The sequence below is a fragment of the Actinophytocola xanthii genome (assembly GCF_001921205.1).
Classification (GTDB): domain Bacteria; phylum Actinomycetota; class Actinomycetes; order Mycobacteriales; family Pseudonocardiaceae; genus Actinophytocola; species Actinophytocola xanthii.
In genome coordinates this window covers 55,764-112,913 of record NZ_MSIE01000044.1, presented here as the reverse complement: position 1 = coordinate 112,913, position 57,150 = coordinate 55,764, and the positions used below count along the sequence as shown (strand labels likewise).

Genomic DNA, 57,150 nt, shown 5'->3' with positions numbered 1-57,150 from the left:
ACACCGGCCTGGGCGCTGGTCTCCTCGGCGCTGGCGGCAACCTGGGTCGCCACGGTCGACAGCTCCTGCGAGGAGGCCTCGAGGGAGACCATCCCCTGGGAGATCGCGGAGACGGTCTCCTTCATGCTCTCCGTGGCCGTGTTCAGGGCCGTGGCCATCACGCCGACCTCGTCCTTGGAGGACACCTGCACCCGCTTGGTCAGGTCGCCGTGGGCGAGCGCGTCGAGCACGGTGGACACCTCGCGCAGCGGACGGGTGATCCCGCGAACGATGAACAGCGCAGCGCCGGCCGCGAGGCCCAAGCCGACCACCAGGAAGATCAGCGCGGTCAGGAAGTTGCTGTCGCGCTCAGCCTCGACGGCGGTGACCTCCTCCGCCGCGTCGGCCATCTCCTCCTGGTTCATCTGCTCGGTCAGCTTGTCCAGCTCGTCGATCAGCGGCATGACCTTGCCCGCGTAGATGCCGAGCGCCTGGTTGAAGTTGTCGGCCTGGACCAGCGGGGTGATCTCCTGGTCGACCACGTCGTGGATCTCGCTGACGGAGTCGGCGAGCTGCTGGACGACCTCGGCGGGCACCGCGCTGAACTCGGAGTTGGCGGCGTTGCTGGCCTGGAAGTCGGAAATCCGCTTCTCACCCGTGGCGATGTGCTCGCTGAAGGCGTCCAGAATGGCCTTCGTCGTGGCGGCGTCGGTGTCGATCATCGAGGCGACCGCAGCCTCGGTGGCGTCGGAGAGGCTGGCCGACATCTCCTCGATCTTGTGCAGCGCCGTGACGTTGTTGCCGATCCGGTGGGAAGTGTCCGCGCCGTCGGCGGCGACCCCGATTCCCTGCACAGCCACGACGACCGCCACCACGGCCGGCAGCGCGACGGCGGCGAGGATCTTCGTGGCGAGTGAGCGGTCCGCCAGCAACCTGGACACCCGCCCCGGTCGAGCCGGCTTCGCGCCGGCGTTCACGTTGGTCATGAGCGATGCCCTTCAGTCGTGGCAGTAGATGGGGGTGACTCTTCGATCGGGAGAACGGCAGCTGGTCGTCCGATCTGAGCCCCCCGCCATGTGCGGTGCCGCACGTTCACCCGGTCGAGAGCCAAATCAACCCGAGCGAGTCGGCGCGCGCACGGAGCGTGAAGGACTGAGGAGGTGGGCGGAAACACGAAAACGGCCTCATCCCGCGGGATGAAGCCGTCTCGAGCTGGGTGGTCGCGGTTCAGATCGACGTGAGGACTCGGATGCGGTCGGCGATGGCGCGCCGGGCGACGTCGGAGTTGAAGGCGATGGAGTCGAACTCGTGTGGGGCGCCGGGATGCAGGTGGAACTCGACCGGCACGCCGGCGCGGCTGAGCTTGGTGGCATAGGCGGTGTCCTCGTCGCGGAAGACGTCGAGCTGGCCTACCTCGATGTAGGCCGCCGGGAGGCCGGTGGCGTCCTCGAGCCGAGCGGGCGCCGCCGTGGCGGGGACGTCGGGGCCGCCAGCGATGTCGCCGAGTAGCGCTGGCCACGCGGTGCGGCTGTCGTCGTAGGACCACAGCGCGTAGGGCGCGATGTGCGGGTCGGGAGTGGAGGGACGGTCGTCGAGCATCGGCATGATGAGGATCTGGCGGGCGATCCGCGGGCCGCCCCGCTCCCGGGCAAGGATCGTCAGCCCTGCCGCCAGGCCGCCGCCGGCGCTGTCGCCCATCACACCGACTCGCTCGGGGTCGACACCCAGTTCGGCGGCGTGCTCGTGCAGCCAGCGCAGCGCCGCGTAGGAGTCCTCGAGCGGGATCGGGAAGGGGTGCTCGGGGGCACGGCGGTACTCCACTGACAGCATCGGCACGCCGCTGGCGGAGACGTAGCGGGCGACCGGCCCCTCGAACAGGTCGATGTGGCCGAAGATGTATCCGCCGCCGTGGAAGAACAGCACGGCCGGGCCCGGTGTCGCGCCGTTCTTGACGTACCAGCGCATTCTGATCTGGGCGCCGTCGTCGGCGGTCGCGTAGTGCTCGCTCGTCTCCACGTCGGCCGGGATCGGCTGCGCCGCTCCGGCGGCGCCGATGATCGGTTCCCACATGGCGCGGCGCGCGGCGATGTCGCCTACCGCGGGTGGCGTCGCGTCTGCCATCGCGCCGGCCATCGGGGCCAGCGCCTCGGCGATCTGGGGGTCGAGGCTCAGGGACATGGTTCTCTGCCTTTCGGACTCAGGCCGCGGGCGGGACGACGACGGCCTTGCCGTGCACCGCGCCTTCGGCGGCCCGGGCGTGCAGCGCCGGCAGCTCGGACAGCGGCACCCGCTCGGCAACGTCGACACGCAGCTCACCGCGGTCGACCAGCGCCGCCAGCTTCGCCAGTTGGTCGGCGTCGCTGCGGACGAACAGGTCGATGCCGCGCACGCCGCGTTCCTCGTCGGACGGCGCCGGCATCCACACCGTCGTGTTCACCACGGCCCCGCCGGGTCGAACCAGGCCGGCGAGCGCGGTCAGCTCGGCGGGGTCGATCGCGGCGAGATTGAGCGCCAGGTCGACGGGTTCGGTCACCGCGTCGGTGACCCGGGTGGTGGTGTGGTCGACGATCTCGTCCGCCCCGGCGGAGGTGACCGCCTCGGCACTGCGGGGGCTGGCGGTGGCGATGACGTGGGCTCCGGCCCTCTTGGCCAGCTGCACGGCGTAGCTACCGACCGCACCGCCGGCGCCGTTGATCAGCACGCGCTGTCCGGCCTCCAGGTTGCCGTGGTCGAACAGCGCCTGGTACGCGGTCAGGCCCACCACCGGCAGCGCGGCGGCGTCCGGCAGCGGGACGGTCGTGGGTGCCGACGTCAGGACCTCCGCCGGCGCGAGGACGTACTCCGCGGCCGCGCCGGTCTTGTCCATCGGCAGGAACCCGATGACCTCGGCACCGACCTCGAGACCGGCCACTCCCTCGCCGAGCGCGTCCACCGTGCCGGCGACGTCGAAGCCGGGAGTGTGCGGCAACGTCACCGGGATGGGGCCGCGCATGAACCCTCCGCGGATGTTGCCGTCCACGGAGTTGAACGACGTCGCGGCGACGCGGACCCGGACCTGGCCGGCTCCGGGGACGGGCTGCTCCACGTCCTCGTAGCGCAGGACGTCGGGGTCGCCGTAGTCGTGGAAACGCACTGCCTTCATCGGATTCTCACCTTCATCGAGCGATTGCTTCGAACTCGAAGCATCTGTCAGGAATAGTACTACTGCTTCAAATTCGAAGCAAGTGGCGTCCCTCACCGCTGGGCGAGCGGCGGCACACCGTCCTCCTGCTCGCCACCCTCCGCGACGCCACTGCCCGATCTCCACGTCCCGCGGTGCTCACTCGCGCCCAACACTGCCCACATCGGACGCTCACACCGGCCCGACAGCGCCATGATCTTCGAATTCGAAGCAGTACACTGAGGTCCATGCCTGATTCGCCGCCGTCGCTCGATCCCGTGCAGCTCGGCGCGTACTTCGACCTCATCGAGGTGGCCAGCCTCGCGGACCTGCTGGGGCCGGTGCGCAGCCACATGCGCTCGACGCCGCCGCGCTCGGCCGCGCCTCGCCCCCGAAGCGCGTCATGAGCCGGGTCTTCGACGGCGAGACAAGCCTGACGAGAGGAGCCGGGTTGGGTGTGACGGGACTGGCGAGGCGGCTGGCCGAGGCACGCGCCGGTGCACTGGTGGGCCGGGAACCGGAGCGCGCGGTGCTCGACCGGATGCTGTCCGGAGCGGCGGACGCGCCACTCGTGGCCTACCTCCACGGCCCCGGCGGCATTGGCAAGTCCTCGCTGCTGCGCTACGCCGCCCACCAGGCCGAGCTCACCGGCCGCCGCGTGGTGCACGTCGACGCCCGGTTCGTCGACGCCGATCCGCGCCGGCTGGAGGAGGCCGCCATGCCGGCGTGCGCCGAACCCGGCGCGGTGCTGCTCATCGACACCTTCGAGCAGTGCCAACCCCTCGAGGCGTGGCTGCGTGAGACCTTCCTGCCGCGGCTCGCCGACAGGGTGATCGCGGTTCTGGCCAGCAGGGTCGCCCCCGACGTCGAATGGTCGCTGGACCCAGGGTGGGCACGGCTGTTCACCGCACTTGCCGTGCGACCGCTCGACGCCGCCCAGTCCGACGCGCTGCTCGCCGCCCGTGGTGTCCCCGCCGAGCAGCGCGACTCCTTCGTCGCCTTCGCCGGCGGCAGCCCGCTCGCCCTCTCGCTGGCCGCGTCCGTGCCGGCCGCGGCACCCGGCGTACCGTGGAAGCCCACCGGTGACGTGCTGACCACCCTCGTCGAGCGGCTGGTGGGTGACCTGCCGAGTGCCCTCCACCGGCGTGCCCTCGAGGTCGTCGCGCAGGCCTATGTCACCCGCGAGCCCCTGCTGCGGTCGGTGCTGGGCGACGAGGACACCGCGGCAGTGTTCTCCTGGCTGCGTCAGCTGCCCTATGTCGAGGCCACGCCAGAAGGGCTGTACCCGCACGACGCTGTGCGCGCGACGCTCGAGGCTGACCTGCGCTGGCGGGATCCCGAGCGCTACGACGACGTCCGCGTCCGCGTCTCGCTCGCGGGCCTGCAGGCGGTGCGTTCCGCCGCCGAGGACGACGCGCTCCTGCGGGCCGCGGAGTGGATGTTCCTCTTCCGCGAGCAGGGCGGCCCGGACGACCGCTACGACTGGCGACCGCATCCGCACGTCGAGGACACCCCCCTGCGGCCAGAAGACGTGCCCGGCGTGCTGCGCATGGCCCAGAAGGCCGAGGGCCAGGCGTCGGCGGTCGCGGTCGCGCACTGGGTGCGCCGCCAGCCGGAGGCGTTTCGCGTGTACCGCTACGCGGGCTCCGCCGCACCCGTGTCGTTCATGGCCATCCTGCGGCTGGACGCGCCGCTGCCCGAGGACCGCGCCGAGGACCCGGTGATCGCGGCGGTCTGGGATCTCGTCGAGGCGACCGCTCCGCTGGGGCCGGGCGAGCACCTGGGCATCCGCCGCTTCGCGGTACAGCCCGACCGGCACCAGCATCCTTCGCCCCTGATGGACCTGATCAGCCGGCGCACCATCGCCGAAGAGATGAGGGTCCGCGGACGCGCGGTGACCTTCACCGTCTTCGAGGACGGTGACCGATGGCGGCGCTACCTCGCCGAGGCCGGGCTGAGCGAGGTAGCGGCCGTGGACGTCGGCGGGCGGCGACAGCATGTCTTCGGCCGGGACTGGCGGCGACAAACGGTGGAACAGTGGGTGCAACACCGGGCTCGCGCCACCGCCACGCCCATGGCGCCCTGGCCCGAGACCGCCTCCGCCACTGGTCCGGGCGACCAACTCCCGCGCGCGGTGTTCGAGGAAGGCGTGCTCGAGGCCCTGCGCACCTGGCACACCCCCCGCGAGTTCGCGACCAGCGTCCTGCTGCACTCCCACCTGGTGCCGCCGGACTCGACCGACCCGGCCGCGGACCTACGCGCCGCCATCAGCACTGCCCTCGACACGCTGCGGACCGACGCCGCCGGCGTCAAGGCACATGAAGCTCTCACCGCCACCTACATCGCGGCGTCCCGCACCCACAAAGCCGCGGCCCGACGACTCGGGGTGCCCTACGGCACCTACCGGCGCCACCTCGCCCTGGCCAAGAAACGCCTCACCGAACAACTGCTACGAGCTGAGCAGCGCTGAGCGCGGTCGAAGCAACACCGGACGTGCGTGACAAACCGACGTAAAAACGAGAATTCCCGGGACGAAGGCCACGCCGGGTCCTGCACCGCACGCACCGTGGGGTCTGCGGGGGTCGCCCCCGCAAAACAATGACGGCCGACCCGGCGAGCTTGTGTCAGCAAGCGAGCAGGATCGGCCAGAGGTCGTGGAGCTGAGGGGAATCGAACCCCTGACCTCCTCGATGCGAACGAGGCGCGCTACCAACTGCGCTACAGCCCCTGGTGGTGCCGCGACAGCGTATCAGGCCGCTACTCGCCGACCGCGCGCCGGTAGGGCAGCGCGCCGGGATCGCCGAGCTCGTCGAACGCCGGGTCCTCGTCGTCCGGCTCGACCAGGACGGCACCCGCCCGGGTGACCTGCGGGCGGGCGGGTCCGTCGGCCACGCGCTCACGGGGGCCGTGGTCCTGCTCGGGGTCGTAGGGCTGGTAGGGCTCCTCGTACGACTCCGCGTACCCCTCGTCCTCGTACTCCTCCTCCATCGGCGCGTAGCCGGCGGGAGGCTGGTGGTAGACGGGCTCGGCCGGCCGGGAGCGGGCCGCGGCGGCCTGGGCGCGGCGGACGCGCTGCATCCGGGCGAGCCGCCGCTCCCGGATCTCGGTCTCGATCCGCACCTGCCGGCGCAGGTAGACCAGGTAGGACACCAACACGACGTCGATCAGGCCGTGGCCCCACCACAGCACCGGGTACGCGACGCCGGCCACGACCGCGGTCACCACGGACCCGACGAGCATCGCGAGCACGACCCGCTGGCGGAAGGCGTACTTCGCGCGCGCCATCACCGCGGCCGCCTCGGGGTCGAAGCCGCCACGACCAGGGCGGTACCGGGGCGCGTAGCCCAGGTCCGCCTCGTCGTAGTACCGGGTGGTCATGTCCTCGTCATCGGCGTCATGGGCGGTATCCTCCGGAACGTCGTCGGCGACATTCTCGTCGACCGGGGCGTCCTCGTGAACCGCTTCGGGGTCGTCGTTCTCATTGGCGACGAAATCGTCACCAAAATCCTCGTCGACCGCGTCGGCGTCCGGCACGGCGGCCTCCCCTTCGGCGGCGGCCTCACCGCTGCCGCTGCGGACCACCCTGGCCGCGAGCTCCGAGTCCGCGGTCTTCGCGACCTCCTGACGCTTTCGGACGATCATCGGCACCAGGACGACGAGCCAGGCCAGCACCAACGCGACCACGACAAGTGAGCTGGGCATGCCCCGACACCTCCCCCGGTGACGACTCCCGCGACCACGTCCGACGCCACGTTAGTCACAACAGTCACATCAGTGTCGGAGGCGCGCCGGGGCGATCAAAGCAGCTGAGCGCGGCCCTGGGCCACCAGGCCCGCTACCAGTCCATTCGGAATGTCCTCTGTGGTCAATGCGAAACAGAGATGATCGCGCCAACCGCCGGCGACATCCAGGTAACGGCGAAAGAAACCCTCTTCGCGAAAACCGAGTTTGCCCAGCACGCGCAGGCTCGCCTGGTTCTCCGGGCGGACTGTCGCCTCCAGCCGGTGCAGTCCCGCCGCGCGGAAGCAGTGGTCCACGACCAGGGCGACCGCCCCCGTGGCCACGCCGCCGGCCGTCACATGGGTGCCCACCCAGTACCCGATCCAGGCCGAGCAGAGTGACCCGCGGACGACGTTACCCACCGTGACCTGCCCGGCCAGCTGGCCGTTGACCAGGATCACGAACGGCAGGGACAGGCCCCGGCGACCGAGCCCGCGCAGGGTGGACCACTGCCCGGGCCAGGCGAGTGGCCCGTTGTTGTCGTTCCAGCTGCCGGGGACCGTCGGCTCCCAGCTCTCCAGGTGCAACCGGTCTCGGCGGCGCACCGCGCTCCATGCCGAGGCGTCGAACAGCCTTGGCGGGCGCACCTCGACCACGCCGGCGCCCACCCGTAACGGCCCCAGCCTGGCCGGCCACCCCGGATGCCGCCCCTGCGGCACCGACCAACTCACCCCGCGGGCCGTCCCTTCAGCCACGTTGCGCCAGGAAACTGACCTGTACCTCTTCGCCGAGCACGATCTCGGTCGTCTCCTCGTCCACCAATATCAAACAGTTCGCCTCGGCGAGCGAGGCGAGCAGGTGCGAGCCGGACATGCCGAGCGGTTGGGCGAGATACTCCCCGTTGCTCTCGTCGCGGAGCAACTGTCCGCGCAGGAACCCCCGGCGCCCCTTGACCGAGGTGATCGGCGACAGCAGCCGTGCGCTGATCTGGCGCCGGTGCGGGTTGCGTTTGCCCTGGGCGGCGCGGATCAGCGGGCGGACCATCACCTCGAACACCACGAGCGCGCTCATCGGGTTCGACGGCAGCAGGAAGGTCGGCACCGCGTCGGGCCCCAGCCGCCCGAAGCCCTGCACGGAGCCGGGGTGCATGGCCACCCTGGTCAGGTCCACGTCCCCCAGCTCGGACAGCGCCGAGCGGATCTCCTCGGACTGGTCGCCGCCGACCCCGCCGGCGATCACCACGATCTCCGAGAGCAGCAGCCGACCCTCGACCGTCTCCCGAAGGCGCCGGGTGTCGCCGGGCACGATGCCGACCCGGTTCACCTCGGCGCCGGCGTCGCGGGCGGCGGCGGCCAGCGAGTAGGAGTTGACGTCGTAGACCTGTCCCTGGCCGGGTGTGCGGTCGATGTCGATCAGCTCGTCGCCCAGGGAGATCACCGACACCCGGGGCCGGGGGTAGACCAGTACCTTCGACCGGCCGACCGCGGCGAGCAGGCCGACCTGGGCGGCTCCGATCGGCGAGCCCCGGCGCACCGCGACGTCACCGGTCTGCACGTCCTCGCCCGTCCGCCGGACGAACGCGGCCGAGGGCACCGGCTGGTTCACCGTCACCCGGGCGTGGTGGCCGTCGGTGTAGCCGAGCGGCACGACGGCGTCGGCGAGCGTGGGCAACGGCGCGCCGGTGTCGACACGAACCGCCTGGCCCGGCTGCAGGCGCCGTGGCTGCCGCGAGCCGGCCGGGATCTCGCCGACGACCGGCAACAGCACCGGCTCGGTGCCGGCGGCCTGCACGTCCACGCTGCGCACGGCGTACCCGTCCACCGCCGCCTGGTCGAACCCGGGCAGCGCGCGCTCCGCGACGACCTCCTCGGCGCAGAGCAGGCCCTGCGCCTCGGAGATGGCCACCCGCACCGGTGCGGGCCGGACCGCCGCGGCAAGCGCCCGACCGAGCTGCTCGTCGACTGACCTCATTCCCGACCCCGCCTAGTCGTTGGCCTCCACGCGCCCGCGCAGCCACTCGCGCAGGTCGGGCCCATACTCCGGGTGGGACAGCGCGAAGTCCACGGCGGCACGCAGGAAGCCCCCAGGATTGCCCAGGTCGTGACGTCCCTCGCGGTGGACCACCACGTGCACCGGGTGGCCTTCCTCGATCAACAGCGCGACGGCGTCGGTGAGCTGGAGCTCGCCGCCGGCGCCGGGGGTGATCCGCTTGAGGGCGTCGAAGACCGCCCGGTCGAGCAGGTAGCGGCCGGCGGCGGCGAAGGTGGACGGCGCCTGGTCGGCGGGCGGCTTCTCCACCATGCCCTTGACCTTCTTGACGTCCGGGTCGTCGGTGTCCTCGACGTCGAACACGCCGTAGGCGGAGATCTGGTCCTTGGGGATGTCGAACGCGCAGAGCACCGTGCCGCCGTGCTCGGCCCTGGCGCGGGTCATCCGGCCGAGGACGCCGGTCGGCAGGACCAGGTCGTCGGGGAGCAGGACCGCGACCGCGTCGTCGTCGGGGCGCAGGTTGGGCTCGGCGCAGCCGACCGCGTGGCCGAGGCCGAGGGCCTCCTCCTGGATGGCGGTCTCCACCTCGAGGAGGTTGGGCGCGCGCCGGACCTTGTCGAGCAGCTCGGTCTTGCCTCGACGTTCCAGCGTTTCCTCGAGCTCGGGCTGTCGTTGGAAGTACTGCGCGACAGCATCCTTACCCGGGGAGGTCACGATGACCAATCTCCGCGCGCCGGCCTCGGCGGCTTCGGCGGCGACGTACTCGATTCCCGGGGTGTCGACAACAGGCAGCAGTTCCTTCGGCACGGCCTTGGTCGTGGGGAGGAAACGTGTGCCCAACCCGGCGGCCGGCACGATGGCCGTCCTGAAGCCACCTGCCGAGGTGGAGCCGGTATCGGAACTGACTGCGGTAGAGGGCGCCATGGACAGCCAGCCTAACCTCATGTTCGTGGCCCGGCCTGGGAGTGATCGCGAACAGACTGCCGCAATGACCAAATGGCGGTGGCGCAAGGAGCTGCTCTCCGAGCGGCGGCGCGTTCCGGCCAGTGTTCGCTTCGAGGAAGCCATCTCCCTGTCCGGTCATCTCACCAGCGGACGTGTCGTCCGACCAGGTCAAACGGTGTGCGCGTTCGTGCCGATCGCGTCCGAGCCCGGCTCGGTGCAGATGCTCGACGACCTGCACGACTTCGGGGCCAGGGTGCTGCTCCCGGTCGTGATCGGTCGAGGCGCCCTCGAATGGGGGTGGTACGCGGGCAAGGACTCGCTGGTGCCAGGGCCCTACGGGCTGCGGGAGCCCAATGGCGAGTTGCTCGGCGTCACCGCACTGCGGATCGCGGACATGGTGCTGGTGCCCGCGCTCGCGGTCGACCGGAACGGGATCCGGCTGGGCCGGGGCGCCGGGCACTACGACCAGTCACTACCGCTCGCCTCGAACGGGACCGAGCTCGTGGCCGTGGTCCGCGACCAGGAGATCTTCGAGGCCCTGCCGAGCGAGCCGCACGACGTCCGGATGTCGGCGGTGTTGACCCCGAACCGCGGTCTACTCCGGTTCGTGTGACGTTGCCAGAATCACTGGAGCACGTTTGCGCTCCGGGCTGGGGCTGTCGCAGAATGGACTTAGCACTCTCTTGAGTCGAGTGCCAGGATTTCCGGAGAGGGAGCGGCCAGTGCCCACCTACCAGTACGCGTGCAAGGCGTGTGAGCACCGCTTCGAGGCGGTGCAGTCCTTCACCGACGCCTCGCTCACCGAGTGCCCGGAGTGCTCTGGCCAGCTGCGCAAGCTCTACGGCTCGGTCGGCGTGGTGTTCAAGGGCAGCGGTTTCTACCGCACGGACAGCCGCAAGGAGTCCTCGTCGAGCACCGCCAAGGCTGATTCGAACTCTTCCTCGTCCTCCACCTCCTCCTCGTCGTCGTCCGAGAGCAAGTCCTCCGACTCGAGCTCTTCGTCGTCGTCCTCTTCGTCCTCGTCGTCGACGTCCTCCTCGTCCTCATCATCCACGAGCAAGGCCGCCGTCGCGTCCTGACATCGCGAGTTATCCACAACTGCTTCAGTTGTCCACAGTTCGCGAACCACGCCCCCCAGGCACGTCCCCCCGGCCCTAGCGTCGGGGGTATGACACCTCGACCCACCCCGCTCCGCCCGCTCACCCGTGACCGCCTGCGCCAGCTGCTGACTCCTCGCGGCTGGCCACGCCTCGTCGCGCCTCGACGACTGCTCGCCGTGTTCCTGGTGCTGCTGGCCGCCGTTCTCGCACTGCGTCCGCAGCCGCTGGCCCGCGGCGAGCCCACGGCACCCATGCTGGTCGCGGCCCGCGACCTGGCGCCGGGCTCGAGCCTGCAGCCCTCCGACCTCCGGGTCGTGCACCCTCCCGAGCCGTTCCGACCCGACGCCGCCCTCACGGCGGTCGCCGAGGCCAACGGCCGGACGCTGGCCGCGCCGGTGGCCCGCGGGGAGCCACTCACCCGAGCCCGGCTGGTCGGCGCGGAGAACAGCAGGCTCACCTCGCGGGACCCAACCGCGGTCGCCGTGCCGGTGCGCCTGTCCGATCCGGAGGTCGCGTCGCTGCTGTCGCCGGGCGCGCGGGTCGACGTCGTCACCGCCTCCCCCCACGACGGCTCACCGGTCCTGCTGGCCGCGGGCGCCACGGTCGTGACCGTTCGCGCTGACCGCGGCGCCGACGGGCCCGGGGCGCTCGTTGTGATCGCCGTACCCCGAAGGGAGGCCACCCGGCTCGCGTCCGTCACGCTCGAACAGCCTGTCGCGGTTACGCTTCGATAGCCCTGCACCCGAGTGAGTTAGGAGCATGCACGTGCTGAAGGGGTTCAAGGACTTCTTGATGCGCGGCAACGTGATCGACCTCGCCGTCGCGGTGGTCATCGGCACCGCGTTCACGGCGATCGTCACCTCGGTCACCGAGCACCTGATCCAACCGCTGATCGCCGCGATCGGCGGCGCCAACGTCAGTGGTCTGGCGTGGACCATCGTCGACGGCAACCCAAAGTCCACGGTGGACTTCGCGGCGGTGATAACCGCGATCATCAACTTCCTGATCGTCGCTGCGGTGGTGTACTTCATGCTCGTCTACCCGCTGAAGAAGATCCAGGAGCGCCGCAAGCGGGGCGAGGAGGAAGGCCCGTCCGAGCCGTCGGAGGTCGAACTGCTCATCGAGATCCGCGACCTGCTCCAGCAGCAGCGTGAGCAGGGCCAGCCTCAGGGGTTCCAGCCTCAGGGGTTCCAGCCCCAGACGCCCCCGCCCGCACAGCCCACCGGGCCCGTGTACCCGCACCAGCCGGCCCCCGGCCAGTACCCGCCCCAGCAGCCTCCGGGTCCCGGCACCCAGCGTCCCGGCTCCCCCGGCTACTGAGCCACGTCTCTCCAGGAGATGCCTATGGATCATGTGGCGCCCCGATAGCCCGGGGTCCGACACCTGAGCCTGCGGGAGAATGGCCTGGTGGACGAGAAGACCGGACGGCGGCGGTTGGACGAGATCTTCGGTGACGTCCTGCCGGACACCACCGCGGACGAGCGGACCGACCAGGGCGAACGTCAGGAGGAGGACCGCGAGTCGTGGTACGAGCGGAACCGCCCGCCGCACCACGACCGCGGCTGACGCTCGGCTGCACGAGTAGCAGCGCTTGGCCTTGATGCCCAGGCTGGTGAGATGTCCGCCCGAGGCGGGAGCGGCAGCAGGAGCCGTTGCCGTTTCTTCGGAGGCCGGGTGAGCACGCCCGCTGCGGACCGCGCAAAGCAGTTCTCGCGTCAGGGGCTGTCGGTGTGGTCGGCGAGCCAGCGGACCGTGTCCGGGGCGGCGGCCTCGAGCACTCCTCCGTGGTCGGCGTCGGGATACACGCGGTAGTCGAGTTGTGAGCCGTGTCCGCGGTAGGCGGCGACGAGTTGGTCGGTCAGCTCCCTCGGCACGATCTGGTCGCTGTCACCCTGGGCGACCAGCACCGGCCCGTCGGTCGAGCGCTGGCCGATCGCGGCGTCGTCGAACCAGCCGCGCAGCCGCGCCATCGCCGCGTGGTCACGGGGCACGAACTCCTCGCCGGGCACCTGGGCTTGTTCGAACCGGGCCGCCAGGTCGTCAAAGCAGAGTGTCCGGGCCGCGGGGAGCAGGGTCCGCGCGCGGGGGCCGAGGTAGTCGGCATAACGCAGCTCCGGGTGCTCGGCGTGCAGCCCGATCAGCATCATCGTGTAGAACGCCTGCTCGATCGGCCTGAACTCGGCCAGGTAGTCCAGCTCGTCGCCCACGTTCGGCGCCGGGGCGTAGGCGAGCGCGCCGCGGAACCGGAGCGCGCCGTCGTAGTCGTCGGCGATCTCGGCGGTGGCCAGCGAAGCGTGCCCACCTTGCGAGTGGCCTGCTGCCAGCCAGCGCGTGGACAGGTCGGGCGCGAGGCGGCGCGCGGCAACCACCGCGTCGATCATCGAGCGGGCCGCCGGCTCCGGAACGAGGTACGGGTGCTCGCCGGGTGTGCCGAGTCCTGGGTAGTCGGTCGCCGCGACCGCGTAGCCCGCGGTCAGGAATCGGGCAAGGGTTCGTTCGTAGTAGGCACCAGCGCCCTCGACGAGGGACGGGGCGCAGGCGTCACCGATCCCGGTCGTGCCGTGACCCCAGGCGATGACCGGACGCCCGCCTGCCGGTACCTCGCCGGGCGGGACCAGCACCAGCCCGGTCACCACGGTCGGTAGACCGGCGGACGTCGTGGACAGGTACGTGATCCGATGGGCCCGCGTGCCGACCGGGTACTGGGTAGTGGTGCTCACTGGCTGGGCGAACAGGACCGTGCCGGCCCAGGCGGGACGACCGCGCTCGGTCGGCCGGCTCTGCGCCGCGGCCGGAACCGCCGAACCGACGGTGACCGATGCGGCAAGCCCGGCGGCCACGAGCAGCCGGATGAGTCGGCGGGTCATGAGTTCTCCACCGACCGGCCGCGCCTGCCGAACACCAGGCGCGCGAGGGCCACCACGATCTCGGCTCCGCCGACGACCATCAGCACGAGGCCCACCTTGGTGAGCGTGACCACCGGGGTGTGTACGTCTCCCGTGGTCAGGTACAGCACCAGGCCGACCACCAGCAGGACGGCTCCGATCAGCGGCTCGGTCACCGCAGCTCGCCGCGCCTTCTTCGTCACGTTCCACCCTCACATTACGATCGTAATGACGACAGTGCCCACTGTCCCATACAGTCGTAATGGAGGCAATTCCGGTGCACGAGGAAGGACCTGCGGACAGCGCCGCCCGGGATCGGATCATCCGCGCAGTGGTCACGCTTGTCGTCGACGGTGGGCTCGAGGCGGTGAGCGTGCGCCAGGTCGCCGCCAAGGTCGGGGTGACCGGGGGGATGGTGCAGCACCACTTCCCCACGAAGCAGGCCATGCTCCGTGCGGCCATGGCGACGGTGACCCAGGGGGTACGGGCGCGCGTCCGAGAGGCCCGGGCCGGTCTGCCGCCCGCCGAGGCGTTGCGGGAGATCAGCCGTCTGCTGGTCCCGCTCGACGCCGAACGATCGAGGGAAGCCCGCGTCTGGCTGGCCTTCGCCGCCCGGGCCGCCGTAGACCCCGAGCTCGCCGCCTACCACCAGGACACCTGGACCGAGCTGGAGAACACCCTTGCCGGCCTGTTCGCCGCCGTCCGGCAGGACACGGCGCCGGAAGCGGCCGACCGGACCTACGCCGCCCTGCTCCTCGCGATGCTCGACGGGCTGGCCGCCACCGGCCTCATCGAGCCCCGTCGGCTCGCCCCCGAACGCATGGAGATGCTGCTGGACCGCCAGATCGACGTGCTGCTCGCTGCACTTCGGCAGGGCACGCGTCCCGGCGAAGGCACTCCGAGCGACGGGCATCCCTGAGGCCGGCGACCTCCCCGGCCCGCCTAGTCGAGGCCGGAGAGCTGGTCGATGACGTGTGGAACCAGGGACGAGAGCGTGGCCATGCCGTCGCGGACCGCGGAGCGCGAGCCGGCCAGGTTGACGACCAGGGTGCTGCCGGAGATGCCGACGAGCCCCCGGGAGATACCGCCGTCCACAGCGCCCGCGGCCAGACCAGAGGACCGGATTGCCTCGGCGATACCGGGAATCGGTCGGTCCAGCACGCCCTGGGTGGCGTCGGGCGTCACGTCGCGCGGGGACACACCGGTGCCGCCGACAGTGATCACGAGGTCGGCTCCACCGATCACGGCGGTGTTCAGCGCGTTGCGGATGTCGACAGTCTCGCCCGCCACCGCGACGATGCCGTCCACGATGAACCCGGCCTCCTCGAGCAGCTCGGTCACCAGCGGGCCGACGTTGTCCTCGTGCTCCCCGTGGGCCACCCGGTCGTCAACGATCACGATGAGGGCCCTGCCGAGTCGCTGCGCGCTGCGTTCCATGGCTGTCACCGTAGTCGGATCCCGGTGGCGGGTCGGCCGAAGGTGGCCGAACTCGCGGGGCGGGGCGGGGGGTATCGGATGGTTCGGTGACGTGGGGGGCGGGAGGCGCGGAGGCCTGGCTTCGCTACCTGCCGCGGACCCTGCCCACGCTCGTGGAGCGGCGGCTACGAGACGGCTTCCAGCGGCAGGTAGCTGCCGCGCCAGGTGGCCGCCAGCTCCTGTACCGGCAGGTTGAGTGCCTCACCGAGGCAGACGATCGTGCCGAATCCAGGAGACGGGAGCCGACCGGTCTCGATCTTGCGGAGGGTCTCGGGGGAGATGCCCGCCGCGTTCGCGACCTCCGCGAGGTCGCGCCCGCCTCGGGCGTGGCGCAGCAGGGCGCCCAGGCGCCGGCCGGCTTCGATCTGCTCGGGTGTCAGCGGCTGGCGGACCATACGTCCAGAATAGGACTGGTATTAGTATACCGGCAAGTGTTACGGTTCCGGTATTACTATACCGGCAGCTTCTCCGTGAGGTGTTCGTGATCGAGCTGAAGACGCCCGCCGAGATCGAGCGCATGCACGTGGCAGGCCGTTTCGTCGCCGAGGCGCTCTCCGAGGTCGGTCGGCTCGCCGACGTCGGGGTCAACCTCCTCGACCTCGAACGCCACGTGCGCGGCATGATCGAACGCCGTGGGGCGGAGTCGTGCTACTGGGACTACGCGCCGTCCTTCGGCAAGGGCCCGTTCCGCAACGTCATCTGCCTGTCCGTCAACGACGCCGTCCTGCACGGCCTCCCCCATGACTACGTCCTGCGCGACGGGGACGTGCTGACCGCGGACCTCGCGGTCGGGATCGATGGCTGGGTGGCCGACTCGGCACGCACCATCATCGTCGGGAACGCCGCCGAGGAGGACCTGCGGATCATCCGCGCCACCGAGGAGGCGTTGGAGGCGGCGATCGAGGTGGCACGCCCTGGCAACCGGCTGGGCGACATCTCGGCGGCGATCTGGGCCGTGGCCAGCGACTACGGCTACCCGGTCAACACCGAGTTCGGTGGCCACGGCATCGGCCGCACGATGCACGAGGATCCCCACGTCCCGAACAAGGGGCGCGCGGGCCGCGGGCTGAAACTCCGACCGGGCATGACCCTCGCGCTCGAGCCGTGGCTCGCCCGCACGACCGACCGAATCGTCTACGACGACGACGGCTGGACCATCCGCTCGGCCGACGGCTCACGCACCGCCCACTCCGAGCACACCGTCGCCATCACCGAGGACGCCCCCTTGGTGCTCACCCGGCGCGACACCGAGGAGCCCGCCGCACGGGGTGGTTCCGCCCGTCGCGTCTCCACTGAAGACGCCTAGCTGGTCAGGCCGTTCGCATCCGCAGGTCCGACGAACAGGGACGGCACGGCGAGGCCGACCGGGACGCGGAGCCGACCGTGACCCGGACCGACCGTGACCCGGACCGACCGTGACCCGGACCGACCGTGACGAGCGGGGTGAGCGGGCTCGCCGTGACGGGGACGACAGTTGGGAGTCGAGGCGTGGGTCGGGCAGCAGAATGCGGCGGTGACCATCCCGCTGACCGCGCCCTTCACCCTCGAGGCCGCCCGATCACGCACAGGCCGGTCGCGCACCGCCACCGCTCTCGCCGGGCTGCCGGCGGCTATGGGCCTGGGGCTGCTGTCCGCTCTCTTCTTCTCCGTCTCCTTCGTCGTCAACCACGGGATGGCGCTCGGCGGCGGCCCCTGGGAGTGGAGCGCCTCCCTCCGCTTCCTCATGTCGTTGCCGGTGTTCGCGCTGATCGTCGCGGTTCGTGGCGGGCTGGGCGGCGTGGTTCGGGCGTTGGGGGACGCGCCCTGGCGCTGGCTGGTGTGGAGCACCGTGGGTTTCGGGCTCTTCTACGCGCCCATCTGCCTCGCGGCCGGGTTCGCGCCCGGGTGGCTCGTCGCCTCGGTGTGGCAGGTCACGATCGTGTGCGGGATGCTCGTGGCTCCGCTGTTGTATCGGGACCGGGACCGGCGGCGGATTCCGCTGGCGGGCCTGGGGCTCTCGGCCGTCGTGCTCGCGGGGGTCGGGCTGACCGTGGTCCAGGCGCCGGGCGGCGTGGGGTCCGGGGTTCTGGTGGGGATCGCGGCAGTGCTGGTCGCGGCCGTGGCCTACCCGGTCGGGAACCGGAAGTCGATGGAGCTCGCGGGTGACGGGCTGGACACCTTCCAGCGGCTGTTGGCGTTGTCGCTCGCGAGCCTGCCCTGGTGGATCGGGCTCTCGGCGCTCGGGCTGGCGCGGACGGGGCTTCCCGACGGCGCGCAGGTCGCCAGCACGGGAATCGTCGCGTTGAGCTCGGGGGTGATCGCGACCGCGCTGTTCTTCGCGGCCACCAGTCGGGTGCGGGACAACCCCCTGCGGCTCGCGGCGGTGGAGGCGACCCAGGCGGGCGAGGTGATGTTCGTGGCGCTGGCCGAGCCCCTGGTGCTGTCGACAGCGCCACCGGGGGCGGTGGCCTGGATCGGCATCGCGGTGATCACGCTGGGTGTTCTCGGCTACTCCTTCGTGGGACGTCGCCCGACCGGCTGAAACGACTCAGGTGGTCCGGTCGCGTAGCCGATACCGATCTCGATGAAAAGTCTGGGAAAGTTCGCACTCGTTGTAATGCTGGTGGTCGGAGCGGTGCCGGTGACGGCGGCCGCGGCGGACGAGGGCCCGATCGTGGTGAACGGGGTCGTCCGGGACAACGTCGACAACACGCACAGCCCGCAGCTCGACGCGGCACAGGAACAGGAGCGGGCCAGGGGGTCGGCCGAGGAGGCGCCACGGGCGGCGACACCGCACGTGCGCGGGATCGACGTCGCCAGCCACCAGCACCCCAAGGGTGCCGCGATCAACTGGCGCGGCGTCGCCGGCGCCGGCTACCGGTTCGCCGCGGTGAAGGCGTCCGAGGGCAACTACTACACGAACCCCTACTACACCGGCGACCGGTCCAGCGCGCGGACCGCCGGCATGTACACCTACGCCTACCACTTCGCCATCCCCAACGTGTCCTCCGGCAGGACCCAGGCCGGCTACTTCGTCGACCGCGTCGGCTACCAGCAGGACGGCCGCACGCTGCCGCCCGCGCTCGACATCGAGTGGAACCCCTACGCCGACCGGGACGGCACCAACGCCTGCTACGGCCTCAGCAAGAGCCAGATGGTCGCCTGGATCAGGGACTTCCTCGCCGAGGTCCGGCGCCGTACCGGCGTGCAGCCGATCATCTACACGGCCGCCTACTGGTGGCGGGACTGCACCGGTGGCACCTCGGCGTTCAGCGGCAACCCGCTCTGGGTCGCCTCCTATGCGGCCAAGCCGCGGATGCCCTCCGGCTGGCCGACCTACGCGATCTGGCAACACACCAGCAGTGCCACCGTGCCAGGCATCTCCGCGCTGACCGACGGGAACATCGTCCGCGGCGGCGAGAACACCCTTCGTGCGCTCGCGGTCCGGTCGTCGGCCTCGGCCGGCTACACCGCGGTCGACCCGGTCCGCGTGCTCGACACCCGCAACGCCGTCGGTGTCGGCAGCAGGACCCCGCTCGGCGCCGGGGGAACCGTCCTGCTGGACCTGTCCCGACGGCTGCCCAGGACGGCCACGGCCGCCGTGCTGAACGTCACCGGGATGACCAGCCGTGCGGGTTACCTGACCGTCTGGCCCAACGGCACCCCCCGGCCGCCGGTGTCAAACCTCAACCTGGCCGCCGGCGAGACCCGGCCCAACCTGGTGACCGTCCAGCTCACCGGCGAGCGGAAACTCCGGCTGTTCAGCAGCGCGAGCGGAACGCACGTCCTGGCCGACCTGGCCGGCTGGTACGCCACCGACGCGACACCGCTGTTCACCGCACACACACCCCGCCGGGTCCTGGACACCCGCAGGACCGGCGGAGCGGTCGGTCCCGGAGCGAGCCGCCGGGTCGACCTGTCCTCGGTCGTGCCCACCGGCGCCACCGCGGTCACGTTGACCGTGACCGGGGTCGGCGCCGCACGCCCGACGTTCGTCACGGCATGGCCCACCGGGCGTCCCCGCCCGCGGGTGTCGACACTCAACCTCGCCGACGGCAGGGCCACGCCGAACCTCGTCACCGTGCGGCTGGGGGCGGGCCGGTCGGTCAACCTGTACAACCACGCCGGCTCGGTGCACCTGCTCGTCGACGTCGCCGGCTACTACCGACCCGGCAGCGGGGCCCGGTTCGTCGCGACCACCCCGCGCCGGTTGATCGACACCCGGGGCGGTCGGCCGACCTGGGTCCCCGCGTCCGGCGGTGGCCAGGCACTGGCGCTGAACACCCTGGGGCAGGCCGCCTTCGGCGTCACGGGCACGGTGCTCAACCTGACCGGTGTCTCGCCCAGCACCGGCACCTTCATGACGGTCTACGCGCGTACCTCGGCCACGCCGGCCCGGCCGCGCTCGTCGAACCTGAACCTGGTCACCCGGCAGACCGCGTCGACCCTGGTGTCCACGGCGGTCGGCCCCGGTTCGACGGTCTGGGTGTACTCCAACGCCGGCACCGTCCACCTGATTGCCGACGTGGCCGGCTACTTCGTCTCCCGCAGGTGACCGGAGGCCACGGCCAGCTGGGCGGCGAGCGGGAGGCGGACCTCGAACCGGCAGCCGGGGCCGTAATTGCGCGCGTCGATCCGGCCGCGGTGCGCCTCGACCAACCCCCTGGCGATCGCCAGGCCGAGTCCCCCGCCCGGCTGCTCCTCCCCGTCCCGCCCCGGGGTCCGGGCGGCCGAACCGCGGAAGGCCACCTCGAACACCCGGGCCAGCTCCCCGTCCGGGATGCCGCCGCACCCGTCGTCCACCGCGAGCACCGCGTCGCGACCCTCGACGTCCAGGTGCACGGTCACGGTGCCGTCCGGCGGCGTGTGCCGGATCGCGTTCGACACGAGGTTGCGCACGACCCGGCCGAGCTCGGGGTCGCTGCCGAGCACGACCGGGGTCGTCGCGGCCTCCGCGAGGACCCGCACCCGCTTGCGGTGTGCGACCGGGGCCAGCGCGGCGAGCACGTCGCTCACCACCTCGCCCAGGGCCACCTGGGCCATCGTCAGCCGTAGCGCACCGGCGGTGATCCGTGACAGCTCGAACAGGTCGTCGACCATCCCGGACAGTCGCCGGGTCTCCGTACCGATGCGGCCCGCATAGCCGGCGACCTCGTCGGGTGCCCACACGACACCGTCGGCGAGCGCCTCGGCCATCGCCTGGATCCCTGCCAGGGGCGTCCGCAGGTCGTGGCTGATCCAGGCGACCAACTCGCGCCGCGACGCCTCGGCGGCCCGCTCCCGCTCCCGCGCCTCGCGCTCCCACACGCTCCGGCGGGCGAGCGCGTGCCCGAGCAGCAGCGCGACCGGCAGCGTCACCAGCACCACCAGCAGACACACCAGCGCCATCGTGGCCAGCGTCGCGTTGAACATGAAGCCGCTGACCCCGAGCACCCCGGCCATCAGCGCGACGACGGGGACGAGCACGAGCACGGTCATCGCGGTGCCCAGCGACCCCCGGCTGACCCGGTACAGCACGACCGCGCCCACGGCCACGACCGGCAGGACCAGCGCGAGCGCCACCGGCAGGATGTGCAGTGCGTGGGTGACCAGCTGGCCGAGCGACTCGCTCGGGTCGATCATCTGGCTAAGCCTGGGTGTCATAGCGGTACCCCACCCCCCACACGGTCACGATCCGGGTCGGCTTCGCCGGCTCCCGCTCGACCTTCTCCCGCAACCGTCGCACGTGGACGGTCACGGTCGACTGGTCGCCGAAGTCCCAGCCCCACACCCGTTCCAGCAGCTGCTCGCGGGTGAACGCCCGCCCCGGGTGGGAAAGCAGAAACGCGAGGAGGTCGAACTCGCGCGAGGTCAGGGACAGCTCGGTATCGCACCAGGTCGCCGTGCGGGCCACGGTGTCGAGCCGGAGGTCGCCGTCGACCAGCGGTTTGTCCGGCAACGAGGTCGTCGCGGCGGCGCGGCGCAACACCGAGGAGACCCGCAACGCCAGCTCCCGCGGGCTGAACGGCTTGGTCACGTAGTCGTCGGCACCGAGCTGCAGACCGGCGATCCGGTCCTCCTCCTCGCCAAGCGCGGTCAGCATCACCACCGGCACCGCGCTGGTCCGGCGCAGTCGGCGGCACACCTCGAGCCCGTCGATGCCGGGCAGCATCAGGTCGAGCACGACCAGGTCGGGCTCGTTCCCGGCGATCCAGGCGAGCGCGTCCTCACCGGTGTCGGCGAGCGCCACCTCGTGCCCGGCCAGTTCGAGGTAACGGCGCACGACGTCCCGAACGGTGAGGTCGTCGTCCACGACCAGCACCCGTGCCTGCGGGTTCATTCCGTCACCAGTTCGTCGGCAGCAGATGGTTCACAGCCAGGGCGGCCGCGCGGAGACGACGTGCGGAAGGCGCCGCACGCGGGCGAGCGAGGGGTTTACCGTCCGCGTGCGGCGCCGCCGCAGAGCCCTCGAGGAGCTCTTCCGGCCCGGGGGCATCGAGCCGGGGTTGGTCTCGGCCCCGTCCTGGGGCCGAGCGTCCGCGGTGGGTTCGCACCCACGCCAATCATTCAGTTTCGACGGGCTGTCCGGCAAGTGTCGCTTCAACCGTGCGCGAACCGTTGTCCAACTCGAGCCGAACCTTGTCACCCGGCTTGTGCGAGCGGACCGCGGCGACCAGCGCGTCGGAGGTGTCGATCCGCCGCTCGTCGAGCTTGGTCACGACGTCGCCGTCGGCCAGGCCGGCGTTGGCGCCGGGGCCGTTCGCGGTGACGTCGACGATCAGCGCACCACCCGCGTCGTTGTCCCGCACCGTCACGCCGAGGATCGTCTGGGTCGCCTTGCCGGTCTTGACGATCTCGTCCGCGGTGCGCCGCGCCTGGTCGATCGGGATGGCGAACCCGATGCCGACCGAGCCGCCCTGTGCCTGACCGCCGCCGGTCGGGCTGTAGATGGCCGAGTTGATCCCGATCACCTGGCCCTGCATGTTCACCAGCGGACCGCCGGAGTTGCCGGGGTTGATCGCGGCGTCGGTCTGGATCGCGTCCATCACGGTGGCCTGCGAGCCGTCCTCGCCGCCGGCCCTCGTCGGGCGTTGCAACGCGCTGACGATGCCGGAGGTGACCGTGCCGGACAGCTCGAACGGCGATCCGAAGGCCACCACGCCCTGCCCGACGCGCAGGTCGTCGGACCGGCCGAGCTCGGAGACCGGCAGGCCGGACTTCTCGGCCCGCACCACCGCGACGTCCGACGTCGGGTCCCGCCCGACGATCTCGGCCGAGGCGGTGCTGCCGTCGTGGAACACCGCGACGATCTGGCCGTTCTCCGCGGCGGCCTCGACGACGTGGTTGTTGGTGACGATAAGCCCGTCCGAGCTGATCACGAAGCCGGAACCCTCCCCTGCCGAGGACCGTCCCCGCACCTGCAACTGCACCACGCTCGGCAGCACCTTCTCGGCCACGGCCTCCACCGACCCGGCGGGGGCGTTGCCCGTCTGCTCGGCCGGCCTCGGCTGGTCGAGAGCACTGGTGGCCGCCCCGTTCGACTCGTTGTCGGCCACGACGTAGCCGCCGACCGCGCCGGCACCACCGCCGACGAGGAGCGCGAGTACGGCCAGCCCGGCAACGAGACCCGCGCGACCACGGGGCTTCTCGGCCACGCCGGTCGGGCGCGGCTGACCCGGAACACCCATCGGCGGAGCGCCGTAGCGGTACCCACCGGGTGGCGGCGGTCCCCCGAGGCCGGCTTGGGGGGCGGCCGTGCCGTAGAGCACGCGCTCCCCCGGCACACCGAAGCCGCGCCGCGGGGTTTGGTCACCGGCGGCCTGGTAGGGCGAGGCCCCGGCCGGCGGGCTGTAGGGCGTCGTGGTTCCGGGAGTCGCGGCGGCCGGCGGGGCTGCCTGCGACGGCGATGGTTCCGAGGCCGGCGGGCCCGCCGGCGACGGCGGGGGTTCCGCGGCCGGCCGGCTGTCACCGGACGGGGCGGACGGCGGCGTGGCGAGCTGGCCCTCTCCCGGAGCCGGACTCGCGGCGGGCTCCGGACGCGCCGGCTCCTCGGGCTTCGGTTCCCGGTTGTCCTCGGTCATGTCATCACCTTGCGTGCTGGTCCTGAGAACGGCCTGAGACAAACCTATGGGGAGTCGATGAGTTCAGCTCGTCGACGGGACACCCGGTAGGCGAATTGCCATCAGGGCGCCGCCGTCGGCGGAGCGGCCCGCGTATACCGCTCCCCCGTGCCGTTCCACCGCGCTCTTCACGATCGCGAGGCCCAGCCCCGACCCGGGCAGCGTCCGCGCCTCGTCGGACCGGTAGAACCGGTCGAACACGTGGGGCAGGTCCGTGTCCTTGATGCCCGGCCCGGCGTCGGCGACCTGGAGGAAGGCGTAACCCTGCCCCGCGTGGCGCAGGTCGACGCGGACCGTGCCGTCGGGCGGGCTGAACTTCACCGCGTTGTCCACCAGGTTGAGCACCGCGCGTTCCAGTGCCGCCGGGTCGCCGAGCAGGAACCAGGGTTGCAGGTCGACCTCGAAACGGACGTCGCCGGCGCGACGCCTGGCTCGTTCGAGCGCCTGCTCGACCACCTCGACCATGTCCACCCGTTCCCGGGTGGTGGTCGCGCCGTCCTCGCGGGCGAGCTCCACCAGGTCGCCGATCAGCTGGGTCAGCTCGTCGAGCTGGGCGTGCAGGTCGGCCTGGATCTCCGCTCTGTCCTGTTCGGACAGCGTAGGGGTGTTCGGCTTCTCGGCGGCCAGCAGCAGCTCGAGGTTGGTGCGCAAGGAGGTCAGCGGCGTGCGCAGCTCGTGTCCGGCATCGGCGACGAGCTGCCGCTGCCGGTCCTGCGCGTCGGCCACCGCCGCGAGCATGACGTTGAAGCTGTGCGACAACCGAGCCAGCTCGTCGTCCCCCTCGACCTGGATGGGGCGCAGGTCCCCGGTCTGTGCGACGCGCTCGGTGGCGCGGGTCAGCCGCTGCACCGGCCGCAGCCCGGTCCGGGCGACGGCGGTCCCGGCCAGCGCGGCCAGCGCGACGCCGCCGCCGCCGATCAGGAACAGCACCAGCGACAGGTCGGTGAGCTGCTCCTTGGTCGGGCGCAGCGACTGGGCGAGCACCAGCGCCTCACCGTTGTCGTAGGCCACGGCCAGCACCCTGGCGTCGGCTTTCTGGTCGGTACGCAGGTGGCTTCGCTGCTCGCCCCTGGCCACGGCCACCTCGTTCCGACCGATCGGGGGCAGCTCGGGAACCGGCAGGGTCGGCTGGCCGTTCGAGTTGATCAGCGCGAACTCGACGTCGGTCAGCGCGAAGAACGCCGCGGGGACGCGAGTTCCGGCCGAGTCGAACACCGGGGACTCCAGCGTGTTCGACGCCTTCCTGGCCAGCGAGGCGTCGACCTGGTTGTAGAGGTTCTCGCGCACCGTCAGGTAGGCCCCGAGCGAGACCAGCGCCACGGCGCCGGCCACACAGCTCGCCACGAGCCAGGTGACCCTGGCCCGCAGCGACACCCGCTCGCGGTTGATGATGGTGGGCGAGGTCACGGAGGCGTCTCCCGCAGCACGTAGCCGATGCCCCGGACGGTGTGGATCAGCCGCGGCTCCCCCTCGGCCTCGGTCTTGCGACGGAGGTATCCGATGTAGACCTCGAGGGCGTTGCCGGAGGTCGGGAAGTCGTAGCCCCAGACCTCCTCGAGGATGCGGCTGCGGGTGAGGACCTGCTTCGGGTGCGCGAGCAGCAGCTCCAGCAGCGCGAACTCGGTTCGGGTGAGGCTGATCGGGCGGTCGCCGCGGCGCACCTCGCGGGTGCTGGGGTCGAGCTCGAGCCCGGCGAAGGAGAGCGTGCGCGGCGCCGGACCGGCCGTGGGGTCGAAGTTGCGTCGGCGCAGCAGTGCGCGCAGGCGGGCCAGCAGCTCCTCGAGGGCGAACGGCTTGGGCAGGTAGTCGTCGGCGCCGGCGTCCAGCCCGGCCACCCGGTCGGACACGGTGTCCCGGGCCGTGAGGACGAGGATCGGCAGGTCGTCGCCGGTGCCGCGGAGCCGGCGGCACACCTCGAGGCCGTCCACCCTGGGCATCATGACGTCGAGGACCATGGCGTCGGGCCGCTCCGAGGTGATGGACTCGAGTGCCTGCTGGCCGTCGCTGGCCAGCTCGACCTGGTAGCCGTTGAACTGCAGCGAGCGCCGCAGCGACTCCCGAACGGCTCGGTCGTCGTCGACAACGAGGATGCGCATGGGGTCAGTGTCGCCCGTCCTGCTGAGACGGGCCTGAGAAGCACACGCCGAGCGAGCCGGGGTGCCCTTTCGTGGCCCCTCGATAGGCTGCCGCGCCATGCGATCAAGGGTGGAGGTTGGCGGCGGCCAGCCGGTGGGATATGTCGATCACGGCGGCGACGGGCCGGTGGTCCTGTTGTTGCACGGCTATCTGATGGACGCGGACATGTTCGCCCCGCAGGTGGCGGCGCTCGGCGGGGCGTTCCGGCTGATCGCGATGGACGTGCGCGGCCACGGCGCGACCCCGGCCGTCGGGGCGTTCACCTACCGGGACCTGGCCTGCGACGCGCTCGGCCTGCTCGACGCCCTCGGCGTGGCCCGGTGTGCGGTGGTCGGGGTGAGTGCGGGCGGGGCCATCGCCTTGCACATGGCGTCGCAGGCGCCGGACCGGGTCGCCGCGCTCGCCCTGCTCGGCACCTCGGGTGCGCGCGAGGAGCCGGAGATGGGCCTCGCCCACTGGCGGGCTGCCCATGCCTGGCGCGACCAGGGCCCCACGCCGGCGGTGCTCGACCTCAACGCCAGGACCTGCCTCGGCCGCCACGACGCGACCGAGTGGAAGGCGAGGTGGCGGCACCTCTCCGGCATCGACGTGCTCACCGTGCTCATACCGCTGGCCAAGCGGGACGGCATGCTCGACAGTGCGAACCAAATTCGCTGCCCCGCCCTGGTGATGCACGGCACAGCCGACGCGGTCTACACCGTCGACCACGCGTACGAACTAACCGAGGCGCTCCCGAACGCCGTCCCACCGGTGATCATCGACGGCGGTGCGCACTTCCTGAACCTCACCGACGCGGACGCGGTCAACGCGCACCTGCGCGCGTTCCTCGGCTGGGCGATGGGCTCGGCCTGACGGCGCTCAGAACGAGTCGGCCATCCGGCACGGGTGCGGTGCGCCCGTGAGCAGGTCCAGCAGCCGGGCGTCGACCGGGTCGCCGGTCAGCAGCCCCGCCCGCCGCAGCATCGCGGAGTCGGCCGAGCCGGCGAACCACGGACCGAGTCCCCGGGCGTGCAGGCGGACCGCGCCGCTTCCCCCGGGCTCGCAGGCGACCTGACCGGCGTCGCAGACCAGCCGGTGGCGGCCTGAGTTCCACGGGGCGTGCTCGTCGGCGACCTCGATGTCCACGGCGAACGAGGTCAGGTGGGTCGCTGCCGGCCAGCCGCGGGCCGTGACGGCGGCGGGGAGGTCGACGACGCGGAGCATCCAGGGGTGGTTGACGACCTCGTAGAGCACCGGAAGCGCGACGAGCAGCTGCCACCAGGCCGGGTCGACGATCCGCAGGGAGACCTCGTTCACGATCCCCGTCCAGCGCGCCAGGCTGGCCAGCAGGGCGAGGCCGGTCTCCCCGTCCCGGGCGACGAGGTCCTCGCACACCAGCTTGTCGCCGTCCGGGCGCTGGGCCGCCAAATAGCCGAGCAGGGAGCCGTCCGGGCCGGGTACGACGTCCAGGACGTCGAGGTCGAGTGCCTCCTCGGGCTGGAACGCCTCCGTCGCCCTGTCCAGCATGCCGTCTACTGTGGACGCGACGGACAGGTAGACGTCGGTCAGGGCGGGCAGGTCCTCCTTGCCCGCACGCCGCATCGTCGGCCGGGTGGCCGGCTTGGGCAGCAGGGCCAGCATCTCCGGGCGCAGCGTCGCGCGCTGGTAGTCGCCGGTCTGCTCCCAGCCGCGACCGCGGTAGAGCGCCGGGGCCGACGGATAGAGCGCGGAGATCACCTGACCGTGCTCACGCATGTCGGCCAGGGCGGTGTCGAGAAGGGCGGAGGCGACGCCCTGACCGCGGGCGTGTGGGTCGACGGCGACCGAGGCGACGCCGCCCATCGGCACCGCGACCCCGCCGAAGAACTGCCGGTAGTCCCGCACCTTGAGGCTGCCGACGATGCGGCCGTCGTGCTCGGCGACCAGGCCGCGCCAGCCCTCGGTGCGATGGGACCAGAACGCCTCCGGACCGGACGGCTCCCGCGGACCGCCGAACGCCAGCCTGGTGAGCTGGTACAGCTGCTCGTCGTCAGCGGGCCGATGCGGCCGAACGATCACAGTGCCCCCTTTGTGGACCAGTCGAAGAAACCCCGGCCAGTCTTGCGGCCGAGCTCGCCGCGCGCCACCTTGTTCCGCAGCAGCTCGGGTGGGGCGAACCGCGGCCCGAGCTCACGCTCCAGGTGCTCGGCGATCGACAGGCGCACGTCCAACCCCACCAGGTCGGTCAGCCGCAGCGGGCCCATCGGCCAGCCGTAGCCCAGCCGCATGCCGGTGTCGATGTCCTCGGCGGAGGCGACGCCCTCGGCCAGCATCCGGATGGCCTCCAGCCCGACCGCGACGCCGAGCCTGGACGTCGCGAACCCCGGTGAGTCGCGAACCTCGATGACGGTCTTGCCCAGGGCCTCGGCGTAGCCCCGCACCGCCGCGAGCGTGTCGGCTCGCAGGCCGTCGTGGGTGACCAGCTCGACCAGCGCCTGCACGGGTACCGGGTTGAAGAAGTGCATGCCCACGACGCGCTCGCCGGGGAGGTGCTCGGCGAGCGCGGTGATGGACAGCGAGGAGGTGTTCGAGGCCAGGACGGCCTCGGGGCAGCGTTGCGCGACGTCGGCCAGAATGCGTCGCTTGAGTGCGAGGTCCTCCGGGACCGCCTCGACCACCAGCGAGGCCTCGGACGGGAGCCCGGCCGGACCGTCCACGACCGACAGCCGGGCGAGCAGGTCCTCGGCACCCGCGGGGAGCTTGCCGCGTTCCTCGGCCTTGCGCAGCGAGGTCGCAACGGCCTCCCAGGCCGCGACGACGCGCTCGGCGCCGGCCTCGACGACCGTGACCAGGCTGCCGGCGGCGAGCAGCACGTGGGCGATGCCCGCCCCCATGGTGCCGCCGCCGACGACGGCGGCCGTGCGCGGCGCCGCCGGTGCGGTCACTCGACCACCTCGGCGGAGAACATCGCCACCAGCTCCATCCCGCCGATCTCGGTGAGGTTCGCCCCGGAGGCCTGCCACTCGGCCGAGGCGAACGCGGCCTTCATGGCCTCCTTCGACTCGAAGTACAGCTCGGCGACCAGGTACGGCTCGTTCTCGCCCAGGAAGCCCGGGACGAACGTCCGGGTGACCTTGGCGATCTCCTGGCGGACCAGCCCGGGAACCGCGTCGATGAGCGGCTTGTGCGACTCGAAGTACGCCTTCTCGAACGCCTCGGGCTGGGCGGGCGTCCGGTACAGGGCGATGTACTTGATCATGTGACGCTCCTCGTCTCGGTCGGCGGTCGAACTGTAATAGCTGGCGACCGGGCACGATAGCGCTCGTGCGGATCATCCTGCTGCGGCACGCGGAGAGCCTGGGGAACATCGACGAGTTGGCGTACACGCGGACACCGGACCACGCCCTACCGCTCACCCCACGGGGTGAGGTGCAGGCGCGCGAGGCGGGTGCCGCCGTGCGCGCGCTGCTCGACGAGCCGGCCGCCGCCTACGTCAGCCCCTACGTGCGCGCGGTGCGCACGCTCGCGCTGCTCGACCTCGGCGACCGGCTCGAGCGGACGGTGCCCGAGCCGCGGCTGCGCGAGCAGGACTGGGGCAACCTGCAGGACCCGGTGGAGCAGGAGGAGCAGAAGCGCAAGCGCCACGAGTTCGGACCGTTCTTCTACCGGCTCGAGCACGGCGAGTCGGGCGCCGACGTCGACGACCGGGTGGCGAGCTTCCTCAACGAGCTGGAGCTGCGCATCGCCAAGGACGCCGGGCACCCGGACACGGTGCTGATCGTGTCGCACGGGTTGACCATGCGGCTGCTGTGCCGGCGGATGTTCTCGTGGAGCATCGACCTGTTCGAGTCGCTGGCCAACCCCGAGCACTGCGCCCACCGCGTCCTCACTTACGACGGCGGGCGCTGGCGGCTGGACCGGCCGTTCGAGCAGTGGCGCGACTCCCCCGACGGCACAACGCAGAGCTCGTAACGCCGTCAGTCGCGTTCCTTCACCTCGAGCACGGTCTTGCCCACGGTCTCGCGAGCCTCGATCGCCGCGTGCGCGTCGGTGGCGCGTTCCAGGGGGAACGTCTGGCCGACGAACGAGCGCACCCGGCCGGCCGCGGCCTCGGCCAGCAGGCCGCGCAGGTCTTCGGCGGTCTGCGCGGGGTCGTAGCTGAGGTCGAGCATGCCGAGCACGCGCACCTCCCGCTCCGAGGCCACCGCCGGGTCGATCGTCGGGAAGGTGCCGGCGGCGGCGCCGTAGGAGAGGAACCGGCCCCCCGGAGCCACCAGTTCGAACGCCGCCTCGCCCAGACCCCCGCCGGCTCCGTCGAACACGACGTCGACGCCCCCGACGAGCTCGCGGACCTGGTCGGCCCAGCCCGGGTCGGTGTAGTCCACGACGTGGTCGGCACCCCACTCGCGGACCAGCGCGAGCTTGCGCTCCCCGCGAGCGGCGCCAACGACTCGGCCGCCGGCGGCGCTCAGCAACGGGACCAGCAGCGCGCCGAGGCTCCCGCCGGCGGCGGTGACCAGTACCCGCTCCCCCGGTGCCACGGCCGCGTGGTGGAGCAGGCCGAGAGCCGTGGTTCCGTCGTGCAGGAAGCCGATCGCGTCACGGAAGTCGAGCCCGTCCGGCACCTCGACCAGCTCGGTCGCCGGGGCCACCGCACGCTCGGCGTAGCCGCCGGTGGGCACCTGGACCCCGCCGGTCCGCGTGCCGACGCGCGCCAGTACCCGCCGGCCGACCAGCTCGGGGTCCACTGAGGACCCGACGGCGGAGACGGTGCCGGCGACGCCGTTCCCCGCGACGTAGGGCGGGGTGATCCTGAACCACTCGATGCCCCAGCCGGAACGCAGCTGGGCGTCGAGGAACAACACGTCGGCCACCGCGACGTCGATCAGGACCTGACCGTCGCCGGCCACCGGTTCCGGCACATCGCCGGGAACCAGGACCTCGGGGCCACCGAAACGCACAACCTGGACAGCTCGCATGCGCCAATACTGGAAGCTGGACCTAACTGGAGGTCAAGCGATCAGCCCGCCCCGGTAGGCGACCAGCGCGGCCTGTACCCGGTTCACCGCGCCGATCTTGCCGAGCACCGCGGAGACGTAGCCCTTGACAGTGGCTTCGGACAGGTGGAGCGCGCCGCCGATCTCGGCGTTGGACAGGCCCTGGCCGATCAGCGCGACGACCTCACGCTCCCGGTCGGAGAGCGAGGCGAGCAGCCGGCGAGCCGGCTCGGCCGCGCGTTCCCCGTCGGCGACGGTGGACAGCACCCGGGCGGCGACCTTGGGGTCGAGCACGGCACCGCCCCGCGCGAGGTCGCGCACGGCCTTGATCAGCACGGCGGGCTCGGTGTCCTTGAGCAGGAAGCCGCTCGCGCCGATGCGCAACGCCTCCTGGACGTACTCGTCGACGTCGAAGGTGGTCAGCATCGACACCGCCGGCGGATCCGGTAGGGCGCGCAGCTTGCGGAGCGCGACGATGCCGTCCGCCGCGCCCATCCGGATGTCGAGCAGTACTACATGGGGACGGTGCTGCCGGGCCAGGTCGGCCACATGCAGCCCGTCATCGCATTCGGCGACGACCTCGATGTCGCCAGCGCTGGACAGGATCGTGCGTAAACCCGAACGGACGAGATCCTCGTCGTCCGCGAGAAGCACCTTGATCACGAACGCCTCCCCGACAGTGGGCGGTCATGTTGGCTTGCGGGGTGGCTGCTGTAAGCGCTGCCACCCTGCGAGCCTACCTGGTCGCGCGGAGTGAGGAGGGTTATGCCGATCGCAGGGCGTCCTTGAGCTTGACCCTGGCCCCGCTGCGCATGACGGCGTTGGAGTAGATCCGGCCGGCGAGCCAGACCAGCGCCGGGATGAGGATCACGACCAGGCCGACCGAGAGAGCCGCCTGCCACGTCGGCACGCCGCCCATCGCGAGCCGCATGGGCATCACCGTCGGTGCGAACACCGGGAGGAGCGAGAGGCCTTCCACCATCGCGTTGTCCGGGTCCGAGGGCAGCACCGAGATGCCGATCACATAACCGACGATGACGAACATCAGCGCGGGCGAGACCACGCCGCCGACGTCCTCCTGTCGCGAGACCAGTGCGCCGAGACCGGCGAAGAGCAGCGAGTACATCAGGAAGCCGAGCAGGTACCAGACCACGAGCCAGATGACCGTGCCGACGGCGGTGGAGACGGAGATCGTCAGCACGTCCAGGGCGAGTGCGGCGGCGATGCCGACGCCGCCGATCACCACCATCTGGATGAGACCGACGAGACCGATCCCGAGCACCTTGCCCAGCATCAGCTGCCAGGGCCGGATTGTGGACAGCAGCAGCTCCACCACCCGGCTGGCCTTCTCCTCCACCACGCCCTGCGCCACGAGCTGACCGTTGAGCAGCAAGGACATGTAGATGAGGATCCCGGCGACGATGCCGAGGAAGAGCTGCTGGCCGTCGTAGGGGAACGGCTCCTCCAGCGGCTCGACCTGGACCGTGGCGTCGGCCACCGCGGCCGAGACCTGGGCGGGGTCGCCGCCGAGCTCGGCGATCTCCTGGTTGAGCGCGAGCTGGCTGGCGAGCACGTTGAGCGAGTTGCGCAGGGAGTCGTCGATGTCCTTCTTCACCACGACGCGCAGGCTGTCGGCGCTGCCGACGACGAGGGCGTCGAGGGACTCGTCGGCCACCTGGGCCCGACCCTCGTCCTCGGAGACCTCGCGGGTGTCGATGGTCTCACCGAGCGAGCGCGCGACGGCCTCCAGCGGCTGGGCCAACGCGTCGTTGCCCGGCGCGAAGCCGACTGTGGCATCGGAGCCACCGCCGATGAACTTCATCACGAGGGCGAAGCCGATCAGCAGGATGAGCGTGGCCGCGGTGGCGATCAGGAAGGCCTTGGAGCGCAGCTTGGTCCGCACCTCGCGGCCGGCCACCAGCCGCACGGCGTCCCAGGAGCTCAGTCGCACGTCGTGTCCCGGCGTGGTCATGCCTTGTCCTCCTGGGTGACGACGTTGCGGTACAGCTCGGTGAGCGAGGGTCGGCGGCGGCTGAACTCGTGGACGGGCCCGGTCGCGAGCGCGGCGGTGAGCACGGCCTGGTCGTCGACCCCGTTGGTGAGCTCGAGAATCGTGCGCGAGCCGTCGTGGGAGCGGACGGTGACCCCGGCGATGCCGTCGGTCCACCCGGGTTGGGCGCGCGGGGCGTCGACGACCATCTCGACGGCGCCGCCGGAACGCAGCTCGTCGACGGTGCCGACGGCGACCATCTCGCCGCCGCGGATGATGCCGACACGGTCGCAGAGGCGCTCGACGAGCTCGAGCTGGTGGCTGGAGAAGACGACGGGGATGCCCTCGGCTGCCTTCTCGAGCAGGACCTTGCTCATCACCTCGACCGCGATCGGGTCGAGCCCGGAGAACGGCTCGTCGAGGACGAGGATGTCCGGGTTGTGCACGAGCGCCGCGGCGAGCTGGACGCGCTGCTGGTTGCCCAGGCTGAGGTTCTGCACGTCGTCACCGCGACGACCGTCCACGCCGAGGCGTTCGGTCCAGTCCAACATAGAACGCTCAGCGTCCGAAGCGGACAGACCGTGGAGGCGGGCGAGGTAGACGAGCTGCTCGCCGACCTTCATCTTGGGGTAGAGCCCGCGCTCCTCCGGCATATAGCCGATCCGGCGCCGGGTGTCGAGGGTGATCGGTGTGCCGTCCCAGCGGACCTCACCGGAGTCGGCCGCGAGCACCCCGAGCGCGATGCGCATCGTGGTGGTCTTACCGGCCCCGTTGCTGCCGACGAAGCCGAACAGCTCGCCGGCGCGGACATCGAACGTCGTCTCCCGCAGTGCGACCACGTCGCCGTATCGCTTGGAGACGCGGTCGATCTCCAACCGCGCGTCGCCCATGAGTTTCCTCCCCACAACACAGGTGCTGGGGGGCACCCTAGCGCGCCGGTCAGCGGGACCGCACGGACCCAACGGAGAATGCAACGCCCTGGTCGTCCCGGCAGTCGGCGTGCCAGCCCGCCGAGTTCGGCTGGGTGGGTCCCGCGGTGCCGCCGGCGCGCCGAACCCGCTCTCTGGCCGCGTCCACGTCGTCCACCTGGAAGTAGACCGACGGCCTACCCGCGGAGCCGACGAAGACGCCACCGGTCGGGGAGATGTTCACGATGTTGAAGCCACCGGGGTGAGTTCCTGTCGTGTACTCCCAGCCGAGGAGGTCGGTGTAGAAGCGTCGAGCGTCGTCGTCCGCGACAGGCAGGACGAAGTAGAAGACGTCGCCGAGACCGCATCGGGGGTTGGCGTCGGCGTACCCCTCGGCCGGCTGCCACAGCTCGACGGACCCGCCGCGCCCGTCCTCAGCGGTAGCACTCCACCCCGACTCGGACTGTTTTGCCCCCGGCCTCCCCTCCACCCCCGCCGCGACGAACGACGGCACGATCTCCGCACGGTCGGAGCCGCCGCGGATTCCCCCGGCCGGCGAGGAGCCGACGATGTGGTGGTAGTCCCCGTCGCTATCGAAGGCCCACCCGAAGACGTCGGCGTAGAAGCCCCTGGCACGTCCGCCGTCCGGGACGTGAATCACGAAGTATCCCAACATCAGTTCTCGTCTCCCGCCGTCCACTGGTTCAGCGCCATCAGCCAACCGTCATCCTCACGCACAAGCACCGATGTGACCACAATGGACCGCTCGGCGGCATTGCCCGCATGCATAATCCGGGCCCGATGACTGATCACCGCGGTCGACTCTCCAAGATGGACAATCCAGGACTCCTCGATGTCGTACTTGACGTAGGGCGGGTGGTCACTCATCTCGGCGACGCACTGCTGTTTGGTGTACGTGCCGCCGGGAAAGATGAGAAGGGCGTCGTCGGTGAGGTTCCGCTCGAAGAAGGCGGCGTCCCCGTTCCCGATAGCGTCGAGGAAGTCCCCGATGCGCGCCAACAGGACGCGCTCCAGCGAGTGCCGGGCAAAGCCCGCGAGCACGGACGCCCAGGGTCCAGGTGCGCTGGCATCCCACCCGTAGTGCCGCAGCACGACCCGCGTGCCGGTGGGGATCTCCTCGAACCGCACCTCGACCTCGGCCTGGCCGCCCCCGTAGCTGAACACCAGCCGAGGCCCGGCCTCCCAGACCCGCACGCGGCCGACCTCGGTCCCGTCTCCCGCGAGCACCCTGTCCCCGTCGAACCGGAGCGGACCGGCGTGGTCGGTGATCGAGCGGTCCGAGCGCCACCACTTGTCGGTGTCCCGGGTGAAGACCTCGAAGGCGTCGCCGGGCCTGATCCCCACCTCGACGATCGCGCCCGCTTCGTCACGCATCGTTCGCCACGTGGTCGGCGAAGGAGTCGAGCTGGTCACGCCAGAACGCGTCCACCTGGTCCAACCAGGCGCGCAAGGCGACGAAGGGCTCCGGGCGGAGGCGGTACACCCTGACCCGGGCATCGCTTTCCAGCGAGACGACCTCGACGAGGCCCGTAGTGCGCAGGACGCGGAGATGCCGGCTCATGGCGGGGCCGGTCATGTCGACAGCGTCGGCTAGCTCGCCGGCGCGGCGTGGTCCGGCCCGGAGGAGGTCGATGACCTGGCGGCGGGCGGGCTCGGCAAGGGCGCCGAGCACGTGGTCCAGTTGCGTGAGCACGCGGGTAACTATTAACGCTGGCGTTAATCAAGTCAAGCCCTGCGTCGGATCGGGTCGGGACCCGCTACCCTGTGCGGTGCAGCCCTCGTAGCTCAGGGGATAGAGCACCGCTCTCCTAAAGCGGGTGTCGCAGGTTCGAATCCTGCCGGGGGCACCAGTCCTGACCAGCACGAACAAGGCCCTTGACCAGCGCTGAGGCGGTCAAGGGCCTTGCTGTATATCCGGTGGCGTCCGGGTGTTTTCGGTGGTCGTCGGCCGTCTGTGCCGAATACGTGCCGAAAGTTGGCTACCGGGCAGGGCCGGGCCGAGTGTGCCCCAGCGCCTCCTGGACCCGTTGCCGCACGGCGGCGTCCGAGCCGTCCAGACAGGCGGCATAGGTGCCCAGCAGAACCTCGACGGAGTGCCCCGCCCACTCGGCAACCTCGTCGGCGGTACGCCACCGTTGAGCCAGGTCGACACCGCCGCGTGGCGAAGGTCGTAGGGAGTCCGCACCAGAGCTGTGGCGTACACCTCCGGTGTGAAGACCTCACGCCTCGCCCGGTCCCATGCTCGTCTGATCGTGATCTTCGGGAGCTCCCCCGCTGTCCGTTCCCCACGGAAGATCCGGCCGTCAGCAGTCGTGCCGTAGTCGTCCAGGTGTTGCCGAAGCATCTCGGTCAGCTCCGGAGGACAGGGAACCGGCCGGCTCTCCCCGCGAGCCCGATGCTTGAGCCCTCGCACGTCTCGGTTCGTACCCTCGTCGGTCCATATCCGACCCGCATGTGGCTCGGCTCGCTCGATCACCAGTTCTCCCACCCCGATTCCCGGCAATACCAGACTGTGCTTGTGCAGTGCGACAGCTTCCTCCGGCCGCAAGGCTGCGAAGTACAGGCCGACGGACCAGCGCTGGCCGTTGTGCCCGCGCGGACAGGACGCCGTCGGACGTGATTACAGGCAGACCCGGGTGACGGCCAACCGATTCCTCGACTACACGCGACGGCGGTAACACCGTCCGCCGGCATCCGTTTCCAGCGACCGTCCTGCCTTCGCCGAGCACCGGCCCGTGGCCTCGGCAGCGACACCTACGCCGGAGGATCTCCTGACCGTACCGGGGTAGCGGCGGTCAGCCGGTTTCCCGGCCCGCCGTGCCGGAACCCGGCTTCCGCCTGCGGCGGACGAGCAGGAACACCGCGACGGCGGTCGCGACGGCCAGCGCCGCGGCCCCTGCCGCGATCTGCCACACCGGGAGGCCGCTGTCGGCGGCCGGTTGGCTCGCGGTCCGGGAGGCCGCGGCGGGAAGTTGGGCGGTGTGGGCGGCGCAGACGATGGGTGGGTCGTTCCCGGTCAGCCTCGCACACGCCACGGTCGCGAGGCGCAGCAGCTCGGGAGGTGTGGCCACAACGGTCATCCGGGACCGGACCGTGGCTTCTCCGTTCGCCTTCAGCGCCACCGTCCAGGTGATGCCGTCGGCGTCGGTGGCGCCGGCGGGGTCCGCGGACTCGAACCTCAGTCCGGTTGGCACGGTCTGTGTCACGAGCAGGGCCTTCACCTCGGTGGCGCCGAGGTTCCGGACGGTCACGGTGTAGTCGAGCGTGTCGCCCGGCTCGACCTCGGTTCGCTCGTTGTCGACCGCGATGCTCAGCTGCGGCGGGAGCTCGGCCGACGCGGCGCCGCTGACCAGCGCCACCGCGGGCAGCACGGTCAGCACGGCCAGCAGGGTGGTTCGGGTACCCAGCCGATGTCGGAGGTTCACGTCTGCTCCTCGCCTTTCCGGGTGCTCGGTGGTCACTGGACGCCGACGACGTACTCGAGCGTCGCCGAGTATCTGTCCGACGGCACGAAGGGGATGTCGATCCGGTAGTCGTTGCCGAGCACGTCCCCGTCCGGCGCGGACGGGGTGTTCTGGCGGTGGACGGCCACCGGGACGGTGGCGGAGAGCCGGTGGAACTGGCTCGTACCACGTTCCCGGACGCTCACCCGTCCTACTGGGATGGTGGTGTCGTTGTCCGGCGTGCCCACCGCGAGGACCGTGTCCACCGCACGCACGGAAACCACGTACCCGTTCGGGTTGTTCGTCGTCACCCTCATCGTGACCGCACCCTCCGCGGTGACCACGCTGTCGGTCGGGCCGGACAGCGTGAAGGACGGGGTGAGCTCGGTCAGTCCGATCATCGTCGCCTCCTCCCCTGCCCCGGTGCGGGGGTTCGTTGTCGGACCGGACGGCTTCCACGGCTGACCGGACGGGTTCTTTGTCTGACCGGACGGGTTCCACGGCTGCCCGGACGGGTTTCTCGGCGGACCGGACGGCGGGCCCGCCGTCCTGGTCGTTGTGGTCGTGGCGGCACAGCGCTGGTCCGTGCTGCCGTCGAAGCAGGTGCTGCCCTGTGCTCCGGACACGATCCGGTTGGTCATGACTCCGTCGCCGGACGCGTCGGACCGGACGGTCACCGAGTAGGTGAGCCGGACCATGGCGCCGACCGGCAGGTGGCCCGTCCAGCGGACCATTCCGTCCCAATAGGACACGGTACCCGTGGTGGCGGTCGCGTCCGCGTTGTAGCTCGCGTCATCGAGCACGGCGGCGAGTGAGTCGGTGAGCGCCACCCCGGGGTAGGCGGCCTCACCGCTGTTGGCCGCGGTCACGGTGTAGGTGACCGTGTCGCCCGCCGCCGCCTCCGTCGCGTCGGCCGTCTTCGTGATGTCCAGCGCGGGCACCAGCACCGGCACGGTGACCGCGCAGCCCGGGCCGGAACCGGTGGCGCAGGTGGCGCCCGCGGAAGCGGACATCACCCTGTTGTTCATGGTGCGGTCGCCGGTCGCCGGGTCGTTCACCGCCACCGCATAGGTGACGGTCGCCGCCTCCCCGACGTCGAGCACCCCGGACCAGCCGATCGTCCCGCCGGCATAGGTCAGCATGCCGGCGCTGGCGACCGCGTCCTCGCCGTATGCCGCGTCGTCGAGCACGTCGGCCAGCGGGTTCGCGAAGCTCACCTGCTGGTCGGGGACCTCGCCGGTGTTGGCGACCGTCACCGTGAACCTCGCTGTGCCGCCCGCGGTCGCGGCCGTCGTGTCAGCGGCCATGCTGATCTCGACCGTGGGCCGGAGCACCCGTACCGCGACGGAGCACCCGGAGCCTGGCCGGCACCCGCTGCCCGGCGCGTCGGAGGTCACCGTGCTGATCATGAGGTGGTCACCGCTGTAGGGGTCGTGCACGGTCACCGAATAGGTGAACGTCGCACTGGCGCCGACGGGGAGGTCGCCCGTCCAGGTGATCGCGGCGCCGTCGAAGGCGAGCACCCCGGAGCCGACAACGACCTCGGCATCCGCGTTGTAGTGACTGTCGGTCAGCGCATCGGCGAGTGTGTTCGTGACGGTCACTCCGCTGTAGTAGGTCTCCCCGGTGTTGGTGACGGTCACGGTGTAGTCCACGGTCCCCCCGGCGAGAGTGGCCGGTGTGCTGGCGGACGTGGTGATGTCGAGCCGGGGCACCAGCACGGCCGCCGTCGCCGTGCAGTCGGGGTTGGCGGCGGAGTCGCGGCACGAGCTGCCGGGTGCCGGTGCGGTGACGGTCGCCGACAGCGTCCGATCGCCGAGGCCGGTGCTCCGCACCGTCACCGAGAACCGGACCAGGGCCGTCGCGCCCACCGGCAGGTCACCCGACCAGGTCGCCACCTGCGCCGAGGTGGTCACCGAGCCGCGTGTCGCGGTGGCGGTGCCGGTGAGGTCGGCGTCGTCGAGGGCACGGGCGAGGTCGGTGGTCACGCTGATCCCGGTGTACCCGCTCTCGCCGGTGTTGCTGATCTTGACGGTGACCGTGACCTCGTCGCCAGGAGTCGCGACGGCGAGGCTGGCCGACGCCGACACCTCCAGCCCGGGAACCAGCACCGCGACACTGTTCACGCACGGCGGCGCGGTGCCGCACGTGCTGCCCTGCGCCGACGAGGTGACCGACGTGGTGAGCAGGCGGTTTCCGCCGGCCGGATCGGAGACGGCGGCCGTGTGGGTGACGACCACGGTCGCGCCGACGGCCAGGTCCCCGGTCCAGACCAGGTGCTCGCCGGTGGCGGTCACCGTGCCCGCGGTGGCCGCGGCGTCGCCGTTGTACGTGGCGTCGTCCAGCACACCGGCGAGGTCCGTCGTCACGACCGCGTCGTCGTAGGGCACATCACCGGTGTTGGTGAGACTGACCGTGTAGCCGACATCGTCGCCGGGGGCCGCGGTCGTGCGGTCCGCGGTGACCGAGATGTCGAGGGCTGGCACCAGCACGGTCACGAAGGCCCGGCAGGACGGGCCGGGCCCCTCCGGCGGGCAGCTGCTGCCGAGCACGTGCGAGCGAACCGCGTTGACCAGCACCCGGTCGCCGAGATCCGGATCGTTCACCCGGACGTGGTAGGTGACAGTCACGGTCTCGCCGATCGCGACGTCGCCGACCCAGGTCATCACCGCCCCGGTGAGGTCGACGGTTCCACTGGTGGCGGCCGCGTCGCCACCGTAGGTCGCGTCGTCGAGCAGGCCGTTCAGGGCGTCGGTCACGGTCACCGAGGTGAACGGCGCCTCCCCGGTGTTGGTGATGGTGGTCATGTAGCCGACGGTCGACCCCGGTGTCACCGCCCTCGCGTCGGCGACGGTGTGGACGGCGAGGTCGGGAGTCAGCACGCCCACGCTCGTCCGGCAGACGGCATCGGGTGTCGCGGCAGGGCAGTTGCTGCCCGCCGCGGCCGTGGTCACGACCGCGGTCACCCGCTTGTCGACGAACGGCGGCAGGTTGACGGTCAGCGAGACGGTGATCACGACAGTCTCACCGACGGCGAGGTCCCCGGTCCAGGTGAGCGTTTCGCTGCTCGTCGAGAGCGTCACGCTTCCCGAACCGGCCCGCGCGTCGCCGTTGTAGGCGGCCTCGTCCAGCGCCCCGGCCATGTCCAGGCTGACCTCGGCATCCACATAGGACACCTGGCCGATGTTGGTCGCCGTGATCGTGGTGCGCACGACGGAGCCGGGGGTGGCCGACGCGGTGTCGGCGCTGTTGACGATCCGCAGGCCCGCGACCGGCACCGACGTCGTGCAGCGGGAGTCGCCGGCGCCATCCAGGCAGGTGCTGCCGAGCTCACCGGACACGACGGTCTGGGCGAGCCGGAAGTTCCCGGCCACGGTCGCGTCGACCACCACGCTGTAGCTGATCCTGACCGTCGCGAGGTGCCCCAGGTCGCCGGTCCACGTGAGCGTCCCGTCGCTCACCCGCACCGCACCGGTGGTCGCGGTGGCGTCGCCGCCGTAGGTGGCGTCATCGAGGACGTCGTCGAGCGCGACCTCCAGGGTGGCCTGGTCGTAGGGGGTCTGCCCGACGTTCGTCGCGGTGACCGTGTAGCCGACGGTGGCGCCGGGTGCTGTCGTGGCGCTGCTGGTGGCCGAGGTGATGGCCAGGGCGGGGGTCAGCACGGCGACGGTCGTCCGGCAGGCCTGGCCGGTGCCGGCCACCGGGCAGCTGCTCCCGGCGGCCGGGGAGCTGACCGTGTCGACCATGATCTTGTCGCCGGTGGTGCCCGGGGTCACCGAGTACGTCACCGTCGCCGTCGCGCCGACCGGCAGGTCGCCGGTCCAGGTCAGGGCCGGCGAGTCGAAGGACAGCGCGCCTGCGGTGGCGGTGGCGTCGCCGCCGTAGGTGGCGTCGTCGAGGACACCGGCCATCGAGTCGGTGACGGCGATGTCGGTGTAGGAGGTCTCGCCGGTGTTGGCGATGGTGATCGTGTGCGTCACGGGCACCCGGGGAGCGACCGCGGTGGCGTCCGCGGACTTCGTGATCGTCAGGCCGGGCAGCAGGACCGGCAGGCTGGCCGTGCACCGGGGGTCGGTGCCCCCGGGTCGGCAGTTCGCGCCGAGGGTGTCGGTGACGGTGACGCCGACGAGCTCGCGGTCGCCGGTGACGGCGTCGTGCACGGTGAGTGTGCCGGTGATGGTCACGACCTCGCCGACCGCGATGTCACCGGTCCAGGTCACCGCGGTCGCGGTCATCCCGAGGACGCCCGAGCTCGCCGTCTGGTCGCCGTTCGGCGTCGCCTCGTCGAGTACGTCCGCCAGCGAGCTGGTGACCGTGATGCCCTCGTAGGGCATCTGTCCGGTGTTGGTCAGGGTCACGGTCAGGCGCACCACCGATCCCGGCGTCGTCGAGGCGGCGTCGTAGCGCTGCTCGACCACCAGCGCGGCGACCCGGACCGTGGCGGTGCAGCGCGCGTCGGGCGTGGTGGGACCGCAGTTGTTGCTCGACGGTATCGAGGCCGAGGTGACCGTGCCGCTGAGGGTGCTGTTCCCGCCAGGCACGTCGTCGACGGTGACGGAGTAGCTCACGGTGACCGTGCCGTACGCGGGCACCGTGCCGCTCCAGGTCAGCTCGTCGTCGGCCACGGTGGGCGAGCCCGCCGTGGCGGACGCGTCCCCACCGTAGGTCGCGTCGTCGAGGATGTCGGCCAGGGGGTCGGTGAACTCGACGTCCTCGTCCACCTCGCTGGCGTTGGTGGCGGTCACCGTGAAGACGATCCGGTCGCCTGCCGCCGCCGCGGCCACGTCGGCGGTCTTGGTGAAGGTCAGGCTGACCGAGTTGACGATCGGGGTGTTGCTGGTGCAGCGGGTGTCGGTGCCGCCGGACAAGCAGTTGGCCCCCGGTGTGCTCGAGGTGATCGCGGTGACCATCCGCCCGTCCCCGGCGGCGGGGTTGTCCACCGTGACGGAGTAGGTGACGGTCGCCGCCGCACCGGGTGCCAGCGCACCCGACCAGCTCAGCACGTCATCGCTGACGCCGACCGTGCCCGCGGTCGCCGTGGCGTCACCGGTGTAGGTGGCGTCGTCGAGGAGACCGGCGAGTTCGGCGCTGAGGGTGGCGGCCGGATAGGTCGTCTGCCCGGAGTTGGTGACCCGGATCGAGTAGCCCACAGTGGCGCCGAGGGTCGCGGTGGACAGACCGGCCGTCTGCACGATGGTGAGCGCCGGGGTCAGGATGAGGACGGTGCCGCGGCAGGCGCCGCCGCCGCCCGACGGCGGGCACGTGCTGCCCGCGGTGGTCGAACTGACCGAGGTGACGAGTGCCTTGTCCGCGCCCGGCGCGGTTTCCGCCGTCACCGAGTAGGTGATCGTCGCGGTCTCCCCGATGGCGAGCGGACCGGTCCAGGTCAGCGCCGTGGGGCTGGGGGTCAGCGAGCCGAGGGTGGTCACGGCGTCACCGTTGTAGGTGGCCTTGCCCAGCACGCCCGCCAGGGAGATGATCGCCGAGGCGCTGCTGTATGCGACCGGGCCGGGGTTGGCGACGGTGGTCGTGTAGTCGACGGTCCCGCCCGGGTCGACGGACGTGGCGCTCGCGGACGTGCCGAGTACCAGCACGGGCTCCACGACGACGGCCCGCGAGGTGCACCGGGGGTCGGTGCCACCGGGCGCGCAGTTGGCGCCCGGGGCGGTGGTGGTCATCGTGGCGGTGATGACGCGGTTGCCCGTCGCCGGGTCCCTGACGGTCATGGTGCCGGTCGCGACGACGCTGCCGCCGACGGGGATGCTGCCGGTCCACATGATCGAGCTCGGGGTCAGCGACAGCGAGCCAGCGGTCGCGGTCTGGTCGCCGTTGGGGTAGGCGTCATCGGAGGTGTCGGCCCTGGGGTTGTGCACCGTGATGCCGGTGTAGGGCACTCGGCCGGTGTTGGTGAACGTCGCCGTCATCCGCAGTGCCGAACCCGGGGTCACGGTGCCTTCGGACGTCGCGACCTCCATCACCAGCCGGGCGACCGGCACCACCGTGGCGCAACGGGTGTCCGTGCCGCCGGTGGCGCAGTTGCCGCTGCCCGGCGTCCGGGACGTCAGGGTGGTGCCGACGAGGTCGTCGCCGGCGTCCTCGGCGCGCACGGTGGCCGAGTACCTGACGGTCGTGGCGGCGCCGACCGCGAGCTCGCCGGTCCAGGTCAGCGTCGACCCGCTGATCGAGACGGTGCCGGTACCCGCGGTCGCCCCACCGTTGTCGACCGCGTCGTCGAGCAGACCGGCCAGGTCGACGTCGAACCTGGCCGCGGGAAGGGCCGCCGTGCCGGAGTTGGTGGCGGTGACGGTGAAACCGACGGTGGCGCCGGGAACCGTGGTGGCCGCGTCGGCGACCTGCGCGAGCGTGAGAGCGGGCACCAGGACGCGCACGGTGGCGGTGCAGCGTGGGTCGGTGCCGCCAGAAGGGCAGTTGTTGCCGGGAGCCTGCGACACGACGGTGTTGACCATCGTCTTGTCGCCGGGGTCGGGATCGCGGACGGTGACCGAGTAGGTGACCGTCACGGACTCCCCCCGCGCGAGCGGACCGGTCCAGCGCAGCACCGTGCCGTCGTAGGACACCGCGCCGGTGGTCGCGGTCGCGTCCTCGGCGTAGACCGCGTCGCTCAGCACGCGGGCGAGGTCGTCGGCGAAGGCGGCCGACGGCTGGTCCGTCTCCCCGTCGTTGGTGACGGAGATCGTGTAGCCGACGGTGTCGCCGGGAGCCGCCGTGGTGGTGGCGGCCGTCTTGGTGATCGTCAGTCCCGGTACCAGGACCGTGACCGACGTCCGGCAGCCCGGGTCGGTCGAGCCGGTCCGGCAGTTGCTGCCCGGGACGTCGGCGGTCAGGACGGCGGCCATGATGCGGTCGCCTGCCCGCGCCGGCCGCACGGTGAACGACATCGACCCGGTCACGGTCGTTCCGGGTGCGATGCTGCCGATCCACCCCACGGTGCCGTCCGGCCTGATCACCAGTTTCCCCGCGCTGACCGAGGCGTCGAAGTTGTAGTCGGCGTCGTCCACCAGGGAGTCGACGTCGACGGTGACGGGCAGGTCGACGTAGGTGGTCTCGCCGGTGTTGGTGACGGTGAGCGTGTAGCGCAGCACGGAGCCGGGCGTCGTCGTGGTCACGCCGGTCGTCATGCCGATGGCCAGACCCGGCACGAGCACCCTGACCGTGGTGGTGCAGGACGGGCCGGTGCTCCCGGACCGGCAGTTGCTCCCCGCCGTCGGCGAGGCCACGGTCAGGCCGAGCGTGCGGTCACCGGTCGGCGGATCCCTGACGGTCACCGAGTAGGTGATGGTCGCGCTGGCGCCGATGGCCAGGTCGCCGGTCCAGCTGAGCCTGCCGCCGGCGATCGAGGCACTGCCCCTGGTCGCCGCCAGGTCGCTGTTGTACGTGGCGTCGTCGAGCAGACCGCCGAGCGCGGCGCCGAGACTCGCCCCGGTGTAGGCGGTCTGACCCGAGTTCGTCGCGGTCACCGTGTAGACGACGACATCGCCGGGCGAGGCGGTGCTCACGTCGGTGGTGGCCGCGACGGTGAGTGCGGGGACCCGAACCTGAACCGTCGTGGCGCACGACGGCTGGGGAGCGGCCGGCCGGCAGGTGCTGCCGGGTTCGGCCGAGGTCGCGAGCGTGGTCAGCGTCCGGTCACCGCCGGCGGGGCTGCGGACCGTGAGCGAGGTCGTGATCACGACCGTGGTACCGACGGCCAGGTTGCCGGTCCACGTGAGCCGGGACGAGCCGGCGTCGTACACCACCGAGCCCGCGGTGGCGGTCGCGTTGCCGTCGTAGGTGGCGTCGTCGAGGGCGCCGGCCAGGGCCACCGTGACCGAGGCGCCGGTGTAGGCGGTCTCACCCGTGTTGACCAGCGTGGTGGTGTAGGCGACGGTGTCGCCCGGCGTGACAGCACTGCTGTTCGCGCTGTTCGTGATCGACAGCATCGGAACCAGCACGTTCACCGCGACGGTGCACGCCGCCGCGGAACCGGTGGCGGGGCAGGCACTGCCCGGAGCGGAGGACGTGGCGGTCGCGGTGATCACCCGGTCCCCCGCGGGCGGGTTCGCGACGGTCACCGTGTAGCTGATCGTCGCGCTCGCCCCGGGTGCGAGAGCGCCCGTCCAGGTGAGCGACGGCCGGTTGTAGGACACGGACCCCGTCGTCGCCGTGGCGTCGGCGTTGTAGGTGGCGTCGTCGAGCACACCGGCGAGCGAGTCGGCAACGGCCACCGACGGGAACGGGGTCCGCCCGCTGTTGGTGATCACCGTGGTGAGCCGGACGGTGTTGCCCGGGATCGTGCTGCCGGTACCGGCAGACCTGGCGATGGCCAGACCGGGCACGGTGACCGCGACCGCGCAGCGGGCGTCGTCGCTGCCCGCCGCGCAGTTCGTGCCGAGGGTCGGGGACGTCACGGTGCCGGTCAGCACCCTGTCGCCCCCGGTGGTGGCGACGGTGACCGAGTAGCCGATCGTGACCGAGGCCCCTGGCGCGAGGTTCCCGGTCCACCGCAGGGTCGGCGCCGAGTAGGACAGTGTGCCGCTCGTGGCCGTGGCGTTGCCGTTGTAGGTGGCGTCGTCGAGCACGCCCTGCAACGAGTTCGTCAGCGCCACCCCGGCAAACGCGGAGGCGCCGGTGTTCTCGACGGTGATCGTGTAGGCGACGGTGGCACCCGGCGCCGCCGAGGAGCCGCTGGCCGACGTGGTGATCACGAGCGGGCCCGCGGCGATCTCCACGGTGGCCGTCCTGGTCGCGGTCTGGCCGTTGGCGTCGGTCACCGTCACCGTGAACGAGTAGCCGCCGCTCGTCGTCGGGGTGCCGGACAACGCGCCGGTGGCGGTGTTGAGCGCCAGTCCGGGCGGCAGACTCCCCGCGGTCACCGACCAGCTCAGCGGCTGTGCGCCGCCGGTGACCGCCATGGTGTGGCCGTAGGCGACAGCGACCTGCCCGTCCGGTGGGGTGGCTCCCGTGAACGCCGGTTGCGGCACGATGGTCAGCGTGGCGGCCGCGCTCGCCGTCCTGGCGAAGGAGTCGGTCACCCTGATGGTCAGCGGGAAACTGCCCGCGGTGGCCGGCGTACCGGTGATGGCCCCCGTCGAGGAGCTGAACGAGAGGCCGGGCGGCAGCGAGCCAGAGGTCACCGACCACGTGAACGGTCCCGTTCCGCCGGTGAGCGCCGGCTGCGCCGTATAGGCGACGGCGACCTCGCCGGCGGGCGGGGTGAACGTCACGCCCGGCGCGGCCGCGATGGTCGTGGTCACCGCGAGCGTCGCGGCCTGGCCACTGGCGTCGAGCACCCGCACGGTGAAGGAGTAGGTGCCCGCCGTGCCAGGGGTTCCGCTGAGGAGACCGGTCGACGCGTCGAGCGTGAGCCCGGGCGGCAGCGAGCCCGCGCTGACCGACCACGTGTGCGGCGCGGTGCCGTCGGTGACCCCGAACTGGTGGTGGTAGGGCACGCCGACCTCTCCCGAGGGCGGGGTGGAGGGGGTGATGCTGGGTGACCGGTTGGGCGTCACCGAGGCCGACCTGGCCGACGCCGGTCCGGTGCCAGCCACGTTCTGGGCGGCCACGGTGAACGTGTAGGCGGTACCCGCGGTCAGTCCGGTGACGGTCCGGGTGGTCGCGGAGCCGGGGAAGGTCTGCGCCGCCATGGCGGTGGAGCCGACGTAGGGCACCACCACGTAGCCGGTGACCGGTCTGCCGTTGCCGTTCGGAGTGGTCCAGGACATCACGGCGGACCCGGTGCCCGCGGAGAGGGCTGTGACGGACGGGGCGTCCGGCAGCGCGTAGGGCACTGCCGCCGTGGACGGGCCACTGGGGTCGGAGGTGCCGTAGGCGTTCACCGCGGCCACGGTGAAGGTGTACGAGCCACCAGGGGTGAGACCGGTCACCGTGGTGCTCGTCGTGGCGCCGTAGGAGGTCGTGCCCTCCGACGTGCCGTTCAGGTAGCGGGTGAGGCGGTAGCCGGTGATCGGGCTGCCGTTGGTGGCGGGCGCGCTCCAGGACACCGTCGCACGGGAGATGCCAGCCGTGGCCGTCGGCGCCGCGGGTGTGGCGGGCCGATCGGCGTAGACGTAGCCGGCCGCGCCCGCGATGCCGAGGGTGACCACGGTGACCGACACCGGGACGGCGCTCGTGCGCGCCGGCATCGAGGAGATGACCAGTTTGTCGCCGCTCACGCTGAAGCAGCCGGAGGCCGGCGCACCGGGGCAGGGCAGCAGGACGACCGGATTGCCGGTCTGCTGCTCGTCGGCGGTGCCGATCTCGACGGCCGTCACCTCGGTCGCCGGGCCGGTGAGGTTGGTGCCGCTGATGGTCACCGGACCGCCGCCGGTGACCGGCCCTGTCGACGGCGACACGACGACGTTCGCCGGTCCCGGTGGACGGGTGCTCGTCGTCGCGGTCGTGTCGGTGGCCGAGACGCCCGTCGGGGAGGACACCCGGGACAGCGAACTGCTCGCCACCGTCGAGGCGGTCACGCCGGCGGCGGTCACGATGCCCACCACGTTGAGCACCGGTAGCGCGGTGCCGCTGGCGAAGCCCGCCGTCGTGGTCGTGCACGTGATGACACGGCCGACCGCCCTGGCGCACTCCCATCCCGTTCCGAAGGCGCCGACAGGCACCACCCCGGTCGGCACGGTCTGGGTGAGCGAGACCTTGCCCGGCTCGTCGACGCCCTTCAACACGGTGGCGCTGACCTTGTAGTTCACCGGGTCACCGGGTTGCGAGGTGGCCGCCGCGTAGCTGGTGGTGCTGACCCCGAGCCGGGGCACCGCCTCGAAGGTCTTGGCCCTCACGTCGGAGATCTCGTGCACGTCGGTGTACGCGCCGGTGGACGAGAAGAGGCCCATGACGAGTTGCTTGGGCACGCCGTTGGCGTTGAGCCAGCTCGTCGACGGGTAAAGGCCCGCCGGGACGGCGGGCAGCGTGCCGGTGAGCCTCCTGGGCTGTTGGCCGATCCCGGTCACGACGACCACATAGCTGTTCGCCGCGACCGTCACACCGCTGTCGGAGGTGAACGGCCCGGTCGTCGGGTTGATCAGGATCTGGACCGGGACCTTCGCGGCCGCCCGGGTGGACGCGTGCATGGCGACCATCGAGGCCGTAGTTCCGTTGTAGGTCGTGGTCAACGGGCAGTACCCGACCCGGCCGTTGCCCGGCCCGCGCACCGCGACGGCGTTGGGGACGACGCTGCCGAAGTTGGGCGGGTTCGTGCAGCCGCTGCCGGAGTAGGGAGTGGCGCTGAAGTTGCCGTAGACGTCGAACCCGATGCCGAGGTAGCCGTGCGCCAGACCGTCCGGCGGGCGGTTGGACCCGTTGCCGGGATAGGGGGAGTAGCCGAGCGAGCCGCCGAAATGACCTGTCACGGTCGGCGGCGCCGGGTTCACCGGGTCGGCGGCGGTGAGGGTGAACGACAGCCCGTCGCCACCGCTGCCGCCCCACTGGTAGCTGTTGAAGGTGAGGTCGATGCCGTGGGTCGTCGGGATGCTGGTCGACCCGAACATGCCGCCCACCTGGTGGTTGGCGGCGCCGGTGAACCGGAGCTTGCCGCTGCCCTGGACGTCGACGTTCCCCGCGCAGCTGTAGATCGGTCCCGTGGACGTGTTGCCCGACGCGGTGAGGCACGCACCGTTGGTGCCGGTCGGCGTGGCGGGAACGGTGATTGTTCCGGTGCCGTCGACCGTCCGGTTGCTGAACGAGTTCTGGAACACGACCGTGCCGCCGGCGGCGACGGCGGTGGTTGGCGCGAGCACCTGGCTCAGCGTCCCGAAGAGCCCGACCGTGATCGTCATGACGCACAGGCGCCGCAGCAACCTACGCATCGGCCCTGATCTTCCTGGAGCGACGGCGCCGCACCCAGAGGACGGCGACCGCGGCGGCGAGGACGGCGAGGAGCAGGTACACGGGGAGCACGACGACCCGGACGGTCACCGTCCGCACCGAACCGTCGGCGTTGGTGATCGACACGGCGGGGTGGCAGACGCACAGCAGTGGCGGATCCCAGGTGGTGCGCACCACCCGGGTCGAGCCGCGCATGACGGTGAAGTCCGGAAAGGCCCGTGCGGTGCCCGCGGCGTCCACGGTCAGGCCGGCGGCACCCCGGAAGTCGCGGTGCACCGTGCCCGTGTTCCGCATGGTCGCGGTGAGTTCGACCGGGCCACCGGTGACGAACCCCGGCGCGGCGAGCCCGCTGATGATCGCCGAGTCGTCCGAGGCCCCTGGCACGGCGATGTACAGCGGAGCGGCGATCGCGCGGTTGATCCGCACGTTCTCAGGGCCGGTGGCCTTCGCCGGGACGAGGAAGACCAGTGCGACCGCGTGGTCGCCCGGTTCCGCGTCGTCCGGCACCGCGACGCGGGCGGTGACGGTCCTGGCGGTGCCCGGCTGGAGGCGGAAGCTCGCGGGCGACGCGCTCACCCAGGCCGACGCGGAGTAGGGCGCGTCCTCCCGGAAGACCAGGCTCCCGTCGGTTCCGCCGACGAAGTCCCGCTCCTGCACGAGGACGTCGAGCGGTGCGCTGCCGCGGTTGATCACCTCGACGTGCCGGTCGGTGTCGGTGTCGGCAGGCCCGACCACGAGCCGGGCCGGGGTGATGGCGAGGGAGAAGTCCGCAGGCCGGGTGTTGTACGACGTGGAGGTCGACGGCGGGGGTGGTTCCGCGGCGGCCGTCGTCCAGCCGGTCACGAGTGACAGCGAGCAGGCGAGCGCGAGGAGACGCCGGGCCGTGCCCGTGCCGTTCGGAGCCGGAATCACAGCGCACTCGCCACGTAGTCGAGCGTCGCGGAGTAGGTGTTCCCGGCAACGAACGGGACGCCGATCCGGTAGTCGTCCCTGAGCTCGTCGCCGCCTTCCGCCGAGGGGACGGGTGTGCTGTACACGGTCACCGGGCGCGCCGAGTTGAGCGGGGTGAACTGCGCCGTGCCCGGCCCGCGGACGGCGAGCGCGCCGATCGGGACCGGGTCCGCGTTCTCCGGCCCGCTGGCCAGGTTCGCCGTGTGCCCCTGGACCGTGACGAGATAGCCGGCGACGTTGTTGGTCTCCACCGCGTGCACCACCGCGGAGTTGGCGGGCACGGTGGTCCCCGCCATGCCGGACAGCGCGATACCACCGCTCAACGCGGTCAGCGTGATGCCGGTGGCCACCTCGACGCTGACGGTCGTCGAGCCGTCGTCGGCACCCGCGACCGGCACCGCGGGAAACACGAGCACGGACGCGACGAGGACGGCCAGTCGCGGCCAGCAGGCAGCTCCAGTCGCCATCGGGTCTCCTCACGGGCTCGGTTGAGCGGCTTCGGGGTTCACCTCCTCGCCGTTCGTCCTGGCGATACCCCTTCCCGCCCCCCATCGGCAGGCGAAGACCGGAGTTGAGGCTCCACCGAACACGCAAGGCAGCACGACGTGTTCGAGCTGAGCTATGACGAAATTTGATCTTGGAACTCAAGTAGGGGATCCGCTGCAGGGCTGCCGCCATGCGAACGTCCATCGCCGGGGGCCGACCCGAACGCCCTCGCCGACGTGCAGACCGCTCACCACACCGACCCGACAGTGGCAGGCCTGGTCGACGAGGACCGGGGAAGCCTGCTCCATCTGGCACGGTGGATGGTCGACGGCCAGACGGCCGTCCTCCGAGTGAATGCAACTGGATCCTCGCCCGCGCCAAGGAACACATCGACGCTGGACGCCATTTCCAGGCGGAGCGCACGAGCTCTCCGCTGGAGGAACACCTCGACAACCGTTGGTACGACTGGGATTCCGGCCTGACCATGCACCACGAGAACGACGGCACCACCACGCCACGCAGGCCAGGACTCGGCCAGGCGGCGTCCACGGAGTCCTCGCCCGCGTGCGCGATCTCGGCGCCGGCCTCTTCTCGGTCACGACCGGAGGAGGCGCGCGCCGGTCGCGAGCAGCCAGACGAGCCCGGCGGCGAACCCTAGGAGTCCGACGAACAGCAGCGGTGAGCCGTCGGCGATCGCGAGGTTGCCGAGTCCCGCGGCGAGCGGCAGGCTTCCGCCCACCAGGCCCAGCAGGCGCTGCCAAGCCGGGGTCAGCCTGCTCGCGTGCGCGGCGAGGGCCGCGCCGATGACGGTGGTGGCGAGCGCTGGCAGCGCCAGCGCGAACGCCGCCGCGTGAACCTGCCAGACGAGTTCGAACTCGGGCGTCGGCTCGGCGAGCCCGCCAGCGGAAAGCGCGAGCCCGATCTGCAGGACGTTGACAAGCACGACGATGGCCGACAGCGTCGCGCCGGCGGCCAGGGCGAGGCGCGACCAGTCGGCGCCCGCTCCGCCGCGCCGCTCCACGAGGCCGTGCAGGCCCGTCACGAACACGAGCAGCAGCGGCAGGTACAGGGCCACCAGACCGGACGCGATCGCGACCGAGTCGCGGCTGGCAGCGTAGTAGGCCAGCACTTCCTCGATCGGAGCGTCGAAGGTCGGCGCACCCGACACCGCCAACACCGCGTTCTCCACCACCACCGACACCACGAACGCGATCGCCGCGACGCCGACGAGCCGGCCTCGAACGAACCCACTGCGGGCAAGTGTGTTGGTGGCGGTGGCCTGCGGTGATCTCATCTCCTACTCCTTCGTCGCAGCCGGACTTCGGAGACTGTGTTGGGCCGTCCGTTCCGGTTATGTGGAACAAGATTGCTGGAGCGGCCGCATGCGCAGCGACGAGCCGAGGTCGATGGCGGCGGGTCGAAGGTCTACACCTCGGGTTCGACTTTGGTCGGATGCCGGGGGGCCCGACCCGGCCGTACCCTTCGCTCATGATGGGCCCGGCGGACCCGCAGGATCGGAGCCCGCTACCGACGGGCGTGATCAACGATACTGACCACAATCCGGTACGCCCGGCCAAGCGCCCGGTCCGCGCCCGCGTGGTCGACGCCGCGTGTTTCCTGCTGGCCGCTGGCGTGGTGGTGCTGACCCTGGCCGACAGCCGCGCGCAGCACATCGCGCCGGGCCCGCTCACCGTCGACCTCGTCCTCGGCGGCCTGTGCAGTCTGGGGGTGTGGCTGCGCCGGCGCTGGCCGGTCGGCCTCGCCGTGGCCGCGGGTCTGGTCAGCGTCTACGCGACCTCCGCCGGAGGCGCGGCGCTCATCGCGCTGTTCACCGTCGCGGTGCACCGGCGCTTCGCGGTGGTCGCCCCGATCGCGGCTGGGTGCGCGCTCGTACCGTTCCTGACGCTGCAGGTTCGGCCCGACGTCCCAGTCGGGTCCCCGTCGGAGATCGTGCTGGGCGTCGTCTTCGGCGTCGCGGTGCTCGCCTGGGGCATGTTCGTACGGGCCCGACGCCAGTCGCTGCGGGAGCGGGCTGGCCGGGTCGAGGCCGAACAGGAACTGCGCGTCGCCGAAGCCCGCCAGGGCGAACGCAACCGGATCGCCCGGGAGATGCACGACGTGCTCGCCCACCGCCTGACCCTGCTGAGCCTGCACGCCGGGGCGCTGGAGCTACGCCCCGACGCCGCGCCCGAGGAGGTCGCCCGTGCCGCCGGGGTGATCCGCGACAGCGCCTACCAGGCGCTGGAGGACCTTCGGGAGGTGATCGGCGTCCTCCGTACCGGTGTCGACCGGTCCGACGAGACTCCAGAACGGCCGCAGCCCACTCTGGCCGACCTCCCCGACCTCGTCGACCAATCGCGGCGCGCCGGGATGCGGGTACGGCTCGACTGGCAGACCGACGCGCTTTCCGCCGTACCGGCTGGTGTGGGGCGCAGCGCGTACCGGATCGTGCAGGAAGGGCTGACCAACGCCCGCAAGCACGCCCCCGACGGCGAGGTGACCGTCACCGTCCGGGCAAGCCCGGGCGACGGCGTAACCGTCGAGATCCGCAACCCGTGCCCGATGGGCACCGGCGGTGGTACCGCAATTCCCGGCGCCGGCAGCGGCCTCATCGGACTCGCCGAACGGGCCGCCCTCGCCGGAGGACGCCTCGAACACGGACCCACCCCGGCCGGTGAGTTCCGGCTCCGGGCCTGGCTACCGTGGCCTACCCTCTGATCGTGAACGCAGCGGTGCGGGTCCTCGTCGTCGACGACGACCCGCTCGTGCGGGCCGGCCTGGCGATGGTCATCGGCGGCTCACCCGACCTGACCGTGGTCGGCGAGGCCGGCGACGGAAGCGAAGTAGCCGCCGCCGTCGACGCCTACGCCCCGGACGTGGTGCTCATGGACATCCGCATGCCCACCCTCGACGGCCACGCCGCCACCGAACAGCTGCGTGCCCGACCCGACCCACCCGAGGTCATCGTCCTGACCACCTTCGACGCCGACGAGCACGTCCTGCGCGCGCTGCGCGCCGGGGCCAGCGGCTTCCTGCTCAAACACACCCCACCCGCCGAGATCCTGCGCGCGATATCGCGGGTCGCAGCCGGCGAAGCCATCCTGTCGCCGACCGTGACCCGACAGCTCATCGCCCACCTCAGCGACACCGGCGCCGCCGCCCGGCAACGCCACGCCACCACCGCGCTGGATCAGCTCAGCGAACGCGAACGCGAGGTCGCCATCGCCGTCGGGCGGGGCAAGTCCAACGCCGAGATCGCGGGCGAGCTGTTCATGAGCGTGGCCACCGTGAAAGCCCACATTTCCCACATACTCACCAAACTCGATCTCAACAACCGTACCCAGGTCGCCCTACTCGCCCACGACGCCGGCCTCACCAGCTGACACCGGAAGCCTTCTGGCCCCCGCCCGCACCCGGCGTGGGCGCGTAGAGCGACCCCTCACCGCCCAGTCCCGCTGAGCGAGAACACGTCGACCAAATTGGCTGGGCATTGGCCTTGGACCCGCTGGTGTTCACCCCTGCTGCTTCTCGTCGTCGCCTCACCAGCCTCCCCGCCAGCCTCTGGCATCGCCTCATCCAGGTCGACGAGATCAAGGGTGAGTGGCGTGGCAGCGCGGGTCTCGGACCACAGGTACTCGGGCGTCTCAAACGCTCCGTGCTTGTGACCTCGACCGGCGCCGCCACCCGCGTACCAGGGGAGACGCTTCCCCTGCTCGCGGAGCCCGGGCCGGCGGCTCAGGGCTCCGCGAGCAGGGCCTCGCCCGTGCGGTACAGCTGCGCCAGCAGCGGTCGCAGCAGCCGCCCGCGTTCCGTCAGCTCGTAACCACGGGCTCCGCGTGTGACGATTCCCTGATGCCGCAACGAGACCAGCCGTTCGGTGAGCACCTTGGCGCTCAGCGCGGGCAGTCCGGCACGCAGCTGGCCGAACGTCAGCGGGCCCAGCATCAGGTCGCGTAGCACGAGGGTCGTCCACCGGCCGCTGATGGCCGCTAGCGACACCTCGACCGGGCAGGCGGGCGAGGGGGCGTTCCAGGTTACCGTTTGGTGACCGGCGAGTTCGTGCGCTGCACTGTCCACATGAGCAGTATCGCGCTCCCCCACGACTTCGCCGCCGCCTTCAACACGTTCGACCTCACCGAGGTGCTGCGCCACTACGAGCCGGGCGCGGTCTTCGTGGACCGGCCCGGTCATGCCGCGGACCCGGCGGCCAACCAGAGGATGCTCGACCTCCGCACACCGCTCTCGGTGCGTCCGCGCCACGTCTTTCCGGCCGGGGATCTCGCGCTGCTCATCGTGGACTGGCGTATCGGCGACCTCACCGGCACGGCGACCGACGTGGCCCGGCGCGGCGAGGACGGCCGCTGGCGTTACGCGATCGACAACCCGTTCGGCGTCAGCGGTCCCTGAGCCCTACCGGCCGCGGCCGGTGCGGCGGAGCGGCGGAGGTCGTCATGGATCCGGAGATCGAATACGTGCCGAAGCTGGCTACCGACAGGGCCGCGGTCTGGCGGAGGAACTCGTGGTCCTCCGCCCCCCAGTTGCGGAGGACCACGAGTGGATTGGGTTGTTACCACCAGGCTGTGCACCTCAGGGATGACGAGATCCCTCAACCATTCCGCAGGCCCGACGCCTCAGGTCTAGTCCGGCGGGGATGTTCACGGTCGGACGCGCGTGGTCAAGAAACAAGCGGTGAACAACGTCAGGTGGGGGCGCTTCAGGAGCCCTGGTTGACGAGGGGTACGACCGTTACGACGTAGCCGGCGTGGCGCGGGAGGCCTTCGTCGGGCCGTCCAGTGCCTCGAGCTTGGTGCGGACCGCCTCCGCGTCGGGGTGGCCCAGTTCGTCCAGGGCGGTCAGTGCCCTTCGCCAGACCTTGCGGGCGGCTTCTGCCTCCTGCGCGGCGTGGTGGGCGTCGCCTAGGCGAGTAAGGGTGTCGGCTTCGGCCCAGCGGTGGCCCAGATCGCGGTAGAGCCGCGCGGCGCGCTCGTAGCAGGCGACGCTCTCCGCGCGATCTCCCAGGCCGTGGTGGGCGTGGCCGAGGGTGTCCCACGTGTCTGCCATGCCATAACGGTCCTCGACCTGCTCGTTGAGGCGTAGGGCCTGCTCGCCGGCGGTCAGCGCCTGGGCGTGGTCGCCGAGGTAGTTGTGGCCCCAGGCGATGTTGTTGAGGGCCCTGGCCTGGCCTGAGCGGTGGCCGATGCGTTCGAACAGCTCGAAGGACTGCTGGGCGTGCTCCAACGAGGCTGCGTGCTCCCCCTGCCTGGCACAGATCCAACAGAGGTCAAAGTGGACTCTCGCCTCCCCGGCGAGGTCCTCCGCCTCCGCGAAGAGACGCATCGACTCTCTTAGATAGACAACTGCTTCGGGGACCCGATCCATGTGGACGTGCACCCGGCCGAGGCTGCGGTGCGCATGCGCCTGTCCCGCGGGGTCGGCTAGGCGCTGCGCCGCCGCCAGTGCCGTTCGCTGTGTCGCTGTCCACACCGTCCACTGTCCACGTCGCTCGAGGAAGTAGGCCAGTGCCCAGGCTAGTTTCCACGCGTGCAGGTCGAACCCGGTGCCGGCGGCAAGTTCAACCGCCCCGTGGATCGCGGGCAGCTCGTCGGTCAACCAGCGCATCGCCTGCTCGTGGTCGAGGTGCTCGTCGACGACCGCCCCGGGGTGGGCGGGCGGGATGGCGATCGGATCGCGGTGGGCGTCGAGCAGGCGGTCCGCGGCGCAGGCCCCCTGCAGGTAGTGGTCGAGGAGTCGGTGTACGGCATCGTGTCGTTCCTTGGCCGTGTCGAGATCATGGACCAGCTCCACGGCGTAGGCGCGCAGGAGGTCGTGGAACGCGTACCTGCCCGGCAGGTGCGCGGTGAGCAACGACGCCTCGGTCAGCTCGGTGAGCAGCGTGCGAGCCCGAGCGGGCGGCAGCTCGGCCAGGCTCGCGGCCGCCGACACGGTGACATCTGGGCCAGGATGCAGCCCGAGCAGCCGGAACAGCCGACGCGCCGGCTCGCTCAGCTGCCGGTAGGACCAGGAGAAGACGCCTCGTACGTCGGTCGTCGGGTCGTCGCCGGACAGGACGTCGAGGTCGAGGTCCAGCTCGGCGGCGAGTGCGGCAAGCGGGAAGCGGGGATGGGTGGCCGCGCGGGCGGCCACCACCGCCAGGGCCAGGGGGAGGGACGCGCACCTGGCGACGATCTCCTCGACGGCCTGCGGCTCCGCCGCCAGGCGGTCGCCGCCGAGCCGCTCGGCGAGCATCTGCTGGGCCTCGCTGAGGTCGAACACATCCAGCAACACCGGCCGCGCCCCCTCGGCGGCGACCAGTCCGGACAGGACATTGCGGCTGGTCACCACGGCCAGACAGCCGCGGCTACCAGGCAGCAGCGGGCGTACCTGGTCGGCGTCGCGGGCGTTATCCAGCACCACCAGCACGCGGCGATCCGCCAGCAGGCTGCGGTAGAGAGCCGACCGGGCGGCGAGGCCGACCGGCACCCGCGGCGGCGGCACGTCCAGCGCCTCCAGGAACCCGAGCAGCGCCTCGGCCGGATGCACCGGGGAGCCGTCTGGGTCGAAGCCGCGCAGGTTCACGTACAGCTGGCCATCCGGGAAGTGCTGGCGCATTCGATGTCCCCAGTGGACGGCCAGGGCGGTCTTGCCGACACCAGCGGTGCCCGCGATCGCGGCGACCACCGCGGTGTCGCTGTCACCGGGAAGGAGTTGGTCGAGCTCCTTGCGCTGGGTGACCCGCCCGGAAAAACCGACCACGTCGGCGGGGAGCTGGGCCGGTACCACCCGCAGGGCGGCCGGTCGGGTCGCGGCGAACTCGGTGCCACCGCCCTCGTCGGCCAGGATGGTGGCGTGCAGGTCGCGCAACCGGGCACTCGGTTCGAGACCCAGCTCCTCGGCAAGCGCTTTCCTGTGTCGGTGGTAGGTCTCGAGCGCCTCGGCCTGCCGGCCGGACCGGTGCAGCGCCACCATCAGTTGCCCCACCAGGCGTTCCCGGAGGGGGTTCGACGTCACCAGCTCGGTCAGCCTGCCGACCAGCTCGTCATGGCGGCCCAGGCGCAGCTCGAGGTCGATGCATTCCTCGGTGGCGGCCCGCCGC

At 71.5% G+C, this 57,150-nt stretch carries 48 protein-coding genes, 2 tRNA genes and 2 pseudogenes (1 of these 52 cut by a window edge); 17 read left to right on the top strand and 35 right to left on the bottom strand.

The genetic code is table 11. The annotated features are described in order from the left end of the window. The 3 genes from BU204_RS23465 to BU204_RS23455 form a co-directional block, all read right to left on the bottom strand. The coding region (locus BU204_RS23465; protein ID WP_143229673.1) for a HAMP domain-containing protein at positions 1-965 on the bottom strand (965 nt) is incomplete at its 3' end. A gap of 241 nt (positions 966-1,206) precedes the next feature. Then, on the bottom strand, positions 1,207-2,157 hold the full coding sequence (locus tag BU204_RS23460; RefSeq protein ID WP_075127884.1) for an alpha/beta hydrolase: 951 nt from the start codon (positions 2,155-2,157) through the stop codon (positions 1,207-1,209). Positions 2,158-2,176: 19 nt separating this feature from the next. Next, the gene (locus BU204_RS23455; protein ID WP_075127883.1) at positions 2,177-3,121 is read right to left on the bottom strand and encodes an NADP-dependent oxidoreductase; all 945 of its coding nucleotides are present in this window, start codon (positions 3,119-3,121) and stop codon (positions 2,177-2,179) included. A gap of 266 nt (positions 3,122-3,387) precedes the next feature. On the opposite strand from BU204_RS23455, the gene BU204_RS41450 reads away from it, so the two are divergent. After that, positions 3,388-3,546, top strand: a complete 159-nt coding sequence (locus BU204_RS41450) for a hypothetical protein (protein WP_233160526.1) — start codon at positions 3,388-3,390, stop codon at positions 3,544-3,546. Positions 3,547-3,596: 50 nt separating this feature from the next. Further along, a complete protein-coding gene (locus BU204_RS23450) occupies positions 3,597-5,609 on the top strand; it encodes an ATP-binding protein (RefSeq protein ID WP_233160524.1) in 2,013 nt (670 codons plus the stop codon). 185 nt (positions 5,610-5,794) lie between these two features. Here the strand turns inward: BU204_RS23450 and BU204_RS23445 are convergent. The 5 genes from BU204_RS23445 to BU204_RS23425 all read right to left on the bottom strand — a co-directional run bounded on the left by BU204_RS23445 (position 5,795) and on the right by BU204_RS23425 (position 9,772). Beyond that, positions 5,795-5,867 (bottom strand) — tRNA-Ala (locus BU204_RS23445). A 29-nt stretch (positions 5,868-5,896) separates the two neighbouring features. Beyond that, positions 5,897-6,841 (bottom strand): divisome protein SepX/GlpR, encoded by a 945-nt coding sequence (gene sepX, locus BU204_RS23440; protein WP_075127882.1) that lies wholly within the window; start codon positions 6,839-6,841, stop codon positions 5,897-5,899. A gap of 95 nt (positions 6,842-6,936) precedes the next feature. Next, positions 6,937-7,590, bottom strand: a complete 654-nt coding sequence (locus BU204_RS23435; RefSeq protein ID WP_408608040.1) for a GNAT family N-acetyltransferase — start codon at positions 7,588-7,590, stop codon at positions 6,937-6,939. 16 nt (positions 7,591-7,606) lie between these two features. Then, on the bottom strand, positions 7,607-8,830 hold the full coding sequence (glp, locus tag BU204_RS23430) for a molybdotransferase-like divisome protein Glp (protein ID WP_075127880.1): 1,224 nt from the start codon (positions 8,828-8,830) through the stop codon (positions 7,607-7,609). A 12-nt stretch (positions 8,831-8,842) separates the two neighbouring features. Then, positions 8,843-9,772, bottom strand: coding sequence for a UTP--glucose-1-phosphate uridylyltransferase (locus BU204_RS23425; RefSeq protein ID WP_075127879.1), 930 nt, complete (start codon positions 9,770-9,772; stop codon positions 8,843-8,845). A gap of 64 nt (positions 9,773-9,836) precedes the next feature. On the opposite strand from BU204_RS23425, the gene BU204_RS23420 reads away from it, so the two are divergent. Both BU204_RS23420 and BU204_RS42410 read left to right on the top strand, forming a co-directional pair. Continuing rightward, complete coding sequence (locus BU204_RS23420) at positions 9,837-10,406, top strand: 5-formyltetrahydrofolate cyclo-ligase (RefSeq protein ID WP_075127878.1); 570 nt, start codon at positions 9,837-9,839, stop codon at positions 10,404-10,406. 79 nt (positions 10,407-10,485) lie between these two features. Then, a pseudogene (locus BU204_RS42410) lies at positions 10,486-10,656 on the top strand (FmdB family zinc ribbon protein); the annotation flags it as partial. Between the two features lie 14 nt (positions 10,657-10,670). Here the strand turns inward: BU204_RS42410 and BU204_RS42405 are convergent. Further along, positions 10,671-10,922: a hypothetical protein gene (locus BU204_RS42405; RefSeq protein ID WP_332888590.1), complete on the bottom strand. Its 252-nt coding sequence runs from the start codon at positions 10,920-10,922 to the stop codon at positions 10,671-10,673. A gap of 39 nt (positions 10,923-10,961) precedes the next feature. Between BU204_RS42405 and BU204_RS23410 the strand changes: the two genes are divergently transcribed. From BU204_RS23410 to BU204_RS40205, 3 genes and pseudogenes are all read left to right on the top strand, one after another. Next, positions 10,962-11,627, top strand: a complete 666-nt coding sequence (locus BU204_RS23410) for an SAF domain-containing protein (protein WP_083661555.1) — start codon at positions 10,962-10,964, stop codon at positions 11,625-11,627. 31 nt (positions 11,628-11,658) lie between these two features. Next, positions 11,659-12,054 (top strand): annotated as a pseudogene (gene mscL / locus BU204_RS23405) (large-conductance mechanosensitive channel protein MscL); the annotation flags it as partial. Positions 12,055-12,300: 246 nt separating this feature from the next. Beyond that, a complete protein-coding gene (locus tag BU204_RS40205; RefSeq protein ID WP_158073500.1) occupies positions 12,301-12,459 on the top strand; it encodes a hypothetical protein in 159 nt (52 codons plus the stop codon). 149 nt (positions 12,460-12,608) lie between these two features. Here the strand turns inward: BU204_RS40205 and BU204_RS23400 are convergent, their stop codons facing one another. Together BU204_RS23400 and BU204_RS23395 are read right to left on the bottom strand one after the other, a co-directional pair. Further along, positions 12,609-13,760 carry an alpha/beta hydrolase family protein gene (locus tag BU204_RS23400; RefSeq protein WP_075127876.1) on the bottom strand — a complete coding sequence of 384 codons (1,152 nt, stop codon included), beginning with the start codon at positions 13,758-13,760 and terminating at the stop codon, positions 12,609-12,611. Then, positions 13,757-13,981, bottom strand: a complete 225-nt coding sequence (locus BU204_RS23395) for a DUF5708 family protein (protein ID WP_198942972.1) — start codon at positions 13,979-13,981, stop codon at positions 13,757-13,759. Before BU204_RS23395 ends, BU204_RS23400 begins: the two co-directional genes overlap by 4 nt. Positions 13,982-14,109: 128 nt before the next feature. On the opposite strand from BU204_RS23395, the gene BU204_RS23390 reads away from it, so the two are divergent. Beyond that, the gene (locus tag BU204_RS23390) at positions 14,110-14,697 is read left to right on the top strand and encodes a TetR/AcrR family transcriptional regulator (protein ID WP_158073499.1); all 588 of its coding nucleotides are present in this window, start codon (positions 14,110-14,112) and stop codon (positions 14,695-14,697) included. 23 nt (positions 14,698-14,720) lie between these two features. On the opposite strand, the gene BU204_RS23385 is transcribed toward BU204_RS23390, so the two are convergent. Together BU204_RS23385 and BU204_RS23380 are read right to left on the bottom strand one after the other, a co-directional pair. After that, a complete protein-coding gene (locus tag BU204_RS23385) occupies positions 14,721-15,215 on the bottom strand; it encodes a MogA/MoaB family molybdenum cofactor biosynthesis protein (protein WP_075127873.1) in 495 nt (164 codons plus the stop codon). Positions 15,216-15,379: 164 nt separating this feature from the next. Beyond that, on the bottom strand, positions 15,380-15,649 hold the full coding sequence (locus BU204_RS23380) for a helix-turn-helix domain-containing protein (RefSeq protein WP_075127872.1): 270 nt from the start codon (positions 15,647-15,649) through the stop codon (positions 15,380-15,382). A gap of 86 nt (positions 15,650-15,735) precedes the next feature. Here BU204_RS23380 and map point away from each other — a divergent pair, with 86 nt between their 5' ends. The 3 genes from map (at position 15,736) to BU204_RS23365 (ending at position 19,788) form a co-directional block, all read left to right on the top strand. Next, entirely contained in the window at positions 15,736-16,560 is an 825-nt protein-coding gene (map, locus tag BU204_RS23375; RefSeq protein WP_075127898.1) for a type I methionyl aminopeptidase, read from the top strand. Positions 16,561-16,767: 207 nt separating this feature from the next. Beyond that, on the top strand, positions 16,768-17,775 hold the full coding sequence (locus BU204_RS23370) for a multidrug resistance efflux transporter family protein (RefSeq protein WP_198942971.1): 1,008 nt from the start codon (positions 16,768-16,770) through the stop codon (positions 17,773-17,775). A gap of 75 nt (positions 17,776-17,850) precedes the next feature. Further along, positions 17,851-19,788: a GH25 family lysozyme gene (locus tag BU204_RS23365; RefSeq protein WP_075127871.1), complete on the top strand. Its 1,938-nt coding sequence runs from the start codon at positions 17,851-17,853 to the stop codon at positions 19,786-19,788. Here the strand turns inward: BU204_RS23365 and BU204_RS23360 are convergent. The 5 genes from BU204_RS23360 to BU204_RS23340 all read right to left on the bottom strand — a co-directional run bounded on the left by BU204_RS23360 (position 19,767) and on the right by BU204_RS23340 (position 25,428). Then, on the bottom strand, positions 19,767-20,855 hold the full coding sequence (locus BU204_RS23360; RefSeq protein ID WP_075127870.1) for a sensor histidine kinase: 1,089 nt from the start codon (positions 20,853-20,855) through the stop codon (positions 19,767-19,769). The genes BU204_RS23365 and BU204_RS23360 overlap by 22 nt on opposite strands. A gap of 4 nt (positions 20,856-20,859) precedes the next feature. After that, entirely contained in the window at positions 20,860-21,552 is a 693-nt protein-coding gene (locus tag BU204_RS23355; protein ID WP_075127869.1) for a response regulator transcription factor, read from the bottom strand. Positions 21,553-21,775: 223 nt separating this feature from the next. Beyond that, complete coding sequence (locus tag BU204_RS23350) at positions 21,776-23,293, bottom strand: S1C family serine protease (protein WP_075127868.1); 1,518 nt, start codon at positions 23,291-23,293, stop codon at positions 21,776-21,778. Between the two features lie 63 nt (positions 23,294-23,356). Then, entirely contained in the window at positions 23,357-24,739 is a 1,383-nt protein-coding gene (locus BU204_RS23345) for a sensor histidine kinase (protein ID WP_075127867.1), read from the bottom strand. Continuing rightward, a complete protein-coding gene (locus BU204_RS23340; RefSeq protein WP_075127866.1) occupies positions 24,736-25,428 on the bottom strand; it encodes a response regulator transcription factor in 693 nt (230 codons plus the stop codon). Before BU204_RS23340 ends, BU204_RS23345 begins: the two co-directional genes overlap by 4 nt. Positions 25,429-25,525: 97 nt before the next feature. Here BU204_RS23340 and BU204_RS23335 point away from each other — a divergent pair, with 97 nt between their 5' ends. Then, positions 25,526-26,320, top strand: a complete 795-nt coding sequence (locus tag BU204_RS23335; protein ID WP_075127865.1) for an alpha/beta fold hydrolase — start codon at positions 25,526-25,528, stop codon at positions 26,318-26,320. A 6-nt stretch (positions 26,321-26,326) separates the two neighbouring features. Here BU204_RS23335 and BU204_RS23330 read toward each other — a convergent pair whose 3' ends face one another. Genes BU204_RS23330 through BU204_RS23320 form a run of 3 tightly spaced genes read right to left on the bottom strand, consistent with a single transcriptional unit; the run spans position 26,327 to position 28,685 of the window. After that, entirely contained in the window at positions 26,327-27,505 is a 1,179-nt protein-coding gene (locus BU204_RS23330; RefSeq protein ID WP_075127864.1) for a GNAT family N-acetyltransferase, read from the bottom strand. Continuing rightward, positions 27,502-28,371, bottom strand: a complete 870-nt coding sequence (locus BU204_RS23325) for a 3-hydroxyacyl-CoA dehydrogenase family protein (RefSeq protein ID WP_075127863.1) — start codon at positions 28,369-28,371, stop codon at positions 27,502-27,504. Before BU204_RS23325 ends, BU204_RS23330 begins: the two co-directional genes overlap by 4 nt. After that, positions 28,368-28,685, bottom strand: a complete 318-nt coding sequence (locus BU204_RS23320; RefSeq protein ID WP_075127862.1) for an EthD family reductase — start codon at positions 28,683-28,685, stop codon at positions 28,368-28,370. The genes BU204_RS23325 and BU204_RS23320 overlap by 4 nt, the downstream gene beginning before the upstream one ends. 65 nt (positions 28,686-28,750) lie before the next feature. On the opposite strand from BU204_RS23320, the gene BU204_RS23315 reads away from it, so the two are divergent. Further along, entirely contained in the window at positions 28,751-29,398 is a 648-nt protein-coding gene (locus tag BU204_RS23315; protein ID WP_075127861.1) for a histidine phosphatase family protein, read from the top strand. A gap of 5 nt (positions 29,399-29,403) precedes the next feature. On the opposite strand, the gene BU204_RS23310 is transcribed toward BU204_RS23315, so the two are convergent. From BU204_RS23310 to BU204_RS23280, 7 genes are all read right to left on the bottom strand, one after another. Then, positions 29,404-30,405, bottom strand: coding sequence for a zinc-binding dehydrogenase (locus tag BU204_RS23310; protein ID WP_075127860.1), 1,002 nt, complete (start codon positions 30,403-30,405; stop codon positions 29,404-29,406). A gap of 33 nt (positions 30,406-30,438) precedes the next feature. Continuing rightward, positions 30,439-31,086, bottom strand: a complete 648-nt coding sequence (locus BU204_RS23305; protein ID WP_075127859.1) for a response regulator — start codon at positions 31,084-31,086, stop codon at positions 30,439-30,441. A 100-nt stretch (positions 31,087-31,186) separates the two neighbouring features. After that, positions 31,187-32,395 carry an ABC transporter permease gene (locus tag BU204_RS23300; protein WP_075127858.1) on the bottom strand — a complete coding sequence of 403 codons (1,209 nt, stop codon included), beginning with the start codon at positions 32,393-32,395 and terminating at the stop codon, positions 31,187-31,189. After that, the gene (locus BU204_RS23295; RefSeq protein WP_075127857.1) at positions 32,392-33,303 is read right to left on the bottom strand and encodes an ABC transporter ATP-binding protein; all 912 of its coding nucleotides are present in this window, start codon (positions 33,301-33,303) and stop codon (positions 32,392-32,394) included. The genes BU204_RS23300 and BU204_RS23295 overlap by 4 nt, the downstream gene beginning before the upstream one ends. Positions 33,304-33,352: 49 nt before the next feature. Further along, a complete protein-coding gene (locus tag BU204_RS23290; protein ID WP_075127856.1) occupies positions 33,353-33,997 on the bottom strand; it encodes a VOC family protein in 645 nt (214 codons plus the stop codon). Continuing rightward, positions 33,997-34,716: a DUF4440 domain-containing protein gene (locus BU204_RS23285; protein WP_075127855.1), complete on the bottom strand. Its 720-nt coding sequence runs from the start codon at positions 34,714-34,716 to the stop codon at positions 33,997-33,999. Before BU204_RS23285 ends, BU204_RS23290 begins: the two co-directional genes overlap by 1 nt. Next, a complete protein-coding gene (locus BU204_RS23280; protein ID WP_075127854.1) occupies positions 34,709-35,035 on the bottom strand; it encodes an ArsR/SmtB family transcription factor in 327 nt (108 codons plus the stop codon). Before BU204_RS23280 ends, BU204_RS23285 begins: the two co-directional genes overlap by 8 nt. A gap of 81 nt (positions 35,036-35,116) precedes the next feature. Between BU204_RS23280 and BU204_RS23275 the strand changes: the two genes are divergently transcribed. Then, a tRNA-Arg gene (locus tag BU204_RS23275) sits at positions 35,117-35,192 on the top strand. Positions 35,193-36,137: 945 nt separating this feature from the next. On the opposite strand, the gene BU204_RS40200 is transcribed toward BU204_RS23275, so the two are convergent. The 5 genes from BU204_RS40200 to BU204_RS23250 form a co-directional block, all read right to left on the bottom strand. Beyond that, on the bottom strand, positions 36,138-36,767 hold the full coding sequence (locus BU204_RS40200) for a DUF11 domain-containing protein (RefSeq protein WP_075127853.1): 630 nt from the start codon (positions 36,765-36,767) through the stop codon (positions 36,138-36,140). A 32-nt stretch (positions 36,768-36,799) separates the two neighbouring features. After that, positions 36,800-48,601, bottom strand: coding sequence for a DUF7927 domain-containing protein (locus BU204_RS23265; RefSeq protein WP_083661553.1), 11,802 nt, complete (start codon positions 48,599-48,601; stop codon positions 36,800-36,802). Next, positions 48,594-49,532, bottom strand: a complete 939-nt coding sequence (locus BU204_RS23260) for a hypothetical protein (RefSeq protein ID WP_075127851.1) — start codon at positions 49,530-49,532, stop codon at positions 48,594-48,596. Before BU204_RS23260 ends, BU204_RS23265 begins: the two co-directional genes overlap by 8 nt. After that, positions 49,529-50,038: a hypothetical protein gene (locus BU204_RS23255; RefSeq protein ID WP_083661552.1), complete on the bottom strand. Its 510-nt coding sequence runs from the start codon at positions 50,036-50,038 to the stop codon at positions 49,529-49,531. Before BU204_RS23255 ends, BU204_RS23260 begins: the two co-directional genes overlap by 4 nt. 614 nt (positions 50,039-50,652) lie before the next feature. Next, positions 50,653-51,351, bottom strand: coding sequence for a hypothetical protein (locus BU204_RS23250; RefSeq protein WP_075127850.1), 699 nt, complete (start codon positions 51,349-51,351; stop codon positions 50,653-50,655). A gap of 242 nt (positions 51,352-51,593) precedes the next feature. Between BU204_RS23250 and BU204_RS23245 the strand changes: the two genes are divergently transcribed. Together BU204_RS23245 and BU204_RS23240 are read left to right on the top strand one after the other, a co-directional pair. Then, positions 51,594-52,775, top strand: a complete 1,182-nt coding sequence (locus BU204_RS23245; protein WP_233160521.1) for a sensor histidine kinase — start codon at positions 51,594-51,596, stop codon at positions 52,773-52,775. Positions 52,776-52,777: 2 nt separating this feature from the next. Continuing rightward, positions 52,778-53,440 (top strand): response regulator, encoded by a 663-nt coding sequence (locus BU204_RS23240; RefSeq protein WP_075127894.1) that lies wholly within the window; start codon positions 52,778-52,780, stop codon positions 53,438-53,440. Positions 53,441-53,792: 352 nt separating this feature from the next. Here the strand turns inward: BU204_RS23240 and BU204_RS41445 are convergent, their stop codons facing one another. Beyond that, entirely contained in the window at positions 53,793-54,056 is a 264-nt protein-coding gene (locus BU204_RS41445; protein ID WP_233160511.1) for a winged helix-turn-helix transcriptional regulator, read from the bottom strand. Between the two features lie 78 nt (positions 54,057-54,134). Between BU204_RS41445 and BU204_RS23230 the strand changes: the two genes are divergently transcribed. Further along, positions 54,135-54,464: a YybH family protein gene (locus tag BU204_RS23230; RefSeq protein ID WP_075127848.1), complete on the top strand. Its 330-nt coding sequence runs from the start codon at positions 54,135-54,137 to the stop codon at positions 54,462-54,464. Positions 54,465-54,803: 339 nt separating this feature from the next. Here BU204_RS23230 and BU204_RS23225 read toward each other — a convergent pair whose 3' ends face one another. Then, positions 54,804-57,150, bottom strand: the 3' portion of a protein-coding gene (locus BU204_RS23225; protein WP_075127847.1) for an AfsR/SARP family transcriptional regulator. The gene runs 479 nt beyond the window's last position; the window shows 2,347 of its 2,826 coding nt (coding positions 480-2,826); its start codon lies beyond the right edge, outside the window; its stop codon occupies positions 54,804-54,806.

Bases quoted from the DNA above. Each gene is read 5' to 3' on its own strand.
- BU204_RS23460 (WP_075127884.1), bottom strand. From the start codon at position 2,157: ATGTCCCTGAGCCTCGACCCCCAGATCGCCGAGGCGCTGGCCCCGATG.
- BU204_RS23455 (WP_075127883.1), bottom strand. From the start codon at position 3,121: ATGAAGGCAGTGCGTTTCCACGACTACGGCGACCCCGACGTCCTGCGC.
- BU204_RS41450 (WP_233160526.1), top strand. From the start codon at position 3,388: ATGCCTGATTCGCCGCCGTCGCTCGATCCCGTGCAGCTCGGCGCGTAC.
- sepX (WP_075127882.1), bottom strand. From the start codon at position 6,841: ATGCCCAGCTCACTTGTCGTGGTCGCGTTGGTGCTGGCCTGGCTCGTC.
- glp (WP_075127880.1), bottom strand. From the start codon at position 8,830: ATGAGGTCAGTCGACGAGCAGCTCGGTCGGGCGCTTGCCGCGGCGGTC.
- BU204_RS23425 (WP_075127879.1), bottom strand. From the start codon at position 9,772: ATGGCGCCCTCTACCGCAGTCAGTTCCGATACCGGCTCCACCTCGGCA.
- BU204_RS23420 (WP_075127878.1), top strand. From the start codon at position 9,837: ATGACCAAATGGCGGTGGCGCAAGGAGCTGCTCTCCGAGCGGCGGCGC.
- BU204_RS23410 (WP_083661555.1), top strand. From the start codon at position 10,962: ATGACACCTCGACCCACCCCGCTCCGCCCGCTCACCCGTGACCGCCTG.
- BU204_RS23400 (WP_075127876.1), bottom strand. From the start codon at position 13,760: ATGACCCGCCGACTCATCCGGCTGCTCGTGGCCGCCGGGCTTGCCGCA.
- BU204_RS23385 (WP_075127873.1), bottom strand. From the start codon at position 15,215: ATGGAACGCAGCGCGCAGCGACTCGGCAGGGCCCTCATCGTGATCGTT.
- BU204_RS23380 (WP_075127872.1), bottom strand. From the start codon at position 15,649: ATGGTCCGCCAGCCGCTGACACCCGAGCAGATCGAAGCCGGCCGGCGC.
- BU204_RS23365 (WP_075127871.1), top strand. From the start codon at position 17,851: ATGCTGGTGGTCGGAGCGGTGCCGGTGACGGCGGCCGCGGCGGACGAG.
- BU204_RS23360 (WP_075127870.1), bottom strand. From the start codon at position 20,855: ATGATCGACCCGAGCGAGTCGCTCGGCCAGCTGGTCACCCACGCACTG.
- BU204_RS23355 (WP_075127869.1), bottom strand. From the start codon at position 21,552: ATGAACCCGCAGGCACGGGTGCTGGTCGTGGACGACGACCTCACCGTT.
- BU204_RS23350 (WP_075127868.1), bottom strand. From the start codon at position 23,293: ATGACCGAGGACAACCGGGAACCGAAGCCCGAGGAGCCGGCGCGTCCG.
- BU204_RS23340 (WP_075127866.1), bottom strand. From the start codon at position 25,428: ATGCGCATCCTCGTTGTCGACGACGACCGAGCCGTTCGGGAGTCGCTG.
- BU204_RS23335 (WP_075127865.1), top strand. From the start codon at position 25,526: ATGCGATCAAGGGTGGAGGTTGGCGGCGGCCAGCCGGTGGGATATGTC.
- BU204_RS23320 (WP_075127862.1), bottom strand. From the start codon at position 28,685: ATGATCAAGTACATCGCCCTGTACCGGACGCCCGCCCAGCCCGAGGCG.
- BU204_RS23310 (WP_075127860.1), bottom strand. From the start codon at position 30,405: ATGCGAGCTGTCCAGGTTGTGCGTTTCGGTGGCCCCGAGGTCCTGGTT.
- BU204_RS23300 (WP_075127858.1), bottom strand. From the start codon at position 32,395: ATGACCACGCCGGGACACGACGTGCGACTGAGCTCCTGGGACGCCGTG.
- BU204_RS23295 (WP_075127857.1), bottom strand. From the start codon at position 33,303: ATGGGCGACGCGCGGTTGGAGATCGACCGCGTCTCCAAGCGATACGGC.
- BU204_RS23290 (WP_075127856.1), bottom strand. From the start codon at position 33,997: ATGTTGGGATACTTCGTGATTCACGTCCCGGACGGCGGACGTGCCAGG.
- BU204_RS23285 (WP_075127855.1), bottom strand. From the start codon at position 34,716: ATGCGTGACGAAGCGGGCGCGATCGTCGAGGTGGGGATCAGGCCCGGC.
- BU204_RS23265 (WP_083661553.1), bottom strand. From the start codon at position 48,601: ATGCGTAGGTTGCTGCGGCGCCTGTGCGTCATGACGATCACGGTCGGG.
- BU204_RS23255 (WP_083661552.1), bottom strand. From the start codon at position 50,038: ATGGCGACTGGAGCTGCCTGCTGGCCGCGACTGGCCGTCCTCGTCGCG.
- BU204_RS23250 (WP_075127850.1), bottom strand. From the start codon at position 51,351: ATGAGATCACCGCAGGCCACCGCCACCAACACACTTGCCCGCAGTGGG.
- BU204_RS23230 (WP_075127848.1), top strand. From the start codon at position 54,135: ATGAGCAGTATCGCGCTCCCCCACGACTTCGCCGCCGCCTTCAACACG.